This is a genomic window from Amazonocrinis nigriterrae CENA67, assembly GCF_016056305.1.
GTDB classification, from domain to species: domain Bacteria; phylum Cyanobacteriota; class Cyanobacteriia; order Cyanobacteriales; family Nostocaceae; genus Amazonocrinis; species Amazonocrinis nigriterrae.
The window spans coordinates 57,672-103,610 of record NZ_JAECZC010000081.1 but is presented as its reverse complement, the minus strand read 5'-3'; the positions used below and the strand labels follow the sequence as shown (position 1 = coordinate 103,610).

Sequence of the window (45,939 nt, the reverse complement as noted above, 5' to 3'; positions counted from 1 at the left end):
GAGCAGGGGAGCAGGGGAGCAGGGGTGAACAATTTGTATCAGGCTTTTCGTAAAATGGTGTAAGACACAAAGAAAAGTTAATTTGATGCAGAAATAGTCTGTATATACAGACTATGGATAAGTAGCAGGAGGGACAGTTACAGGTGAAGGGTAAATAGCAGGAGGGACAGTTACAGGTGAAGGGTAAATAGCAGGAGGGACAGTTACAGTTGAGGGAGAAGCAGGATAAATAATAGTTTTAGGTATTGGTGTGTAATATCTAAAACCTCTGTTAGAGCGATAGTATGGTCTATTTTCAGGTGATGGTGTGTAATATCTAAAACCTCTGTTAGAGCGATAGTATGGTCTATTTTCAGGTGATGGTGTGTAATATCTAAAACCTCTGTTAGAGCGATAGTATGGTCTATTTTCAGGTGATGGTGTGTAATATCTAAAACCTCGGTTCGAGCGATAGTATGGTCTAACATAAGTTCTATTGTTGCGGTAATTACCGCGAACATCGCCAGCATTTGCTGAATTTGCAAAAGCTACCCATGTACCTACAGACAAAACAGTTAAAGCAACTGAAAAAATTACACTTGAAAGTTTCTTCATATCTAAAGTAGATATCAAAAAGTAGATATCAAGCTGTACTATATCAATAGTAACTCGTAAGTAACTCGTAGGTTAATCTTCTTGCTGCAATAACCAAAAGCCACTGTAAGTCATCCCTGAATCATCAGGTTGCACCAGTAAAAAATGCAGTCCGCGGCTTTGTTGTTTTCGCTGTTCATAAACTTTAGCAGCAGCAGCGACTTCTGCATCTGTAAAAGTTGCCACAACCCATCTGTCTGCCAAACCAGCTTCTAATATTAAGCCATCCGGCGCACCAGCGATGTAATTTAATGCTACTGGTTGTGCTTCTTCTAACCACTTGGCTAAACGTAGCGATCGCCTACCTCCATAGATTACTACACCAGGTACAGGAAGTGTTGACGCTAAACCCAGATTGATAGGTTTAAGAAATTCTGGCATATATAAAACGGGGATTAGCCTTTGTGCAAATACATCCACTAGTTCACCAGCCTGGAGTGTCGCAAAACGCCATTCTTCCCCCCACAAATTTTCTGGTAATGGTGCGGGTGGTGGTTTATCCAGGGCTAAAGTATATTGTTTTTCTTGTAACCACTGTTTCAATGCCGAAGTGCGACGAGTCGCTTCAACATTAATACCTAAATTGCGTCCAGCCGCTTGTATTAAACTTAAAGACTGAGGGCGAAATACTTGAATTATATTTGGTAAATTTTCACCAGCCGCCAGCTGAATTTGAGCAGCAATCCAACTCGAATTTGCTGCTGACTGAGGACAAGTAGCTGCATATTCAAAGCTACGATTTGCATCACAAATCGATAATTCCCATAAAATCTGTCCAGATGCATCTTGCTGTGGACTACGATAAAAATCAGCTTGCCATATACGCATATAAATTAATAAGTAGGTTAATAAAAATTAAGTAAACGCAACTAGCCTGGTTAATCAATCTCGATCGTCAGCAGATATGGGTTTGGCAAGGAATTTTTTGTATTCTTAACAATTGTTTGTTGCTATTTTTTGTCCTAATTTGTTTTAAAACTATTACTGTAACTAACTTACAGCGTTTTCTATTCACAACAGGAATTTTATAAGTTAATTTTTACTCAACTCTACTTTTCTTTATTTTCTGTTGAATATCTTTAATATTACTGTTAACTTCCATTACTTTTAATGCGGATCATTTGTGTTCATTCTTGGCTTGTATAGATCAAACTACTGCTGTATTTAAATCCTAGCCTTTCGCTCTTTTGTTAAGAAAGATGCGACTAATGCATAGTCGATCTAAGGCACGACCCTGGAGGATGGAGAAGATAAAAACGGCAGAGGTCTTAAAAGAAAATCCAGGCTTTGACTTCTTGTAGGAGTGCTGGCAGGACATCCAGCTTTGCGGATCGTTATCAAGAAACTGGTGGCGAAGTTTCCGCAGTGGGGATTGGTGACTGCGGATGGGGTGTTGGTGAAGTGGGAGGAGTAGCGCGATCATTCCGCAATAAAGCCGAGATGTAATCTAACAAAGTCAACCAAAAAGGATGTTTATTTGTGAGATAAATAATCTTTTTCAGATGTTATGACAAATCTAGGGTTAATTTTGTTCAGACTCATCATAAGGATATATAGCAACAATAATATCAATAGGAATTGCGCTTATTTTAGCAAGCGTTTTTGATGACAAATAAAAAGTACTGCTTTTTTCTCTTAAAAAAAGACTACAATATATTTCAACATCAATATATTTTTCTATTTCTCTGAACAAATCTAAATTACTTTGAACAATGTCCAGTAATTCATTTATCTTTTCTTCCAAAGAATTTTCTTGATTTAATTTACTTCGCAACATCCAAGAAGATTCATCGCGAATATTCTTATCAGGAATTCTTGGGTTTAATGGAGTTCCTTTCTCGTGGCTTCTATTAGGATTGATTTTCAAATAATTTGTGATATCTTGAGTCGTTAAGACAGAACTAGTTATAACTAAAGTTGCAAGATTATTATTAGACATGACTTTTTATTATTTGACTAACAGTATTATTCTCAGAAATCTAAAATATTTACTATCGAATCTCCAGAGTATTTACCCTTACCTATTTTAATAAAAATCTCTCCATTTGGGTCAACGCCCACATCTGGATTATTGCCTTTGAGATTAGCACGAACCATTAGGTCTTCTTTAGCTTGATGTATAGCCTCTGAAATTGCAATTTTAATTCGATGTCGCGTTTTGGGTCATTCCACGGGACAACTAAATTGCAACGATGCCATAACTCGATAACCTGTTGTTCGTCATCTAACTGATAGGGTCGAACCTTGAGTTTTGTAATTTCCATATCTTTGATACAAGAAAAAAGGGGCAGGTAAACCACCCCTCTATTGAACCAGGAAGTTTAAAATGCTTTACAGCAGAACCTTAGCCAAAATAGGCCCTACACGAGTAGCAATTTCTGGGACATAAACCTGTGAAACGTAGTCGGCAATCATTCTGTCTGTGTTGAATAGTGGCGCATTCGTCTTAATCGACGTTTTCATCATCTGCACCCAGCGGTGGGGAATGCCATTGGCATCTTGGTCATAATATAGGGGAACAATTTCCTCTTCCAACAGTTGATACAACGACTGTGAGTCAATGCGGTCTTGCAGTTCTTGGTCGCTGGTATGAGCATCTTCACCAATTGCCCAACCGTTAATTCCTTTACCATTGGCATCGGCTTGGTAACCTTCGCACCACCAACCATCAAGGACGCTGCAATTAATCCCACCGTTGAAGCAGACTTTTTGCCCGCTTGTACCGGATGCTTCTAGAGGGCGGCGGGGGTTGTTCAACCACACATCTACACCTTGTACTAGTTTTTGCCCGGTGTAAATGTCGTAGTCTTCAATAAAGGCAACTCGGTTGAGAATGCCTGAATTTTGACACCACTCCATTAAACGTTGAATAATTCGCTTGCCTTCTTCATCGGCTGGGTGAGCTTTTCCTGCAAAGATAATCTGTACTGGACGTTGGGCATTACCAAAAATCTTCAACGCTCTTTGGGCATCACGTAAAATCAGATCGCCGCGTTTGTAAGGGCTAAAGCGTCTGGCAAATCCAATTGTCAGGACGTTGGAGTCTAGTAGGCTATCAGTGGCTTGGATAAGTTTGTAATCTTCACCACGCTGTTCTCGCGCTTTCTTGACTTTATAACGTGTGTAGGCGATGAGTCTGTCTTTGAGGATGAGATGACGCGACCATAGTTCTTCATCGGGAATCTCATCAACTTTCGCCCACATCTGGGGATCAACAGCACGGGTTTTCCAGTCTGCTCCTAAATATTGATTATACAAATCAGCCAATAAAGGAGCAGTCCAAGTAGGTGCATGTACGCCATTGGTAATGTAACCAATTGGCACATCGGCTTCAGACCGCCGGGGAAAGAGAACTGTCCACATTTTGCGCGAAACTTGGCCGTGTAATTCACTGACGCCATTGCAAGCACGACACATCCGCAAAGCTAAAACGGTCATCCCGAAGGGTTCCCAAGGGTCGCCTAGTCGTCGTGCGCCTAATGCTAAAAATTGCTCGCGGGAAAGTCGCAATTGTGGCCAGTAATGAGCAAAGTAGGAGTCGATTAAATCTGGGGAGAAGACATCGTGACCGGCAGGAACGGGTGTATGGGTGGTGAATACACAACTGTTGCGTACTTCGGCTTCGATGTCGTAGAAGGATTTACCTGTACGTTCAATTGCTTGTCTAGCAATTTCCAAAGTACAGAAGGCGGCGTGTCCTTCGTTGAGGTGATAGACAGAAGGTTGAATTCCCAAAGCTGTTAAAGCACGCACCCCGCCAATTCCTAAGACGACTTCTTGGGCGATGCGAGTTTCTAAGTTACCGCCGTATAGATGTCCAGTTAGCCAGCGGTCGATGGGATCGTTGTCTTGGCGATCGCTATCTAGTAAATATAGACTTACCCGCCCAACTTGCACTCGCCAAATTTGCACTTTTACTTGTCGCTGGCGAATTTCTAACTGGATAGTCAGCGGTTGCCCTTGTTCGTCTTTAATTAACTCTAAGGGCATCCGCTGGAAGGGATTATCCAGATAATAATCTTCTTGCCAACCGTGGCGGTTCAAGCGTTGGCGAAAATAACCTTGGCGATATAGCAAGCCGACACCAACCAGCGGTACACCCAAATCTGATGAGGATTTCAGGTGATCCCCGGCGAGAATGCCCAAGCCACCAGAATACACCGGCAGAGATTCATGGATGCCAAATTCGGCACAAAAGTAAGCTATGGGGCGGTCTTGGGATACTTGCGGCGCAACACGACTCACCCAAGTATCTTTCTGTGCCATGTATGTGTCAAACTCACGCGTGAGAGCGGAAATCTGCTTTAAGTAAAATGGGTCTTCGGCTAACTGGGTGAGACGTTCGTAGCTAGATGACTCTAAAATTGCCACTGGATTATGTCCACAGCGTTCCCATTCTTGGGGATCAATAGTTTGGAATAACGCTATGCGATCGCTAGTCCAACACCACCAATAGTTATAAGCTAAATCTGCTAAACGCTTGAGCGGAAAAGGTAACTTTTCACTCAATCGAACCGCTGCTGTAATTGCACTGCTGTTAGCCATATACATCTTTGCTCTTTGTTAATTTTTCTTTGGGGACTGGGGACTGGGATGAACAACTTACATCTTTTTTCCCAATTTTTAATCCCTAATTCCCAATTCCCGATTTCCGATTCTCAAGACCAATAGTAAATAGGGAATTGGAACTTTTTCTCCTTATACATACCCAATTCCCCATTCACAAAAACTCCATCTTCATACGGTTGGAGTTTTCTATATATTGAATTCTCACCTGAAGTTAGGAGCAGTTGATTGACATCAAAACTTTATCCAAAATTAATGGTTTTTCTTGTTTTTGCCTTATAGAAATTATCCATTATTTTTGACGTTTATGATATTTTTTTCTATCAATTTACTTGACCTTATCTTAAATTATTTATTTTATTATTAATATTCATTTACAAATTGTTAGAAACTTTTGATAACTTGAGATTGACTTGTCAAATATTACACACAATTGGGTCAAGTGGATCGGCTGACGCTGGTCATCAAGAGTGGGGCGAGAGGGAGCGATCGCTTTAAAACCAATTCGTAATTCGTAATTCGTGAGGCAGTACGGTCTTGGGGTTTCCCCAAGTGGAGTAACTGCCGTTAGCGCAGCGTTAGCGACGCAGGAGCGTCACCCGGAGGGTAATTCGTAATTAAGAAATTCAGGTATAGTCTGGGTTTCGGTGTTTGAATGTGTTGCCGGATTTTAGAGAATTGGTATAAGGTCTGGAAAATACAGCAGTTTGCAAGTAAATGCAGTACAAAACGTAGAACTAAACTCTATTAAGAAAAGTGTACTCTTTCCCTCAATCATGCAACAATGACAGCAATTATTTAAGGGACTTCAAAAATATCTGTATCTAAGTGTTCGCCTGTTTCAGCATCAACTACTAAGAATACTTTCGATGTCTTGAATTTTACGTTTTGTCCATTACTTTGACGCACTTCTAAACTGCCTTCCGGTGCCTCGATTTCAGCAACCCACACTAAACGATTAGGATGAACCATCAAATTTTCTAAAATGCTACCTCCAAGTTCTTTTCTATTAGTAAGATATTCTGAATATTTCAGAAGTTTGATTTGCTTAAGCTGTAATCCTTTTTTAAGCCCCTTGATTATTCTTTCTTTCTTAATTAATTGGGCTTCTGTCTTATTGCTGTTGTCCGGATATCTGCTGTAATTAGATGTTGGAGTTGAAACTGTTTCTGGTTTGGAAAGGGGTTCAAAGTTTGGTCTTGGGTGTACTGGATGATTTTGAGTTTCAGCAACAGCTACGCCAGAGGTAATTAAACCAAGTAAAACAACAGCAGTAGCCAGTATTTTGTTCATGATTACCTTCTCACCAATTACCAATTACCAATTACCAATTACCAATTATCAATTACCAATTACCAATTACCAATTACGAATTTAATTTTCCTGTTGCACACCATTCACAACTGGCTTAACTTCACCACCAGAAAAGGGATCAGTGCCACCAGTCCAGTTAAAGTCACTAATACGAATGCTGAAACCACCTAATTCCAGCACCGGATTGTAACGCAAGGTGATGCCATAAGTGCGGCGGGTATATTCCACAAAGTAGTCGGTGCTACTTTGTTCACCAGTATCTAAGTTAATTGAAGTTTGAAAACCTAAGCGAAATGGGCCGTAAAGTTGTTGTGAAATTCCGGCACTTAACACTCTGTTATCTACAGAACGATCAAACAAAAAGGGCGATAAACCACTGTTTAACCCTTGAGAATAAATAATATTAAAAGCGGTATAATCTAAAAAAGGACGAGAGAAATTGCCAATCTGCCCTATTAAGCCAACTCTACCAGTGAGGGTACTTTGATTGTCTCCACTAGTGTAATAGCTAGTAGTGCCTGTGATGCCAGCGATCGCCTGCAAATAAGGAACTACAGGGTTAGCTGTGTATCGTAATCCCTCGGTGGCGGTGGCTGGTAATGGTTTGCCTCGCCAAAGCAACAAGCCGGTACTGAGGTCGGCGCTGGCTTGTAAGCGACCAAGTGAGATGCGATTGTTTTCTCGAATTGGTTCTAGCAAGTCTAGGCGATCAGTGTTGGCGTTGATATACTGTGCGCCTGCTTGATAGGTGAGGTTAATGCCACTCTTACCCAAAGGAATTACCGGAGACAAAAGCACACCACCAAGGCTACTCTGGACAGTTTGAAAGCCGAGGGTACCATTATAAAGCCGATCGCGGTAGCTGTATTCTAAATTGAGGGTATGGGGATTGCGATCGCCTAATAGCTGGCGCAAGCGCAGACTTGCCTTGAGATTGTTCTCCACTTCGTCCAAGTCAAAACTGGTTAACTCCCCAGAACCTTGCAGTGAAGTCTTGGGACTGAAAACAGCATTCAGCCTGGACTTGACACCAAACAGTGATGCTATATCAGTTGAACCATCTTGTACAGCTTTTTGCACGAAAAACTGAGGCGTGACGGTCAAGCTTGCCTGTTCTGTATCCAGGGGTTTAAAGCTACGCTCCACAAATAAACCACCCCGCTTATTGCCATCATAACCAGGGGATACAATGGCAGGCGTGACTTCCCGCTCCCGTCGGTCAATGGTCTGCTGATCCACTGGGATGGGTAGAGCGAATTTTTGGTCAAATACTAAACGCTGTCGCTGTGTTCTAATTCGGTCTATTAAGGGAGCTTCCCGCGTCAGAGTCACTTTATCTGCTCGCAGTTCTAATTCTGGAGGCGAAAACGGGTCATTGGTAATGCGTACATCCCTTGCTTGCCAGCCTCGCGGATAAAAATCAATGCGTTTTGCTTCAAACCGTACCCGTTTGATTACACCCCCTACTTTTGGCGGTGGGAGGTTACTTGCGTCCCTATTACCCCCTAATACAAAGTCAATGCCTCCCGGACTGCTGACACCAGAAACAGGCTGATTGGCTCGAATGCGATCGCTTGGTGGACGTTGTGGCACTCCACCAGGTGTTGCCACATTTGCGGGTAAGAAAGCAAAGTCTGTTGAGGCTGAGGGTAGATTAATTTCCCCCCTACCATTTTCGAGTTCGCCACTGTCTTGGACAAAGTTATAAGTAAAGCGTTCTCCTCGTAATACTTGATCGCCCCTTGTCAATGCCACATTACCTTCGCCAACGGCGATCAAGTTGTCTAAATTTACTTGTAAGCGATCGGCGTCTACCACTGCACCATCAAATCGCACTACCACATTCCCTTCGGCTGTGACAATTCGCCGTTGTTCATCGTACTCCTGCCTATCAGATGTCACTTCTACAATTCTCTGTCTTGCTGGCGGCGTGCTGGCAGGTGCAGGCTGTTGGGTTGGTTGGGTGGGTGACTTGAATTCTATGCTAGAAGGCGTTGCAGTTTCGTTTGCTGAACTGCGAGACTTAAATTCTATGACATTTTGTACTGGTTGAGAACTTGGTGCATTTGGTACAGTATCATCAGTAGATACAGAGAGGTTGATTTTCTCACCAGACTGTTGTGCAGTAATATTAACTGGCTGTGTTTGTTGGGCTAACTTTTCAGCTAAAACTTGGTTTTGGGGCGGTAATAAGTTCTGTTTATCTATCAGGCTAGGAGCAATAGTCGTATCTGGGCTACTTTCGCCTTGGGGATTAGAGACTTTAACCTGCTGCATCGGATAACCAACTGCCTGTACCTCCCCCAAACTCGCAGCACTTCTAGAAGCATCTAGAGGAGAAAATTCTGGAGGGAAAGTTTGCGGCGTATTGGGTGCTGTTAAAGTTCCGCCAACTATTGAGTTCTGCCTAGTGGCATCAATGGAAGTTGTTAAAGGTGGATAATTATCATTATTCGCCGTGATGATGGTTTGCGGCGTTTGTGGTTTTAGTTGAGACTTTTGTTTACTTCCTGTGCTGCTAGTGTCAGTCTCTACAATTGCAGTCAACTGGCTTTTACTAGCAGATGTGATGGAATTGGTCGGTTGTACAGGTTCGAGAATAGCAGGCAATGCGGGCGGTGGAACTGAATGAAGCATATGTAAAAACAATCAAGCTAGCAAATAGCCAATTGATAGCCGGAAGGATGAATTATACTTTTAGCCTTCCGACTTTTGCTTTTTGCTTACATGCAGCAAGCCGCCCGGAAGAAGACACTGTGTTGCAAACAGAAGCCCCATGAATGAGTCTTTGCCCAAGAGCGACGAGCATCGGAGGGGTTCTTTCCGGACAAACTTCGGAAAGGTTTCTCCGTTATAGCAACTGCCGTCTTGTTGAGACAAGTGTCTTTATAGCTAGTGCTTTCCGCCTTCCGGCAGTCGCGGATGATTTGTCTGGCTTTTACTCTAAATCCCGACGACCGGGGTTACGAGCTGGGTCATTTGACAAAAATCCGAAGACGAAAATGGTCACAAAGAAAGCAACAACAATATAAACAGCGATTTTTAAAGTCAGCATCGAAATATCTCCAAGGGTCGTACAAGAAAAGCTCTCTCTCGGTATCTGCCACGCAGAAAAGATAGCTCCTTTATCTTACCCAAATCTCGTACTTTTTTGAGATGACTTGTCTGATAACAAGCTGCTGCTGAAGTTTCGATGTCTACACTAGCATAGCTTACTCTACAAGAATTGGTTTTTGTAAAGTAGGGTAGGCGCTTGTGCGCCTACCCTAGTTAAACTTTTAGCTGGTACTTTGGTTTGTCTGATTTGTAGACGCACTTTTGAAATTAGTTGTTAACTAATTCTCTTGTGACGTTGACTAACAGCATAAGTTTCCAGATGCAGCTAAAAACAAGAGGCTGGGGAGACAGGGGGATGGGGGGATAAAGTGGAATTTCTTCATCACCCCTGCACCCCTGCTTCCCCTGCACCCCTGCACCGAAAGCATTCCATCACTCAGCAGATGTCACCAAATCCTTGGCTATTCGGCTTTTAATGACTCGCGCTGGCGTACCGACTGCAACAGAAAAGGGAGGAATATCTTTATTGACAACTGCTCCTGCACCAATTACACTACCCCTACCAATGGTGACGCCATCTAATACTGTTACCCCATGTCCTAGCCAACAGTCATCCTCAATTACAATTCCTTTACGAGTAATACCTTGATCTTTGATTAACTGCATCGGATCTGCAAAATTGTGATTGTTGGCATAGATTCCTGAGTGGGCTGCTATCATACAGTTTTTACCAATTTTGATGTCTCCAGGCCCAGCAATACAAACATCGGGGCCGATGAAAGTTTCTTCATCAATATGGATGTATGTGTCTTCCAAACAGCCTATATCAACGTTGCGCTCGATCGCGACTCTATTTCCCAGATAAATCCGATTATTTTCGTGTCCTTTGGCATCGATACGTACACCTTTGAAAATATATGCTCCTTTGCCTATTTGAATACAACCAGCCCCTATAAATTCCACACCATTTTGAATATAAATTGGGCTATCTATCTGGGCAAAAATCATCCGGTATCCTAAATTTCTTAATTTGGGGCCGAAAGCGATCGTCGGAATATCTCCTAACAAAGTGGTTAATAATAATTCTTGTAAGCGCTGCCATTTTGAAGAGTATCGCTTGTGATTCATGGCTAAATATCTCTCAGATAATTTGTTGTTGACAGTATCGAAAGTATGCTGGGACTGTATCCTGTCTTTTGGTAGTAGCAATTATCCTGATATTTACCAAGCTATGAATTTGCTTTACAGTGATACCAAAATTCCCAATAATTTTAGATGGCTTACCAATTTTTGGTAAAACTCAAGTCTGGATTTGAAGATATCAGCAACTCTCAAATTGCATTTTGCAACTAATATGCACAAAAGTTGCTTGATTAGCCTGCACATCAATTGTGTTAACTGACAAAATATTCTGTGGCAATACTTGAATATCACAGCGAGCGAAAATACTGCCGCTTTGCCAAACTAAATTTTTAAGCCAATATACAACTAGATGAGTTACAGCATTTCATCCCAGACTATTCAATTGTAAAATTGGGTGTTTTAGACAGGTTGATTATGCTTTTTCTAGCAAACTTGAATTACTCAATAAACATCTGTCAAGACAGCTGTTGATGTTCAAGCTGCTTCCTGTCAGAACATTTTAGTTTTTTGAACAACCCAATTCAACAAATTTTATTCAACACAAAGACACATCTATGTGGTTCTCTCAAATTTTAGGAATAATTTTGCCCACATATGAAAATGTAATTGTGGAATTTTTCTTAATTTTATTACCCAAGAAAAGATAAATTAGGGTGGATTATCTCCTACTTCGGCCATCACATTAAAGTTCACCATCGGTGCAAACAAGTAAGCACTTCCCCGACTGCGATGACGACTTTCTTGCAACGAATTTCTAGAGTATGCTGCTCTAATCATGTTGCACACCGATGAGCTACAGGTCAACCAAATCACGATTATAGTTACATGAATGGCTTATGAAAATATTTGCCTTTCAAGAATAACACATTTTAGTTTGATTGGATCACTCTTAATAAATATGTTGATTTCATATTTGCTAAGTTATGTATAATTTGATATTCAATCAACATGATGATTTGAGTTATAGCCATCATGAAATATTTTTATAGTTATCAAACTATACACGTAATCAAATTTGTGTAGAGTTAATTTCAGCCTTGAAGAAGGATTCAGAGGTCAGAATGCAATCAGTGTGGTGCAGTAGCGCACCTAGAAGCATCACCAAATTTTCAATTTGGTGTGGTGAAACACCACTTATTCATCTGCGGTTTCGTACAGAATTCAAGCCTGTATTCTGACGACTGACGCCTTTATTCTGTTTGATAAAATACAAATATTTGAGCAAGCGATGCCTTCTTTTGTGGTCAATGCTTTATGAACAGCAAAGTCTGCAACGAACGCTAAAAATATAAATGATAATTATCAGTGATCACTAATCTTGTGCTATGGACTTATAGTCCGAGAAATTATCCAGGTTAATATAAAGCATTAAAATGATTTATTTGCTATATAACTGTATTATGACCAAAATGATATGTGCGATACTTTTTACAAGTTACATTCTGAAATAGCTAAAAGGTCAAAGAGCCTCTTTTACTAATACATATATCCCAAAAATTGTAAATCACCCGATCAGGTGAGCCAAATGGGTGATGCGTACTTAACACCGTCTGTTATAAATTTTGGAGACAATCCAAACATCCCTTGCGTCTACAACACTCCACACAAGAAGACCCAACTTGCAAAATAACGTATCACCGTTAACTCACACACTTGGTTAAAATTATGGTTTTAATTAAAGAAATTGTTCAACAAGCTTTAACCACTGGCTACTTGAGTGTTGCAGATCAAAACCAGTTGCAAGTGCTACTTCAAACAAGTTATGACTCAGAAGACTTAGATGCCTATATTATTTTGCAGCGAGCTGTTGATGCTGGCAATGTTAAGCAAGAGTCACGTACCCGAAAAGCTTCCCTCTCATCCAATAGTAAAGAAGCTGCATCTAATATTAAACTTGCTTATCAAATAGCAGCAGAGATTGCTTTTGCAGCAGCAGTTGCTCTTACTAGGTCAAAAAATACTCAGGATCAGCCTTCTTTAGGCACATAAAAAAATACATTTGAATTACTGAGTTTAAGCTTTAAAGATCATTTTTACACAAGAAACTGTTGTTAGTTTGTACAAAACAATCAAAGAATATCAAACTTCTGGCAATTGCAACCCCTCTCAGGATGCTTTGAGAGGGGTTTAAATTTATCATTGCGAACATTCTGCTAAATCTATACCAGCATAATTGCAATCAAAATAAATTAGAGCTTCCCTACTAGATGTGAATTCTTCTGTTATGGAGTATGGGTCAGTTTCTGGACTCGCTTCATTTAACCAAATTTTCAAGTAGTAATAATTGTTATCATCGCTAGACCATAATTGATAACGGTAATTACCTCCTGACCCCTCACTTGTTAAGTAGTCAGCTAGTGCTGTATTTGATGTAGACAACAAGCTGAATATAGTCAAAACAGGAATTACAGCTATTTTTCGTATTGGGAATAATTTCATAAATGCACAAAAAACTTACTTTCTCTAGTATCATTGTCGGATGTATATTTTAACATCAGTAATTGCCTAGAATATTCTGTGAGGATATTGTGAGGACTGTAAAAAGTGATTCTTTTTGCATAAAAATTTTCTATCTACTGACTTGTAGATGCTGTTATCGTAACTTATGTGTGGAGAAAATATATTACAAAAATGTCCGCTAAGGCGGACATTAATGAGGCTTTCTGTCACTTTAATCAGCTACAATCATGTTGTACATGATATTTTTATTTTCAATTTTCACCATTCATAAATCAATGATAATCAATTAGATATTTAGACAAAAAATATGGAATTATATCGTCAAATATATTAGTTAATCGATATTACTAAAGTTTGATAATATTTAGTTAAGCTAAAAGTTAGTTACATAAAATTAATAATTTCTAATATAGTTGATAGTCACTTTGATAAATTCAATGATATGACTATATATATAGATAAAAATTAACAAATACAGTATTTATGAAATGAAGTAAAAAATATAGGGATTAAAACAAGGAAATAAGATTGTTTTGTTTATAAATGTTTCATTTTAAATTCTCAATCAAACTGTGATTTTTTTGGACACAAATCATATATTTACGTCTTGGAAAAATCCCATAAATTAACAATTTCACTGATTTTTCAATTACAAATATAAAGGTGGTCAGGTTAACAACCCCAGAAATTCCCAGTTCTGGGGTTTTACTTTTTCCTGATGTGGAAAAAGGTGCTGAATTCAGAGTTGGGAGTTAGCAGTGAATAACTAAGTAAGTGGAGATAATTAAATGTAAGATGGCAACCAGATAAATTTTAATCATTGCAAGGCTTTTACCTCCTGACTTGAAAGTGCTGAGTGCTGAGGAGCCACTGCGTTGCGGGGGTTCCCCTCGTTGAAGCAAGTGGCGTTGCTGAGTAAAAATCCCAATCACTAGTCACACTTTCATGCAAAGCTCGTGAAACTTGTTTCATTAGGACTGCCCCCTATTTATCTTCGTATCCCTCTGCCTTTGTTACATAAATTGCAACAATACAAGGTTTGAGTTTTTGGTCGGCGATACTGAGATTAACTTCATCTATCTAGGGGTAGATTATGCACTCTTTAACTCAATTACTGTATAAATCTCCTTTATTTGTGAGTGCGCTATTGGGAGGGATAATTTTTACCAGTTGTGCTTCTGCGCCTCTTAATTATTCTGGTAGTTCATTACCTCCAACTTCAGCCGATCGCATCGCAAATGAAGCAGCACCTGTTGCTGAGCCTGCTAACGGTGGCTCTCAAGATGCAAAAGCCCCATCAGCACCTCGTTCTCGCCCCCAACTAATCAAAAAAGCTGCAATGACTGTGATTGTGAACTCTGTCGATCAAAGTATTGATGCTGTCTCGCAAATTCTCACTAAGCAGCAAGGTGACTTGATCGGCTTGAAAGAACAACAACCTAGAAACGATAACTCGCGTCATACTGCATTAATACAGCTACGAGTTCCCCAGAACCAGCTAGAACCTACCTTGGAAGAATTAGCTAAACTGGGAACTGTAGAAAATCGCAATATCACTGCTGAAGATGTGGGCGATCGCTTGGTGGATTTCCAAGCTAGATTAACTAATCTGCGGAAAACTGAAGCTAATTTGCAAAAAATCATGGATCGAGCGGGTTCTGTCAAAGATATCCTTAGTGTTGCCCAACAACTTAGTAATGTCAGAGAATCCATAGAGCAAATTGACGGCCAATTGAAAAACTTACAAAATCAAGTTGCATACTCGACTATCACACTGAACCTAGAAGCAGCAGTGTCTAGCAGCAGTCCGCAGCGTGCTTTAGGTTCACAAATTCAAGAAACCTGGAACAACTCTACTAGCTCAGTTGGTGCATTTACAGTTGCTTTATTGAAGCTGGGCATTTGGTTAATTGCTTACACACCTTATTTGTTGATTTTGGCTGCTGCTACCTATAGCTTTATCCGTTGGCGGCAAACCCATTCACTACGTTAGACATCAACATCAGAATCACTGGATGCATAAAAATATCTGTTGTCTTTTTACCAAGTTGCCAAAATGGCAACTTGGTAAAAATAATTTTGATATATTACAGAAATTACCAAGATGTTTTTACTAGTTACATTTTTGACGGGATTAACCCGTCTTTTCTATTTTTATATTTATGCCATTTTGGCAACTACTGAGAATGTTGATCTGCTAAACTAATTGTGATTGCAAGGATTAACTATGATTAAAACAGTTAGTGCAAAATAAATATCTGTACTTTTGGTTGATATCATCTGTTTTCCTTACAACCTATTAAATTTAAATTATTCTATTTTTAACAATCCAAGGTGTATTGCCACTTTCAAGCTATAGAGACGGGTTAAAACCCGTCTTTTATTTTGCTTATTGAATCAAAGCAATGCTGTGATGCAGTGCTGAATATGAAAATCATCTAGTTATATCAATTCAATATTTTTAACTTATAGAATCATGAATATATCAAAATTATTCTTGATGTATTTAAGATTACTTATTTCAGGTAATATCAGCTTTTGTGAGATTTGGACACATCCTATAGGAAGATGACCTAACACATAAATAGTAGGTAAATTAATTCGGGATGTTGTTATGCACTGGATTTATAGAGGGGTTTGGCTCACCGCCAAACCTTTTTTCCTATTCGTACTTGGAATAAAGGTTTTATAGATTTTGATCAGCAATAAAAAACTTGATTACAAGGGAATTGAGAATAGGGAATTGGGAATGGGGAAAAGAAGTTTTAATTATCTATTCTGGCGTATCAGTGCAGGGCTGTTTTATATCATGTCTGGTTGATTACTAGAAAAAAGCATTAATTTGCGATCGCTTGCACTTGAACCACCCAAATAGAACGCAAAAGAATGTTTTACCTATAATGAGTATAGCGTTGGCTAATTTAGCCAGCACCATATAAGGCGAGGACTGTAATCATAACTAATCATCCGAACTTGATATGATATGTCCGCAGCGAGCGTAACAAAGTGAAGCGTTCGCTCTCCTGCGTTCCCGTTCCCAAGGGAGAGGGTTCCCGCTTTTTTAGGCTTGATTCTACTTTTACAATGACTTTACCATTAAAGCCTGATTGCTTACCTCCACGTAACCTGCGCTCGCTCCTCATGCCCTTATTTAGTTATCATGTACTACTCTGCTACCATCTCTTCTTACCACTTCATCAATATTTAGATGTGTTTGTTCTGGGGATAGATTTTTGGATATTGCATCACTGATGCATATAAGTAGATTGTTTAATAAACATTTGCTAGTATTTACTTCAAGTAATAACAATCGTTGCTAAACTACTAAGCTATATAAAGCTTTGGAGGATACAGACCCCTTAAAAAAATTGAAATAGGGCGCTTATTGAAAATTAACTGTGCAAAGGAGCAGACCAGTCTCTAAAGAAGTATTGCCCAAGTATAAATTACTTGGCAATCACACATAAAAATATTTTTCTTTAAAGAAAAATATTCTGAACTCACAATAATATCTTCAATTTTACGATTAATGCAATATGCTGTTGACTCATTCACTCCCCAAGATTGACCAATATGAAAATAGGTGCGATACTCCCTCTAATATCCAATGTCATTAATAGACCTGTCGCTTAATAAGGTAAAATCAGCGATTAACAGTTGGGATGAGACAGGAAAATGCTAGACATCAATCGGGTGCTACAGGAAGATCGTCTGCTGAGAGCATTTAATAGGCTGAATCATAAGGCATTCGATGAATTGTCAGTTGCCTTTGAAATTGTACTCAACCAAGAAGCGATCGCCAAAAGCGAGACTAGCAGAATTGGTGTTTGTTAGAGAAGATGGAAGCAATAAGCTAAAAGAGCATCAAAAAATATCCGCTCCAATGATTCAGTTATTAAAAAAGTACAAATTAGTGATCATTGGAGATAGAAAATTTCATGGTATTGAACTGACATCTTGGTTGTATAGACAGAATATAGGCATAGAAGTGTGAGTAATACTCCTTGCTTTGCTTTTACCTGTTTTGATTAGCGTGACAAAACAAACTTAGCGACCTTTATGGAGGAATATCATCTCACCTTCATAACTCTATGACCCCTGTCAATATCTGCTGTTAATCTTTTCTCTATATGCATAAACCTGTAGTGACAATTTTTTATCAGTTCAATCCTTGGCATACTACTATCGGAGGTATTCAAACGCTGATTAGCCTATTTATCAAGTACGCACCTAGCGAATTTGATCTACGGCTTGTAGGAACAGCAAATGATAGATGTCAGCCAACTATGAAGTGGCAAAAAGCAGAATTTGCTGGTAGAGAAATTAGTTTTTTGCCTCTATTTATTTTAGAAAATGATAATGTTAGGAATTTGATACCAACCACGGTTAAGTATACGAATGCACTTTTAGGACGTTGCTTTGCTTCAGACTTCATGCATTTTCATAGATTGGAACCAACTTTAGCTGCATTCAATTGGCAGGGAGAGAAAACCCTATTTATTCATAATGATATTCATACACAGATGCAAACTAACGATGAGAAAAAAGCGATTTTGTGGCGTAGATTTCCGGCAGCATATTTTGCCTTGGAAAGTTTGTTAGTTCGTCAGTTTGACCAAATTTTATCGTGTAATAGTGATTCTGCTGAATTATATCGCCAGCGTTATTCCAGTATGGGCGATCGCATTGCCTACATCAAAAATTCATTTGACAACGAAATTTTCTATTCTTTGAGTCAACAAGAACGCGAAACAAAAAGGCGCGAACTGGCTTTGAAATTGGGTTTGGTTCCAGAAACACGTTTTATTCTGTTCGCTGGCCGTTTGCATCCACAGAAAGATCCGCTTTTGTTAGTACGTGCATTTGCGGCTTTAAATGAATCCCATACTCATCTACTTATAGCTGGAGATGGAGAATTAGCAACCAAAATGCGTGCTGAAATTGGTCGCCTCAGTTTAACTGAACGAGTAACAATGCTGGGAGCTATTAACCAAATAGAACTATCAAAGTTGCATCGTATCTGCAATGTCTTTGTTCTTACTAGTGCCTACGAAGGTTTACCTTTGGTGGTTCTAGAAGCTCTTGCTAGTGGAACTCCAGTAGTCACAACTCGAACTGGTGAAACCCCAAAGTTACTGACAGATGATAGTGGAGTAGTCTGTTCTCAACGTACTCCAGAATCCATAGCCGACAGTATACGCCAGGTACTACTACATCCAGAAGATTATCCAAGTGTTTCTTGTGTGCAAACGGCATGTCCCTATGCTGCTTGCACTGTGATCAGCGATATCTACAGAGAAATGCTAAATCGCTGGGAATTGCGAACCTTCTCAGCAGTGAGTTCGTAAGTAAAACTAATTTTTGGGAAAAAATTTATGAAGATTGCTGTAATTGGTTCCAAAGGTCTACCACCCAAACAGGGCGGTATTGAACATTATTGTGCAGAACTGTATCCCCGGATAATACAGCAGGGTCATAGTGTTGATTTATTCGCTCGGTCTTCCTACACCGATTGTCGTTGGTTTGATAATTATGACTTTCATGGTGTCCGAATCATTAACTTGCCGAGTTTCGATTTTAGAGGTATGGACGCTTTGATTAGCTGTGCATTAGGAGCGATCGCTGCTTCTGGAACCCAATACGATATCATTCATTTCCATGCCCTTGGCCCATCTCTATTTACCTTTTTACCGAGACTTACCGCCAAGAAGGCAAAAATTGTCGTCACTTGTCAGGGGTTAGACTGGCAACGAGCTAAGTGGGGTAATTTTTCTAGTCGCCTAATTCTCGCAGGAGAAAAGGCGGCAGTACGCTTTGCCCATGAACTAATAGTAGTCTCAAAAGAATTGCAATCCTATTTTTTGCAAACCTATGGTAGGCAGACAGTCTACATCCCTAACGCTCCAGCCAACTATGCTCAGTCAGACCCTAATTTTTCCTATGGCAGTTCTCTAAATTTAATGCACAGACGCTATATTCTATTTTTGGGCAGACTTGTACCAGAAAAGCGTCCCGACTTACTCATTGAAGCTTTTTGTCAACTCAAACCACCAGGATGGAAACTTGTTCTGGCTGGTGGTATCAGCGATACAAAGTCCTATGTATCCAAGCTATTAGATACCGTTGCTGATAATCGAGAGATCGTATTTGCAGGTGAACTGCGAGGAGAACGCCTAGCAGAAATTGTCAGAGGAGCAGGGTTATTTGTCCTACCTTCTGATGTGGAGGGATTACCTTTAGCAATGCTGGAGGCAATGCGGGAAGGTATCTCAGTAATGGCAAGTGATATTCCACCCCACAAGCAGTTGTTAAGTGAGCAGCGTGGTATACTCTTCCAAGCAGGAAACTTAGACTCTTGTATTAGTTGCCTGGACTGGGCTGTGAATCATCCTCAGGAATTAGCAATAATGGCTGATAATGCCAAAAAGTACGTAGAATTTAACTATAGCTGGGAGCAGATCACGACTGAAAATTTGAAATTATATGAAACACTGTTGAACTCCTCTGCAACTATCAACACAATCGATCCTCATTCCATTAGAATAGCTGAAGTTGGCTCAATCCAACAAACTCCAAGTGCAGTTGTTCTACATAAAGCTGTAACCTCCGAACACGTCTCAGTCATAAAAAAATAAAGGCATTGCATAAATGCTAGATGAATTAAGATGTTTGGCCAAAGCTAAATATTGACCTTACAAAGGCAGAGGGCAGGAGGTGAGTCCACTTGCCGTCTTAGTGAGTCCAGTCTTGCACTAATTGCGTTATCAACATTTTTGTAGGGTGGGTACTGCTTGCTCAAACCTTGATTTTGACGTTGTTGGCAGTGCCCATCGCAGAGTTAATTGAAAATAGTGCAAGATATCGGTTTTCATTCCAGAAGGCATCAGCCTGTTGTTTGTTACGGAGTCCTTGAGGTGGAGAAAGTGAATGAGAAAAGACATTTTATATTTACTAAAGGTTTTGAAACGGCGTAGTCTACCTGCCATAGCTACGTTTATTTCAGTCATTGGTGGGTCAGTTATTTACTTGGCTATTACCCCACGATTGTATGAAACATCAGGGCGGCTAATGCTGGGCGAAAAACAGGTGAGCGTTTCTCAATTAGGTCGCGACCTCAGCCAAGTGCCTTTAACTACACCTGGAGGTTCTAACCCACTGGCTACTCAATCAGAATTAGTTAAGTCACAACAGGTTTTGCAAAAAGCGATCGCTCAAATTTCCTATCCCAAAAAAATAACAACCGCCAAAGTTAGTCAGAATTTGAAAGTCAAAATTATTCCAGCGACAAACATACTGGAACTGACTTACCGATCGCCAGATCCTGTTTTAGCTGCCAAAGTTCTGAATGCTGTGTCAGAAACAATGGTCAAGGAAAGTGCGGATGCAATTAGTTCAGAAGCTCGTTCTGTGAGGAAATTTTTAGAAGTGGAAGTTCCCAAACAGCGATCGCGGTTGAAAAAAGCTGAAGCGGCGGAAAGCATTTACAAACGAAACAGTGGCATAGTCACTATTGAAGATCAAACGAGAACTTTAGTAGACAGTTTAGCAACATTGGAAAGTCAAGAGCGGACTCTTTTGAGCCAACTAACAGAAATTCAATCGCGCACTAATGACTTAGAGCAAATTACCAAAGCTGGCAATATCAAAAGTGCTTATTCAGCAGTGCGTGGTGGTGAGGATGATGAACTCAAAAAACTACGTGGTAAATTTGCGGACTTGGAAGCACAAGTAGTGGAAGCTCGCGTCCGTTTTACAGATAATCATCCGACTTTGCTTAACCTGATAGAACGAAGGAATGTTTTGCTTCAGTTGTATACACAAAAACTCGCTTTAGTATCGCCTAACAACAGTGCGATCGCTCCGGAAAAAGTCGCTAACGATGAGCTTTCCCAGAACTTGACATCTCAACTGATTACTCAAAAAATCGAGCGATCGGCAGTGGAAAATAAGCTCAGGACTGTGCAAGCCCAACGCGCCAAACTCCAAGCTAGTCTGGTAGAACTACCAATTAAACAAGAAATTCTTAACGCTTTAGTTCGCCAAAGAATAGAAGCGGCAGATTCTCTCAAATTCCTACAAAGCAAATTTGAAGAAGCACGAATTGCAGAGGCTCAAATAGTCAGCAATATCCGCATTATTGCTAAAGCAACAGTACCCGATGAACCCGCATCACCCAAGATGTCAGTAGTGCTAGTAATTGCTAGTTTCTTCGGTGTAATTTTTGCTGTGATGGTTGTGCTTTTATTGGAAGTGTTAGACAACACCTTGAGAGATGCGTCAGAGGCAGAGAAATTACTCAAGTTGCCCTTATTAGGAACATTGCCACGTCTTACAGCTACAACCTTAAAGCTAGATTCAACAGCAGGTTTCTTAGATGATTTGAGTTTGGTTGAGCCTTATCGAATGCTCCTCAAGACCTTAGAATTTCGCAGTCGCGATCGCTTGCAGTTGATTGTTGTCAGTAGCGCTCTCTCTGGTGAAGGCAAATCGATTGTGGTTTCACACCTAGCCACTGTCTCTGCTATGTTGTCGCGTCGGACATTGATTATTGATGCAGACTTACATAAACCCGTACAACATCAATTGTTTAACTTACCTGCAACGCCAGGAATGAGTGAGGTACTGGAAAACAATCAATCTCTAATGGATGCGATTCGCCCAACAGCAATTGAAAATCTTTCAGTCTTAACTGGTGGCGAACTACATCAACGTCCTTCTCAGTTACTAGAGTCTACAGCTATGAAATCTCTGATGACAGAAGCAGCAGCACATTTTGACTTAGTAATTATAGATACTCCTCCTCTCTGTGCAAGTATTGATGCTGCCACATTGACCCAACAAAGTCACGGAATTATGTTAGTCACTCGTCCCGGTTGGACTCACAAAGAGGTTTTGCAAAAGACAGTATCAGAATTAACTGAAAATGGCATACCCATATTGGGGGGCGTGGTGAATGATATGGCTACTGACCTTGAAAAGTATTACCGCAATTCTGTGAATGGATACAAATCAAACAGACGTTTGGTTGCTCAAGGAGTGTCCAACACTTCTAGCGATGAGGTTTGAAGATGTTAACCAATAAACGCTCAAGTCGCTCCTTAGCTTTGACAATTGTGCTTGGTTTGACAGGTGTGGGGGCTGGTATAGTTGCAGGATTCTTGGCAGGGGCTAGCCCCAAGTTACTGGGTTTAGCTGTAGTTGCAGTAGGAATAGTTTGCTACTTCTTTACCAATTTTGAGCAAGCAGTATTGGGATTATTGATATTGCGTAGTTCTTTGGATGTCTTCTCAGACCTACAGATACCAGGGGTCTTTGCTGTTGGGCTAGATGCTCTGACTTTGCTGTATGTAATAGTCTTGTTGTTGACAGGTCGCATTGTCCGCACCGATAGATTTTGGTGGTTTTTATTTGGTTGGGTTTTGCTACAAGGCTTATGGCTCATCCTTCTATATTTAGGAGCATTGGGTTTAGATGCTTCATATTTGCCCGATAGTAGGCGTGAGTGGGTACGTCTATTTTCTTGGGTGATGGTGTATCTACTAGTAATGCAGCTCAAGGATCGACTTACTCCTCAAAAAGTAATTTCTCGGCTATTTTTAGCTCTTCCCTTACCGCTGGCGATCGGGTTATTGCAGATACCTCAAGGAAGCGATCGCATCGTAGGTACTTTCAGTACGGCAAATACCTTTGCAACTTTTTTATTACTATTTATCAGTCTTGTGTGGTGGAAGTTGTACGGGACACAGCAACAATGGTTTTGGTTAATGTTGTTAGGTTTACTATGTTTTTTCTTTGTCAGTACCAAGAGCTTGTTTAGCTTAATGATGATTGCAGTTTTTGTTCTAGTTTTAATTACTCCTAGATTGAATGCAGTTAAGCTAATTAGTGGAGTGTTGTTGTTGGGGTTAATTATTGCCCTATTTGCGAGTACAGAGTTTGGACAACAACGCCTAGCCTCCATTGCTCAAACACCACTACTTAATCCAGACATCGATATATCACGGGCAATTCTATTGTCACAGGGAGACTCTAATAGCTTTAATTGGCGGCTTTCTCAATGGCATTTACTACTTAAGGCTTGGAAAAATAGCCCAATTTTTGGTTATGGTTTGGGGCTGAGTATGCCAGCGGGCGGTAATGAATTTCTTCCCCACAATGATTACATCCGAGCTTTAGTAGAGGGAGGAATCATTGGTTTAGTAACTTTTTTGGTATTCTTTGCTGCTCAGTTCATACATCTTTTGCGATTAATTCAGCAAACACCATACGAGAGTAAACAACGCAACTTGTGTTTTATTTTGCTAGCTATGCTGTCATCCATACCTGTGGGAATGATTACCGAGAATATTTGGAGCCATACTACCTTCTTCTTCTATTGGTGGGTTTTGTTAGCAGTTGCTGGCTGGGATTGGAACGAACAACAAATTAGAGAAGATATGACATTCAAATAACTAGAATATCATTCTCTTTAAATTAATCTGTCTAGTCTCTTCAACATAAGTTTTGCTAATATGAATTAGAATCGGAAAATGAAAAATAAAATTAATTACTTACTCCAAGATTGGCAAATTAATCAGGATACCAGCTTCAAGTCTCGCTTGGTTTTAGTGATGTTTCGCTTGAATAAAATAGTCATAAATTTCCCATTTGTTGGACAAAAAATCTCAAAATTATATTGTTTATTTTATCAATTTATAGTAGAGTATATATTAGGTATTGAGCTACCTTGGGATACAAAAATAGGCTCAAACCTTAAGCTTATACACGGTTATGGTTTAGTTGTTAACCATGAAACTGTAATTGGTGCAAATTGTACTTTGAGACATTCGACAACTATTGGTAATAAAAAGTTACCAGATGGTTCAATCAGTGCCTCACCACAAATAGGTAATAATGTAGACATTGGCTCAAATGTTGTGATTATCGGCCCGATCAAACTTGGTGACAATGCTGTTATTGGAGCAGGTTCTGTAGTTGTCAAAGATGTTCCTCAAAGTGCTGTAGTCGCAGGGAACCCAGCAAAAATTATTCGCCTGATAAACAGTAGTTCGACTGAGTTATATACACGCGATTTAGAAAAGAGTTAAGAACTACCTACTACCCTCACTTAATCTGGCACTTCATTATTTTTAAACATACAAAAATAATATAAAAATCTCAGCTTATTTTATTAGTAAGTTGGCAGATAAAATATCCCAAAAACAGAAATACAGAAATTTTGGTAATTAAGAATTAGAGGTATTTGTCTTAGGATTATGAGTAGATTAAGAACTAAACTACATCAGCAAATACAACAAAAAGAATTAAAATCATCTAGAAATGTTTACACATCTGAGAGTCGAATGCGGCATCCGTTGAAGTTGTTCAAGGAAATGGGACGAGATTTATTAAATTCCCGCGAATTAGCTTGGAGACTTTTAGTACGAGATATTAGCGCTCAATACCGCCAATCATTTCTAGGAATTTTTTGGGCATTTATTCCGCCGATAATTACAGCAGCTGGTTTTACTTTTGCTAAAAGTAATGGCGTTATCAATATTGGTAATACAGAGTTACCGTATGCTGCCTATGTCATGTTTAGTATGACACTGTGGCAAACCTTCACAGAGGCGCTGAATGGGCCACTCCAAGCAGTGAACGATGCTAAGTCAATGCTGGCAAGAATTAACTTTCCCCATGAAGCACTAATTCTTGCCAAACTAGGAGAAGTATTTTTTAACTTTGGTATCAAGCTGATATTAATCTTAGGCTTATTTATCTGGTTTCAAATTCCAACTACTTGGAGCCTAATTTTAGCCCCAGTTGCATTAATTCATTTAGTCTCTTTAGGAATATTTATCGGTTTATTGTTAGCACCGATGGGTGCCTTATACCAGGATTTTTCTAAAGCATTAACTTTAATTAGCGGATTTTGGTTGTTTTTTACGCCAGTAGTTTATCCAGTTCCCAGTAATGGAGTATTTGGCAGTATTGTGAAACTAAATCCGGTTACACCTTTATTAGTAACAACGCGAGAATTAGCAACAGTAGGTGTTATATCAAATCCGCAAGGATTTTGGATAGCGAGTTTAATTGCAATTTTAGGATTGTTGTTGGCTTGGATTATCTATCGTCTAGCAATGCCCTTTGTAATTGAAAGGATTAGTTCATAATTATGACGATTATTAATGAGCAAGAAATAGCAGGAATGCCACAGAATAAAGAAAGTGATATTGTCCTTTCAGTTAATGGCGTTTCTAAAAAGTTTTGTCGAGATTTAAAGCGGTCTTTGATGTATGGTGTTCGGGATATAACCTCTGAACTATTAGGGCTGCGGGAAAAGAGTGATAAACTGCGAGAACAAGAATTTTGGGCGCTAAATAATGTCAGTTTTGAATTGCGTCGAGGAGAAGCATTAGGCTTAGTTGGGAAAAATGGTAGTGGTAAATCAACACTACTGCGAATTATTGCAGGATTAATTAAACCTGATAGTGGTTGTGTAAAAGTTAATGGTCGAGTAGCACCATTAATTGCTTTGGGAGCTGGATTTAATCCTATTTTGACAGGGCGAGAAAATATTTATGCCAATATGGCAATTTTGGGATTGTCTAAAAAGGAAATTGATGAGAGATTTGATGAAGTTATAGAGTTTGCAGAAATTGGGGATGCCATTGATGCACCTGTGCAGACTTATAGTTCTGGAATGGCTGCAAGGTTAGGGTTTGCCACTGCAATTCATACAAATCCAGATATTCTTTTAATTGATGAAGTTTTGTCCGTTGGGGATATTCGTTTTCAAGCAAAATGTCAAAGAGCCCTAGGAAGTTTAAGGCATAAGGGAACCTCATTCTTTATGGTTTCCCATAAGACTCAGCTAATTCTTTCAACATGCGAGAATTCAGTTTATTTAAAGAAAGGCCGAGTGATTAGTTTCGGTAATTCTCGTACGGTCATGAATGAATATGAAAAAGACTTATTTTCAGTTGGCGTAGGTTTAAAAAGCCAATTATTTTTTTCTCCAAAAAAAGAAGATCGAAAAATAGGATTTGAATTATTATATATTATCCTTAAGGATATGAACGGAAAAGCAATAGACTCTTTGGTAAGTGGAAAGTCAGCAAAATTCTGCATAGGATTTAAGTGTTATAGGCAGTTCAAAGATTTAAGTTGCACAATTAAAATCAAGCAATTAGGTGGGGAAGGTGCAGATTTAATTTATATCTCTACAAAAAATTCGGACTTTTGTTTTGATGTAGAGGATGGTTCTTATGAGCTTAAACTAGTGATACCCACCAATATTTTAGGGCCAAATGTTTATACGGCATTTATTCGGATATTCTATGATTCGATCAAGACACTTAAGTTTGTTGAAGACTTTACTTTTGAAGTTTCTACTAATGGATTGATGGGTCAATCACAATATTTTCAACCTCATACATGGGAGCTAGAATTGCTCAAAGGAAACCAATGATGTTTTTCCAAATAAGTAGAAAATTCCCTTTCCTTTCCGGCTCCAGGACAAATCCAAATCAAAATAGTAGCTCCAACAATATAAAACGTGACATTTTATTATTGGATAATAGTGATTATGCTGGTGAAATAGAAGACCTTTACCAATCAGAGCAGACTACTCTCAAAATTTTTAAAAATTATCGCTATCAAATGAAGCGTACTTGGATAAATTATAGTGGACTTGCTGTTTTGGATGAGTTAAGAAAAAAAGAATTGCTTAATGAAAAAGAGATTAAGTTATTATATGACATGGCAGGACATCGAACAATTACTTATTCACTGGATGAGATTAAGGATATTGCTCAAAAATATGTTTACAGATATCCCGATTTATTTATTTTTGAAAAGCTTCCAACTCTAGGAAAAAGAGTTCTTGTGCCAAGCTCAGCAGAAATCGATAGCAATATACAAAATTATATCCAGAACCATAGAGAAATAATATACTTTTTGCAAAAACATGATTTAATTCCAAAAAAGAATATGAAAATTCTTGAAATTGGGTATATATCTGGTGGTGAGTCTTTAATTGCATTTGAAAATTTGGGCTATGAAGTTCATGGCATTGATTATTTCTATGAAGGACAATTTGATGGGGCATTGCGTTATAAATTTGTACAAGAAATTACTAACACAAATGCTCAATTCCATGTTGGCGATATAACAAAGAAAACAGAATTTGAAGATGATACATTTGATTTGATTTATTCTGCCCAAACAATCGAACATATCACTGATTTAAAATCTGCTTTCAGTGAGATGAAGCGTATTTTAAAACCAGGTGGTATCATGTATCACACTTATGATCCATTTTATCATCCACTTGGAGGTCACTCTTTTGGTATGCTCGATTGTCCTTGGGGACATGTTCGATTAGAACCAAATGAACTGAATGATTATCTTAGAAAGCATAGGAAATTTGAAGCAGAGGAATCAATAAAATGGTTAGAAAATTCTATTAATAGAACTCATACTCTGTCCTACGTGCAATCAAAACTGGTCGAATCTAGATTTACTATACTACGTTGGTCAACTGAGCTAATTCCTATGAACCAGTTGGCTCTTCTTAACAATGAAATTATAGCGGATGCATTTCGCATCAAACCCGATCTATCGTTAGAAGATTTAGTAACTGAATATGTGACATTTATTGCTAGAAAATATAAAAATTGTTATTGAATCTTAAACAATTACTTAATAGTTTTTATGTTCATTTATCGTAAAATCAAAACTTTTTCAAATAGGATTATCAACTTGCAAAAATCCTATATTTCTAAACAGAAACTTTCATATAATGACCTTCGTGCTTTTGGCGAAAAATTTGCCACGTCTGAAAAAGCACTCATAATCTATATTGAGTTTCCATATGAAGATCTTCTTCCTAATGTAGATGTTCTGCCTCACTATGAAAATGATTGTGAACGTTATTATCCCTTACTAGCTGAGATACAAGATGAAAATTACTCAACGGTAATTGCTACTGGTTTACTTGAACATTTAAAGAACCCCGAAAGGCTTTTGAAAGAGTGCTACCGTATTCTCCAACCTAGAGGTAAGGTTTATATTTCTGCAAGTTCAACGTTTTCAGTACATCGTGGTCCAGATGATTATTTTCATGTTACTCAGTTTGGGATGAATGAGTTGATATCCTCACAAAACTGGAGTGAGGTAGATATTAGAGGTTCCTGTGGCCCATTTAAAACTATTGGAATATTGCTTCAACGAATTTTACTTCAGTGTGAAACTAGGTATTTCATTCGTCCGTTTGTTGAGTTTTTAGCATACACCATACCGCTGCTCGATAGATTTATCATCAATCAATATTACGATAGAAGTTTTTCTGAAAAGAGTTGGATAGATTCAATGATGCCAAGTAATATTCAATTAATTGCTACAAAGTAAATCAAGGAAACCATAAATATGCAGTTAAATTACCCAATACCAAAATTTAAAGGTTGGCTTAAGAGTAAAATACCCCATTATTTCAAAACAAGAAATAGAAATATAAATACCAATGAGGCGCTGATCAAGAATGAAAATACTAATACATACATAGTCGAATTTCGGGGTACTCGAATTATATGCAGACAGGATAATAAGCTTGAGTATAAACTCTTAACAGATCCTGATTCATATGATGAATCAAACTTTTATGCCATAACTTCATTAGTGAAAGAGGGAGCAACCTGCTTTGATATAGGTGCCAATATTGGAATATATTCATTAGTCTTATCTCATCTGGTTGGAACGAATGGTCAGATTCACGCTTTTGAACCAGTCGATCATATTCGGCATAAATTTCTTGTGAATCTCGCTTTTAATGGCGCGAAAAATGTATTAGTTAGGGATTTTGCGTTGGGGGATAGGCTCAACGAACTTCCTATGTATCAAGTGAAAGAAGGCTTATTTCGCGGTGGTACCAGCACCTTTGTACATAACAATAATGTCGAGGTCATGGGTGAGGATGCATTTGAACGACGAACAGTGCGTATCATGAAACTGGACGAATACGTTGCAGAACAAAACTTAACCCGACTTGATTTTATCAAAATAGATGTAGAAGGCTTTGAGCTTAATGTTTTTCAAGGAGCAATAAATACACTTGCAAAATTTAAGCCTACTATACTTTTCGAACACGATCAAAATCGATTGAATGGACTAAAAATACTGGAATCGCAATTTTCTGAAATTCTTTCAAATTTAGGATATTCCTGTTTTGAAGTGTTTAATGATGGTAGAAGAAATTTACTAGCACCATACTGTTTTGATAGAAAATTGAAAGGTAACAATCTCCTTGCAATTTATATTTCTATTGGAGAGTAAGTTATAAGTCAAAAGGAAACTTATTGGATATATACTAACAATGATTTATGAACTGTCTCAGGATGGAATATTGCCGACAAGTTTATATGACCTTTGTATCATTGGCTCCGGTCCTGCTGGTGCAACAATTGTCAATGTTTTAGCGGATAGCAATTATAAAATTTGTGTTTTAGAAAGTGGAAGCTACAAGCCAGAAAAATTTACTGATGCTCTTCGTGAAGTAGATCATGAGGGCATTCTAATCAAAAGCTATTCTCGAGAACGTGTGCTAGGCGGTACTTCTACTACTTGGTCAGGTTTATCTAGTCCTTTAGATCCAATCGACTTTAGGAAACGCGATTGGGTAAAATATTCTGGATGGCCTATCGATTTGGATGAATTAACCCCTTACTACATTGCCGCATCTCACAGGTTTCGTTTTCCATCTTGGGAAAAATTTAAAGATTCAGACTGGATGGGGATTAGAGATACAAGCGATTTGATTCCTTGTTGGAAAGAACTAGAAGAAAAGATATTTGTTGCTTCGGAATATCCTCAAAATTTTGGAAAGGAATTTCAAGATATATACAATAAAAAAAATATCGATCTCTATATAGGATGTACAATAACACATCTAGACGGTTGTTCGGAAACAGGACGCGTTAAAAAAGCAATTGCTAGATATTTCGACGGCAGAAAAATTGAATTTCAGGCTAATATATTTGTCCTTGCCTGTGGAGGTATTGAAAATCCGAGAATTCTTCTAAATTCGACTTTTGCCTGTCCTGCTGGATTAGGCAATGATAAAGATCAAGTAGGTCGATATTTCATGAATCATCCTAAGAACAATTATGGATTCATCCAGCTTATTTATTCGAGTAATAATTTACCTGGATACTTTGGCTTTTTATCTTTAAAGACTGGTTATGCTGGGTATATTGGTTTGAGAATAAAAGAAACAGTTCAAGAAAACAAAAGAATATTAAACTCATATATTAGATTTGAACCAGTCTTTGACTGGTCTGGAAGAGAGAGTATAGAATCCTTGAACTATTTTAGCAAAAAATCACAGTTACTACTCAAAACTGTTAAGCATCTTAAGAAAGATAAGTTGTTATTTCTACGTGATTATTCAGAAACAGGCGATGACTCTAATTTAATGAATGAGCGCAAAAATTTCAAAGGTATCATAAAAATGATTGGCAAAATAGCATTAGATAGTCCAGCAGTTTTAGACTATTTATGTCATCGTTTTTTCGAGCAAAAGAATCTTAAAGTGACTACTATTAATATTCGCAATTTTATGGAAATGGAACCCTTACCGCAAAATAGAGTTACATTGAGCAATTGCACTGATGCTTTTGCGATGCGTTTGCCTTGTGTTATACATACTCCTAGTGAATTAGATAAGCGCAGTATGGCAGCTGTTCACTATGTTTTATCAGAAGAATTACAGCGAAATAGGTGGGGTAAGCTTTGTTCCGAATTAAATCCAAATTTAGAACCTTGGCCTATTGATTTAGATGCATCTCATCATATGGGTGCGACTCGAATGGGTAATGATTCCTCATCATCGGTAGTCAATCCGCAGTGTTGCCTTCACTTTTCTCCAAATGTTTATCTGGCTGGAGCTTCTACTTTTCCAACTAGTGGAAATGCTAACCCAACGTTTACCATTGTTGCTTTAGCGATTCGGCTCGCTGAACATTTGAAGATTCAACTTTCTCATACTTAGCCTTAAGCACTATTATGCCAAGCGATCAATTAATAGTTGTTATCCGCACCATTCAAGAACGTACATTTGATGCCTGTAAGGCACTGGTTGTCAAACAGATACCTGAACAGCTCGTTTACGTTGTTAGCGAACAGCCATTTGAAGCTGCACTACGATGCTGTTATCAAATTGGTATTGATAGTGGTGTGAAATGGATGATGACTCTGGATGCGGATGTCCTTTTGCGCGAAGGAGCAGTTGAAGCGTTCTTGTCTGAGGCAGAACGTTTACCTCCTTACTATCTGCAAATGGAGGGACTCGTTTTCGACAAGTTTATGGGCATTTATCGGAAAGCGGGTCACCGCATGTATCGTACCCAGTACCTCAGCAAGGCTTTGCAATGCATTCCACCTGAGCGCGTCGAGATCCGTCCTGAATACGCAACTTTACAAAAAATGGAGGCATTAGGCTTTCCGTCTATGGAGATTCAAACAGTATTCGGTATCCATGACTACGAACAGTATTACGTAGACATTTACCGAAAAGCGTTTGTACATGCTAATAAGCATTCAGAGTGGATAACTCACCTGATTGAGCGATGGAAAGCACAGGCATCTCACGACTTTGATTACCTAATTGCGCTGCGTGGGCTTTACGATGGTCTTATGTCGCTTACTCAAGCTTGTATCGATCGTCGTGACTATATTGAAGGCGCACATCGGGCGCTTGAGGAACTGGGTATTCGAGAGAAAACCGCGCCTACAGTGGAGCAAATCGATTTTCTGTTAGTCAAATCAATCTTGAACCAAGTCGGCCCAATACCGTTAGACACTTCAAAAATAACACCTGTACAACGACTCAAAAACCAGTATCAGCGTCTTGGTCTATTCCGGTTAATTCCCTATCTATTTGGCGCGATCCTTAGCAGAGCAGGTGAGCAGCTTAAGACATCTGTTACTTAAATAATGATTCAAGTGTAGCCAGTCAGAAGAAAATTGACTACGCCAAAAGTTCTTATATTCCTTTACCTATTGGACTTCCAATGCGTATTGCATTTGCTACGACAGAATATGTCACTGAAAAATATTTTAGTGGTGGTTTAGCGAACTATCTACATCGAATAGCCAAGGCATTATTGTCTTTAGGACATGAGGTTCATATTGTAGTTCTCTCAGAAATTGATAGAGATGAATTTGAATACGAAGGTATTCAAATTCATCGCCTAACTTTAGGAAAAATACAACAAAGATTAGATAAACTAAGTCGATATAGTATATGTCAAACATCACAATGTTTGGACTTTAGCTTTCAGGTTTATCGCAAACTTTTAAAATTACATAAACAGCAGCCTTTCGATATTGTTCAGTTCCCAGATTGGGATGCGTGTGGTGTGATTTCAAGCCTTCTTTTGCCTATTCCACAGGTAACACGTATTTCTGCATATCGTCCAGTCTGGTGTGAAAAATCTGGGGAAGAGCGCGATCGCGATGAGCAAATTATAGAGTGGTTAGAGTGGCTACAGATGCGCCTGGGCAAACATGTCTATGCACCAAGTTATACTCTTAAGCGATTACTGGCTGAACAAGCAAAAATAACTCATGTTCAGGTCATTCGCACACCTTTTTATTTAGAAACATCAGATTGGGATTCATCTGTCTTCAATGAATACTTACAAGGCAAAAAATATCTGCTATTCTTCGGTCGTTTTCAACTTCATAAAGGATTTCATATATTAGCTCAAGCACTACCTCAAGTCTTTAAGAAACATCCAGACTGTCATGCTGTCTTTGTAGGACTGGATTTATCATCTTCTCTTGCATCTTCTATGAAAGAATATGCTCTCTCCTTCTGTAGTCAGTATACAGACCGCCTCGTTTTTATCGATCAGATACCCCATACTCAGTTATACCCTGTTATCGCTGGCGCTAAACTTGTTGTCTTACCCTCTCTAATTGATAACTTGCCCAATGCTTGTTTAGAAGCTATGGCATTGGGTAAACCTATTATTGGAACGATTGGTGCTAGTTTTGAAGAACTGCTGACCGAAGGAGAAACAGGCTTTCTTGTACCTGTGGGTGAAGTAAATGCACTAGCTATCAAAATAAATGAAGTATGGATGCACCCTAGTTTGAATGAAATTGGTCAGGCAGCAAAGTGGAAGGTTCAAGAATTTGCGATTGAAAATACAGTGAAAGAACTCTTAAATTACTACGAAAAGGTGATTCGAGATATTAAATATGCTTAAAGTTTTCAAACCCAATCTTTTTTGAGGAATGAGCTTATGCTTAAAAAAGCTTTCCAAACTAAATCTTCTAAATTTTATTTACTGATATTTATCCTAGTCTTAGCAGCTGTTTTACGCTTTTTTCTGATTGACCAACCCTTTATTGATGGGACGAGTTGGCGAGAGTCCGATACGGCAACCATAGCAGAAAATTTTTACCGTGGGAATTGGAATATCTTGTATCCTGAAGTTAGCTGGAATGGGCCGGCAAATAATTACGTAGGATATGAATTTCAAACTCTCACTTACATAACAGCTTTTTTATATCGTATTTTTGGTCAGCATGATTGGGTTGCGCGTTCAGTAGCAGTGCTGTTCGGTTTGTGGGGAATATTTGCTTTTCATCAACTTGTCCGTCGGGTTTGGAATCAAGAATCTGCCCTTGTTAGTACTGCCGTTTTGGCGTTTTTACCAGGAAACATCTGTGTTGATCGAACTTTCGTTCCCGATCCAGTGATGGTTTCGCTTGTAGTAACTAGTGTTTGGCTCTTAGTTGCCTATTTACAAACGGAACACTTGCATTATTTACTATTGGCAAGCCTGATTGGGATGTGGGGCTTCTTAACTAAAATTTCCGGTATATTTGTCGGAATTCCAATGCTCTACGCAGTCTTAACCATTCTGAGTTCAAAACAAAGGCTACGCTCAAAACAACTTGCCTTGCTCGGGGGAGCTGCACTTCTAATTTTGATACCAGTTGTGGCTTACTATCTATGGGCTATCCATATTTCTCGTACATATCCTCCTTATCACATTGCAGCAAGTGGTTATTGGGTCTGGAAATTTGGTCTGCATCATTTTTTGAAACAAAATTACTTCCTGCCGGAATTGTATGCACAATTAACCTGGTTATGGACAAAACCTTTAATCATCCTTATTGTTGTTGGTCTATTTCTTTGGCCTCCTTACAGCCAGCGCAACTCTAATGCTGACGAACCTTTAGAAATTAGAGCGAGCAAAGCGCCGTGGCTTTTCCACTGGTGGGTACTAGCTTTTGTTATTTATTACCTCATTGCTGCTCAAGGGCTTGTTGAAAACCCCACCAATTTAAACATAATTAATCCCGCAGTAGCCGCTTTAGCAGGGAATACCCTAATGGCGATCGCCTCATTTACCCAACGAATAGTAGGAGCGACTCGTGCTGTGGTGCTGATAGCGGTCATATTGCTGATCCTTGGCGGAGTTGGATCTAAAAACTTGAAATCTATGTACTCTCCTTATGCCGAAAACGCTTACAAGCTAGGGCTTGCTTTGAACCAGATTAGTCAACCCAATGACCTAGTTGTCACCATAGCACAAGATATTGGCGATCCTATCGCTATTTACTACAGCCGGAGGCGAGGATGGGTCTTCCCACCTGCGACTACTTGGTCAAAGCTTGATTGGTGGAACGGCATAAGAGATGACAGTGAGGCAATTCGACTGTTAAAAGAACTCCAAACTAAGGAGGCGAAATGGTTTGGGATTGTGAAGAATCAAAAAGATAAGATTTGGAAAGAAAACCCAAAATTAGCTGAGTATATAGAACAGAAATTCTCACCTATTTCTACACCATTATTGAAGTGCAAACACTGCAAAAATATAGCTTTTCAAGACAGTCCAGACTACATCATTTATCGTATTCCTTAAGGTGCTGATACATGCCTAAAGTCACAGTTTTAATGCCAGTTTATAACGGAGAAATTTACCTCCAAGAAGCGATAGATAGCATCCTTAGCCAAACCTTTCAAGACTTTGAGTTCTTAATTATTAATGACGGTTCTACAGATAGCACGCGAGAAATCATTTGTTCCTATGACGATCCACGTATTCGCTTGATAGATAACGACTGCAATCTTGGCTTAACGCAAAGCCTAAATAAGGGACTGAAATTAGCTGAAGGGGAATTTATTGCTCGTCAAGATGCGGATGACATTTCAGAGCCTGAAAGGTTAGCTAAACAAGTTACTTTTTTGGAAACACACCCTGAAGTAGCATTGGTAGGTACATGGTACAAAGATATAGATCCACAAGGAAAATTAATTGAAAAGCGTAATTTACCTTGTAATAGCACACAAATTCGTTGGGAAATTTTGTTTTATTGCCCTTTTGTGCATAGTGCTGTGATGTTTCATAAATACACTATTTTAGAGCAGATTGGGTTTTATGATGAAGCTTATTCTTACGCTCAAGATTATGATTTATGGTGGAGAATTGCCCGCAGCTTAAAAATGATAAACCTAAATGAATATTTAGTGAACTTGCGGATAAATCCTTCATCTATGACAGCTACTTATGGAAATATAGTTGATGATGAACCTCTGCAAATCAAGTTCAATAATCTAGGATATTTACTTGGATGGGACGGACATAAGAAGTGGAATAATGGGGTACACCTTAAAGAAATGACTTCGCTATGGCTTGGTGAGTCAGAGGAACTAAAGTATCTAAATCTAGAACAGCTTAATCAAGTTATAGAACAAATATTTCACTTACATCAAGCTTTCTGCAATTACTACAAACTTGATAGCGAAGAATCTCAAAAACACCGTAATGAAGTTTCGACTAATCTTAGCACTCAGCTATTAAAGCTAACTTACTACTATTGGGAAAAAGATAAATATACTGCTTGGCAGCTTTTAAATAGAGCTTGTCGTATGAATTTCAGTATTTTGCTGGTTAAAAAAGCGATGGGCTTATTTCTTAACTTAATTATAAGAGCGCGACTAGCCAGAGAGATTCGACAAATGACTTAAGAGAAACTGAGACTGGAGTAAAACTGAATTTGTGATGAAACAAATTATTTTAAGTTAACATAACAAATTTCATAAATACAAAATCAATTGATTGAGGTAATATGAACAATGAACAGCAATTCCCTAGTGTCTGTAATTACTATTTTTTTAAATGCCGAGCAATTTTTTCAAGAAGCAATAGAAAGTGTATTTTCCCAAACATACAAAAATTGGGAACTATTATTGGTCGATGATGGTTCTACGGACGGCAGTGGTGTAATTGCTCATGAATATGCAAAAAAATATCCTGAAAAAGTACGTTATCTAGAACATGAAGAACACCAAAATTTTGGAAAGAGTACTTCGCGTAACTTAGGGATAAGTTATGCCAAAGGAGAATATATCTGTTTCCTAGATGCTGATGATGTTTTCTTGCCACACAAACTAGAAAAACAGTTAGCAATTTTAGAGTCTCATCCAGAGGCTGCTATGGTTTATGGTAATACCTTGTATTGGTATAGCTGGACAGGTAATCCTGAAGATAGTCAACGGGACTATATGCCGGAACTAGGTATTCAGCCCAATATTTTAGTTCAGCCTCCATCGTTACTAAAACTTTTGCTCGGACATGGGGGAGCTGTTCCCTGTATCTGTAGTTTTCTAGTAAAACGTAAGTTGGTCGAAAAGATTGGTGGATTTGAAGAAAGTATCCAACACCTTTATGAAGATCAAGTATTTTTAGCCAAAATATTTCTTACAGCACCTGTATTTGTTGAGGGTGGATGCTGGGAACAGTATCGGCAACGTGATGATTCTAGCTGGTATCTTTCAATGTATTCAGGTGAAGATGATAAGGCGCGTTTAATTTTCCTTAACTGGCTGGAGAACTATTTGAATGAACAACAAATCAAAGATACAGAAGTCTGCCAATTTCTTCAACAACAGTTATGGCGTTATCGCCATCCAATGTTGTCAAAACTAACAAAGCCTACTCAACATTTTGTAAAACAGATGACTTTTAAATTTACAAACCTAATTCTCATGAATAGAAAACAATTGCAGGAAATCGCACAGCAAACATTACCAGCACCTCTCTATTATTTGTTACGTTCTCAAGTACTCGGTGAAAAATATAGTCCGCCACCAGGAATGGTAAATTTTGGCTCTCTGCGACGGTTGACTCCTATTAGTCGGGCTTTTGGCTACAATCGCGGTCTTCCTATCGATCGCTACTATATAGAAAATTTTCTTGAGCGTCAGGCTCAGGATGTGCAAGGACGAGTATTGGAGATTGGCGACGCATCATATACACGCAGATTTGGTGGCGATCGCGTTACTCAAAGTGACGTACTACACGTAATTGAAGGGAACCCAGAAGCAACTATCATCGGCGATCTGACTAACGCAGATCATATTCCATCAGAGGTTTTTGACTGTGTGGTTCTAACGCAGACATTGCACCTGCTTTACAATATGCAAGCCGCTCTAGCAAATCTTTACCGCATCCTGAAACCCGGTGGTGTTTTACTAGTAACCGTTCCTGGTATTAGCCAAGTAGTTAAATGCGAGTGGGGCGATGATTGGTGTTGGGCGTTAACGGCTCAATCAGCAAGATTGTTATTTGAAGAGAAGTTTCCTAAAACCAATGTTCAAGTTGAAACTTATGGTAATGTTCTAGCAGCGATCGCCTTTTTACAAGGACTTGCTGTCAAAGATTTACGCCAGAAAGAACTCGATTACCAAGATGATGAATACCAAGTATTAATTACTGTTAGGGCAGTAAAACCAGAGGTGGCATCATGAATATCAGCTTGGTTAAGAAACTGCCAACTCCTGTATACCATTGGCTGCGAGATATACGATATGGTCGCTTACCAGTCGGAAGCATAAACCTTGGTAGTTTAGGAAGAGTCAAGCCAATTAGACCTAACTTCGGTTTAGATCGGGGTTTAGTGATTGACCGCTACTATATAGAAAATTTTTTGGCTCGTTATGCTGAAGATATTCAAGGACATGTACTAGAGATTAAGGAACCACTCTACACAAATAAATTTGGTGGCGATCGCATTACAAAAAGCGACGTAATTCACGTAGAAGCAGGTAATCCCCAAGCAACTATTGTGGCAGATTTAACCAAAGCAGACCATCTCCCATCCAACAGCTTTGACTGCATCATCCTGACTCAAACACTGCTATTTATCTACGATGTCCGAGCCGCAATTAAAACTCTTCACCGCATTCTTAAGCCAGGGGGTGTTTTACTCGCCACTGTACCAGGTATTACTCAAATCAGTGATGATGATATGACTCGTTGGGGTCAATACTGGAGTTTCACCACTCTCTCCACACGGCGATTACTTGAGGAAGCTTTTGACCAAGACAAAATACAAGTTACAGCTTATGGAAACGTGTTGAGTGCGATCGCTTTTTTGCACGGGATTGTAACTGAAGAACTAGAGCAATCAAAGCTAGACTATCAAGACCCTAATTACCAGGTTTTAATTACAGCTAGAGCTGTGAAATAGCGAAACCAATGATTCTATACCAACTCAGCAACAAAGCTCAACACACCGTTGGGCAACTGATAAATAAAATTTTCCCTGGCGCGCTCATCTTAATGTACCACCGTGTAAATGAAACAAATTCAGACCCTTGGTCATTATGTGTGACACCAAAACACTTCGCTGAACACTTAGAAGTTTTGCGACAATATGGCTATCCTCTGCATTTACAGCAATTGACCAAAAGGCTTAAAGATCGCCAATACATAAATCGGTCAATTGTCGTTACATTTGATGATGGTTACGCAGATAACTTCTATCATGCCAAACCGTTATTGGAAAAGTACGATATCCCAGCAACAGTTTTTGTTACCACTGGCGGTATTGACCAAAAGCGTGAATTTTGGTGGGACGAACTAGAGCGACTGCTATTGCAACCCGGTACATTACCAGACTTACTCCAGTTAAATATTAATGGTACAACCTACCAATGGAAATTAAGAGAAGCAACACATTACAGTGAAGCCGATCTTCAGCGCGATCGCCATTGGCAAAGCGACAGAAAACCAAAACAAGCTCCTACCCTACGCTATAATCTCTATCGCTCACTGTATAAAATCTTACAGTTTTTATCTGTCAACGAGCGAAGTAAGTTACTAGATGAACTAGCTATCTGGGCAAACGCTGGACTTGTAGGGCGATCGACCCATCGCTCTCTTTCTAATGAGGAGATGCTTGCACTAGAGTCCGGGGGATTGATCGAAATTGGTGCCCACACTGTAACACACCCCTTTCTTTCTCAACTTCCCATAGTCTCACAACAGGATGAAATTCAGCAAAGTAAAGACTACCTGGAGAAAATCTTGGGGCATCCGATCGGGAGTTTTTCGTATCCTCATGGTAGTTACACAACTGAGACTACTTCCATCATCCAAGAAGCTGGATTTACCTGTGCTTGTTCTAGCATCGTTGGTAAAGTTCAGCAGCATAACAACTTTTTCCTGTTACCTCGTGTTGTGGTTAAAGATTGGGACGGAGAAACCTTTGCTCATTGGTTGTCAAGGTTTTTTTAATTATGAATAGCAAACCTCTAGTTTCTTGTATCATCATCTTCTTTAATGCTGGTGAAAAGTTTTTTGTAGAAGCAATAGAAAGCGTATTTGCCCAGACTTATGATAACTGGGAACTATTACTAGTAGATGATGGCTCTACTGATGTTAGTACAAACATTGCTCTAAGCTACACACAAAAATATCCTGAAAAAATTCGTTACTTAGAACACAAAGAACATCAAAATCGCGGCATGAGTGCAACTCGCAACTTAGGTATCCGCCATGCCGAAGGCGAATATATTACCTTTTTAGATGCCGATGATATCTGGATACCGCAAACTTTAGAGGAACAAGCCGCTATTCTAGATTCTCATCCTGAAGCCGCTATGGTTTATGGGCCAATTCAGTGGTGGTATAGCTGGACTGGAAATTCTAAAGATATGAAACGTGACTTTTTAGATACTCCTATTGTTTCTGTGGACGGCTCTAGAGTACAGATTGATACTATAGTCCAGCCACCGACGCTGTTCCTGCTCTTATTACAAATGAAAATTTGCATATCGGGAATGTTGGTGCGCCGTCAAGTAATAGAAAAAGTTGGTGGTTTTGAAGAAACATTCCGAGGTCTGTATGAAGATCAGGTTTTTTGTGCAAAGGTTTGTCTGCAATTCCCTATATTCGTAGCTAGTAAGTTCTGGTATAAGTATCGACAACATCCTAATAGTTGTTGCCACACGGTAGGATCTCAAAAAGGTAAAGAATACGCTGCACGTTTAGCTTTCTTGAACTGGGTGGCTGAGTATTTATCTATGTATGGTGCCAGAAATACCAAAGCATGGGAGGTATTAACAGAGGAGAAACTACGGGCTGTTCATCCAATTTTATACTTTATATCTCGGAAGCTCAAAATAAAAATTTTAGTAGCTGGAATAGAGAAGATTTTTTTAAAACAGCTTTTGAGGTCGGTTAATGATTGAACAGCTCAACAAAACATCTTTAGTCTCTGCGATTATAATCTTTTTGAATGCAGAGAAGTTTATTGAAGAAGCGATAGAAAGTGTATTTGCTCAAACTTATGAGAACTGGGAACTTCTGCTTGTAGACGACGGTTCTACCGACAATAGCACAGCGATCGCCTTGCAGTATGCTGAAAAATACCCAGAAAAAGTGCGCTATCTGGAACACGATCGCCATCAAAACCTTGGCATGAGTGCAACGCGCAATCTGGGCATCCGCAACGCTAAAGGTGAATATATAGCCTTGTTAGATGCTGATGATGTTTGGTTGCCGCAGAAACTAGAACGGCAACTGGCAATCATGGAATCTAATCCTCAAGCAAAAGTAGTTTGTGGAGCGAGTCAATATTGGTACAGTTGGACGGGGAATCCTAAAGATAGCAAACGCGACTATATTCGAGAACTGGGTATTCCACTCAATGGGTTATTCCATCCGCCAAAACTGCTAACACTCTTGTTGCAAAACAAAATTAATACACCTGCTACTTGTAGTGTGTTAATCCGACGCGAGTTATTTCAAGAGATTGGGGGATTTGAAGAAAGCTTTCGGAGTATGTATGAAGATCAAGTCTTTTTCACTAAAGTTTATCTCAAAACATCTGTGTTTATAGAGCCTAACTATTGGGATAGATATCGACAACATCCAGGTTCCAGTTGTTCTATTGCCGAAAAAACTGGACAATACCATCCTTTTAAGATAAATCCCGCAGATTTTGCATTCTTAAACTGGATAGCCGAGTATTTGTCCAAAGAAGATGTCAAGGATGCTGAAATTTGGCAGGCTCTACAGAAGAGATTTTGGCCATATCACCATCCTAAACGCTATTTTTTCTTATACTATTTCCAACGAATAAAATCAAAATTGCATCGTATAGGGCAGAAAGTTTTGCTCCTTCCCATCTATCACTAGATAGCGTCTTAATAACCTCTGCTTGGGCTGATAGAAAACAGAGGTAATGCAGATATGGGTTTAGGTTCATCTTCAAACCTGATCAGAATATTTTCGTAAAAGCACCTCAAAATTATGCATTTTATTGTTACTGGTGGAGCCGGCTTTATCGGTTCACATCTGACAGAACAGCTTTTGTCAGATGGTCATCATGTTACTGTAGTTGATAACTTATCAACAGGTAACTTGCAAAACCTGCCCGAACATCCTCATCTCAAACTACTGATAAAAGATATATCTAGATGTCAACCGCAAGATTTTACCGGGCAAATTGATGGACTTGCCCATTTGGCAGCTACCCCATCAGTTACTCAATCTTGGCTGCAACCGCTAAAGGCTCATCACAATAATCTTTCTGCAACGATCGCTGTCATTCAACTTTGCCAGGCCTTAAACATTCCCAGACTAGTTTTTGCTAGTTCGGCAGCTGTATATGGTAATCCAACGCAACTACCAATTTCAGAAAATCAACAGACTTACCCGATTTCTCCCTATGGTTTACAAAAACTGGTGTGCGAGCAATATGCCAAATTATTCGCCAAACAATTAGGTTTCTCATTTGTAGGATTGCGCCTATTTAATGTATATGGCCCTAGACAACAACCTAATTCTCCATATTCTGGTGTAATTTCCATTTTTGTGAATGCCATGCAGCAAGGTTTACCCATAACTATTTATGGAGATGGTACTCAAACGCGAGATTTTATATATGTTAAAGATGTGGCGAATGGATTTACCAAAGCTTTAACTACTCTCCTCAAATCTGGATCTTCCTTAATTTGTAACTTAGGGAATGGGAAAAACACCTCTTTGGTTGAACTAGTTGATATTCTCAAAACTTGTTTTCCTAAGCACCAATCAGCAACCAATTTTATGCCTTACCGTGTAGGAGATATTCAGCATTCACAAGCTGATATTTCAAATGCATCTTCAATGTTAAACTTTACACCTCACTGGTCGCTAAAATCAGGTTTAGAGATTTTAATTGAATCACGTCAGACATCTGTACTTCGCTTATTTTCAAAGAGTGCAAGGGAATAAGACTAGTTACTCAAATTTTGTACCTCTGGGTATAAACCCAGGTAACGTACATTCGTGAGAGATTAAAACAACATTACTTGTGCTAAAGTGTAGACGCATTCTATGAAGTCGTTCTCGAATAGTAGCGACTTACATTTGGGTATCGCTTGCCTAAAAATTGTGTTTTTAACTCCGATTTTCAGGCATATTTTAAGTACTATTGCTTATCCATAAATCAAATATAGTCTTAACCTCTCACAAATGGGTAACGTAAGAAGATGTTTCCTTTCAAGGGTAGGTTTTTCAGAATCTCAAAAATAGTTGAGAAAATTCTTAATAGTTTAATGTGGTTTGGCTGTTTCAGGACTTAAGCATCGGCTGAAATAGTCAAAAAATGACTAAATACAAAATACCGACCCTTGAAAAGTGTGTTTTTACGGCAGTTCGACGCCACTTGCGGGACTCGGGGGGTTTTGGCCCCCCTCTAGACTCCCTCTGGGGATGCAGGGCTGTTTCGTTCCCTAAAATGGGTAAAATTGCAAGATTCAAAGAAATAAAAATTGAGAGCAAGCGCACAATTTTAGTAAAAAATTTTTGCGCCTTCAACCCCAAATACGCGATTTTTCTTTGCGTCTTTCGCGGCAGTCGCGCATCTGTCGGCAAAGCCGCAAGGGCGCGCTGCCTTGCCTTTGCGCGAGATTATCCTCAGTACAAATCCCCATCATCAGCGAATGAAACAGCCCTGCTCTGGGAATGGGAGATTGGGAGAAAACTCCCTTTCTGCGCGCTGCCGACGTTTCTACGTCGCTACCGCTTCGCTAACACCACGTGGCTGTCTCCCCGTTATAGTAACTAGCGTTCAAAAGTCACTCATTCAAAAATAGAAATATGACACTTGCGTAAGTCCTAAATGTAAAAAAACAAATATTTGAAACGAGATTGTTTGCAACGAGTTTCAATGCGTCCTTATTAAAATCCCTTGATTTGAATTATGGTGATTTCTCTGTTGCCCATTCCCCGTTGCCTGTTTCTTTTTAAGCCTAAATGTCCTTTGTACCATTTTTTGTGCCCAAGTTTATATTTCGGACAGGTCTATTGGCTTCTTGGAGGAAAATTTATAATGATGAGACTCATAAATATATTTACTCCTAACACTACTGACAAAATAAATCAGACTGCAAACACAATCTCCACAGATTATTACCAAAGTAGCGACTTAAAAAGTCTCCAAGCACTAAATAGTTACGGCAGTGATTGGGCTGCTAAACAAATAGTGCACCCTTCTATCACCAGCTGCACAAAACGCCTGATGGATATACTAGGAGCCCTAGTCGGGCTGGCAATTACCGCCACAATCGTTATTCCTATAGCGATCGCCATAAAGCTAGATAATCCTGGTCCCATCTTTTACAGTCAAACTCGCTGTGGCTTGAACGGGCGTACCTTCCAAATTTGGAAATTCCGTTCTATGGTGGTAGGAGCAGAGCAACTACAACATTTAGTAAAAAACGAAGCTCAGGGGCAAATTTTCAAGAACATCAACGACCCTCGCGTCACCCGCATCGGTCGGTTCATGCGCCGCACCAGTCTAGACGAACTTCCACAGTTTTGGAATGTGCTGCTGGGAGAGATGAGTTTGGTCGGCACTCGACCACCGACAATAAATGAAGTTCAGCAATACTCACCTCACCACTGGCAGAGGTTACAAGTCAAACCAGGAATTACTGGTGAGTGGCAGGTAAATGGGCGCTCAAATGTTAAAAACTTTGAAGCAATTGTACAGATGGATTTAGACTACCAACGTAAGTGGTCTGTTACTTACGACATCTGTTTACTACTAAAAACCTTAAAGGTCTTGCTATTTAACAGCGGTGCTTGTTAACTGTGACTTGAATCATAAAACCTACAGGGAGCAACGCGATTTTGTGATGTCAGACTTTAAACGAGCGATCGCGTTCATCCTCAGGGCAAACGCATCTAAATATTGATGAAGTGGTAAGAAGAGATGGTAGCAGAGTAGTACATGAGAACTAAATAAGGGCATGAGGAGCGATCGCAGGCTCGCTAACGCTCTTGAGATCGGCAGTTACTCCACTTGGGGAGCCACTGCGTCGCTAACGCTACGCTAACGCCAGTTGCTCCACTTGGGCAAAGCCCAAGACCGCACTGGACTCACCGTACTGCCTCACCGCAGTGGCTCCCCCATGCCCCATGCCCCATTCCCTATTCCCCATTCCCTACTAAGTACGTCCAGCAAGATTGGCTACTACAGCTGCTAATTCGGTGGGATCGACTGGCTTGGGAACATGAAGTTGAAAGCCTGCTAATAAAGCTTGTGTGCGGTCTTCTGCTCTGGCGTAGGCTGTTAGTGCTACTGCTGGAATTCGTCCTCCTTGCTCTTGGGAAAGCGCTCTGAGTTTGCGAATTAGTGTGTAGCCGTCTTCTTGTGGCATACCAATATCGCTCACTAGTACATGGGGGCGGAATTGTTCTAAGGCAACTAGTGCCTCAAAAGCAGATGTAACTGCCATCACTTGTGCGCCAAACTGTCCTAGTGCTGTGGTGAGCAACTTACGGGTGTCTGGTTCATCATCGACTACAAGCACTCGCAAGCCGTTGAGTGTTGGCAAACTATTAACATTTTTACCGTCATTGCTCGGTGAAAGCTGCTGTGGCTTATTGATATTAAAAGCCAAAGCTTTCATGGGCAGATTAACTATAAAAGTTGCCCCTTGTCCAATGCCTGGACTTTCAGCAAAGACTGTACCACCATGCAATTCTACTAGGTGGCGGACGATCGCTAACCCTAATCCTAGTCCACCATGCGATCGCGTGGTTGAGCTATCGGCTTGGCGGAAGCGCTCAAACACATAGGGCAAAAATTCCGGGGCAATTCCCCCGCCTGTATCGCTGACTCGAATTTGCACGCGGCTGTCAATTCGGTCTAGTTGTACAGTCACTATGCCGCCTTTGGATGTGAATTTAACGGCGTTGGAGAGCAAGTTCCAGACAATTTGTTGCAGGCGGTTGGCATCGCCCATTACTACCCCTACTGTGGGGTCAAATCTGCTGTCAATGCGAATTTCTTTAGCGTCGGCTGCGGGACGCACAGTCTCAATTGCTGCCTCTACAATTGGTATCAATTCTAAGGGTTGGGTATTCAGGCGGAGTGTACCGCGAATAATTCGCGAGACATCCAGAACATCTTCAATTAGTTGCGCTAGAG

40 protein-coding genes and 1 pseudogene (1 of these 41 cut by a window edge) are annotated in these 45,939 nt (G+C 39.5%); 27 read left to right on the top strand and 14 right to left on the bottom strand.

From position 1 onward, the window contains the following. Nucleotides 1–111 precede the first annotated feature (111 nt). Together I8748_RS28295 and I8748_RS28290 are read right to left on the bottom strand one after the other, a co-directional pair. Nucleotides 112–594, bottom strand: a complete 483-nt coding sequence (locus I8748_RS28295; RefSeq protein WP_198127829.1) for a hypothetical protein — start codon at nucleotides 592–594, stop codon at nucleotides 112–114. A 72-nt stretch (nucleotides 595–666) separates the two neighbouring features. Further along, nucleotides 667–1,461, bottom strand: coding sequence for a Tab2/Atab2 family RNA-binding protein (locus I8748_RS28290; RefSeq protein ID WP_198127828.1), 795 nt, complete (start codon nucleotides 1,459–1,461; stop codon nucleotides 667–669). Nucleotides 1,462–1,920: 459 nt separating this feature from the next. On the opposite strand from I8748_RS28290, the gene I8748_RS28285 reads away from it, so the two are divergent. Further along, on the top strand, nucleotides 1,921–2,079 hold the full coding sequence (locus I8748_RS28285; RefSeq protein WP_198127827.1) for a hypothetical protein: 159 nt from the start codon (nucleotides 1,921–1,923) through the stop codon (nucleotides 2,077–2,079). 76 nt (nucleotides 2,080–2,155) lie between these two features. Here I8748_RS28285 and I8748_RS28280 read toward each other — a convergent pair whose 3' ends face one another. The 9 genes from I8748_RS28280 to I8748_RS35885 all read right to left on the bottom strand — a co-directional run bounded on the left by I8748_RS28280 (nucleotide 2,156) and on the right by I8748_RS35885 (nucleotide 11,490). Next, nucleotides 2,156–2,572, bottom strand: a complete 417-nt coding sequence (locus tag I8748_RS28280; RefSeq protein ID WP_198127826.1) for a DUF4279 domain-containing protein — start codon at nucleotides 2,570–2,572, stop codon at nucleotides 2,156–2,158. A gap of 32 nt (nucleotides 2,573–2,604) precedes the next feature. After that, on the bottom strand, nucleotides 2,605–2,730 hold the full coding sequence (locus I8748_RS35890) for a hypothetical protein (protein WP_263976915.1): 126 nt from the start codon (nucleotides 2,728–2,730) through the stop codon (nucleotides 2,605–2,607). Continuing rightward, entirely contained in the window at nucleotides 2,730–2,897 is a 168-nt protein-coding gene (locus I8748_RS28275) for a GNAT family N-acetyltransferase (protein ID WP_198127825.1), read from the bottom strand. The genes I8748_RS35890 and I8748_RS28275 overlap by 1 nt, the downstream gene beginning before the upstream one ends. Nucleotides 2,898–2,964: 67 nt before the next feature. Then, nucleotides 2,965–5,178 carry an alpha-glucan family phosphorylase gene (gene glgP, locus I8748_RS28270; protein WP_198127824.1) on the bottom strand — a complete coding sequence of 738 codons (2,214 nt, stop codon included), beginning with the start codon at nucleotides 5,176–5,178 and terminating at the stop codon, nucleotides 2,965–2,967. A gap of 819 nt (nucleotides 5,179–5,997) precedes the next feature. Then, nucleotides 5,998–6,492 (bottom strand): hypothetical protein, encoded by a 495-nt coding sequence (locus I8748_RS28265; RefSeq protein ID WP_198127823.1) that lies wholly within the window; start codon nucleotides 6,490–6,492, stop codon nucleotides 5,998–6,000. Nucleotides 6,493–6,573: 81 nt separating this feature from the next. Then, the gene (locus tag I8748_RS28260; protein ID WP_198127822.1) at nucleotides 6,574–9,150 is read right to left on the bottom strand and encodes a DUF3769 domain-containing protein; all 2,577 of its coding nucleotides are present in this window, start codon (nucleotides 9,148–9,150) and stop codon (nucleotides 6,574–6,576) included. A 301-nt stretch (nucleotides 9,151–9,451) separates the two neighbouring features. Then, on the bottom strand, nucleotides 9,452–9,568 hold the full coding sequence (locus tag I8748_RS28255; protein WP_015114068.1) for a photosystem II reaction center protein I: 117 nt from the start codon (nucleotides 9,566–9,568) through the stop codon (nucleotides 9,452–9,454). Nucleotides 9,569–10,002: 434 nt separating this feature from the next. Beyond that, nucleotides 10,003–10,698, bottom strand: coding sequence for an acyltransferase (locus tag I8748_RS28250; protein ID WP_198127821.1), 696 nt, complete (start codon nucleotides 10,696–10,698; stop codon nucleotides 10,003–10,005). A 663-nt stretch (nucleotides 10,699–11,361) separates the two neighbouring features. Next, complete coding sequence (locus I8748_RS35885; protein ID WP_263976908.1) at nucleotides 11,362–11,490, bottom strand: hypothetical protein; 129 nt, start codon at nucleotides 11,488–11,490, stop codon at nucleotides 11,362–11,364. An 888-nt stretch (nucleotides 11,491–12,378) separates the two neighbouring features. Here I8748_RS35885 and I8748_RS28245 point away from each other — a divergent pair. Continuing rightward, nucleotides 12,379–12,702: a hypothetical protein gene (locus tag I8748_RS28245; protein ID WP_198127820.1), complete on the top strand. Its 324-nt coding sequence runs from the start codon at nucleotides 12,379–12,381 to the stop codon at nucleotides 12,700–12,702. 147 nt (nucleotides 12,703–12,849) lie between these two features. Here I8748_RS28245 and I8748_RS28240 read toward each other — a convergent pair whose 3' ends face one another. Next, nucleotides 12,850–13,152: a hypothetical protein gene (locus I8748_RS28240; RefSeq protein WP_198127819.1), complete on the bottom strand. Its 303-nt coding sequence runs from the start codon at nucleotides 13,150–13,152 to the stop codon at nucleotides 12,850–12,852. A gap of 1,114 nt (nucleotides 13,153–14,266) precedes the next feature. Here I8748_RS28240 and I8748_RS28235 point away from each other — a divergent pair. Beyond that, complete coding sequence (locus I8748_RS28235; protein WP_198127818.1) at nucleotides 14,267–15,166, top strand: DUF4349 domain-containing protein; 900 nt, start codon at nucleotides 14,267–14,269, stop codon at nucleotides 15,164–15,166. A 1,427-nt stretch (nucleotides 15,167–16,593) separates the two neighbouring features. Here the strand turns inward: I8748_RS28235 and I8748_RS36385 are convergent. After that, a pseudogene (locus I8748_RS36385) lies at nucleotides 16,594–16,758 on the bottom strand (hypothetical protein); the annotation flags it as partial. 90 nt (nucleotides 16,759–16,848) lie between these two features. Between I8748_RS36385 and I8748_RS28225 the strand changes: the two are divergent. From I8748_RS28225 to I8748_RS28110, 24 genes are all read left to right on the top strand, one after another. Then, nucleotides 16,849–17,007 (top strand): hypothetical protein, encoded by a 159-nt coding sequence (locus I8748_RS28225; protein ID WP_198127816.1) that lies wholly within the window; start codon nucleotides 16,849–16,851, stop codon nucleotides 17,005–17,007. 296 nt (nucleotides 17,008–17,303) lie between these two features. Beyond that, nucleotides 17,304–18,521, top strand: a complete 1,218-nt coding sequence (locus I8748_RS28220; protein ID WP_198127815.1) for a glycosyltransferase — start codon at nucleotides 17,304–17,306, stop codon at nucleotides 18,519–18,521. A 27-nt stretch (nucleotides 18,522–18,548) separates the two neighbouring features. Then, nucleotides 18,549–19,808: a glycosyltransferase family 4 protein gene (locus I8748_RS28215; RefSeq protein WP_198127814.1), complete on the top strand. Its 1,260-nt coding sequence runs from the start codon at nucleotides 18,549–18,551 to the stop codon at nucleotides 19,806–19,808. A 292-nt stretch (nucleotides 19,809–20,100) separates the two neighbouring features. After that, nucleotides 20,101–22,239, top strand: a complete 2,139-nt coding sequence (locus I8748_RS28210) for a GumC family protein (RefSeq protein ID WP_198127813.1) — start codon at nucleotides 20,101–20,103, stop codon at nucleotides 22,237–22,239. A gap of 2 nt (nucleotides 22,240–22,241) precedes the next feature. Further along, nucleotides 22,242–23,624 (top strand): O-antigen ligase family protein, encoded by a 1,383-nt coding sequence (locus I8748_RS28205; protein ID WP_198127812.1) that lies wholly within the window; start codon nucleotides 22,242–22,244, stop codon nucleotides 23,622–23,624. 78 nt (nucleotides 23,625–23,702) lie between these two features. Next, nucleotides 23,703–24,260: a serine acetyltransferase gene (locus I8748_RS28200; protein ID WP_198127811.1), complete on the top strand. Its 558-nt coding sequence runs from the start codon at nucleotides 23,703–23,705 to the stop codon at nucleotides 24,258–24,260. 255 nt (nucleotides 24,261–24,515) lie between these two features. Continuing rightward, on the top strand, nucleotides 24,516–25,325 hold the full coding sequence (locus tag I8748_RS28195; RefSeq protein ID WP_225896578.1) for an ABC transporter permease: 810 nt from the start codon (nucleotides 24,516–24,518) through the stop codon (nucleotides 25,323–25,325). Nucleotides 25,326–25,327: 2 nt separating this feature from the next. Beyond that, a complete protein-coding gene (locus I8748_RS28190) occupies nucleotides 25,328–26,623 on the top strand; it encodes an ABC transporter ATP-binding protein (protein WP_198127809.1) in 1,296 nt (431 codons plus the stop codon). Continuing rightward, nucleotides 26,590–27,840 carry a class I SAM-dependent methyltransferase gene (locus I8748_RS28185; RefSeq protein ID WP_214662791.1) on the top strand — a complete coding sequence of 417 codons (1,251 nt, stop codon included), beginning with the start codon at nucleotides 26,590–26,592 and terminating at the stop codon, nucleotides 27,838–27,840. Before I8748_RS28190 ends, I8748_RS28185 begins: the two co-directional genes overlap by 34 nt. A gap of 27 nt (nucleotides 27,841–27,867) precedes the next feature. After that, nucleotides 27,868–28,563 (top strand): methyltransferase domain-containing protein, encoded by a 696-nt coding sequence (locus tag I8748_RS28180; protein WP_198127807.1) that lies wholly within the window; start codon nucleotides 27,868–27,870, stop codon nucleotides 28,561–28,563. Between the two features lie 18 nt (nucleotides 28,564–28,581). After that, complete coding sequence (locus tag I8748_RS28175; protein WP_198127806.1) at nucleotides 28,582–29,484, top strand: FkbM family methyltransferase; 903 nt, start codon at nucleotides 28,582–28,584, stop codon at nucleotides 29,482–29,484. A 40-nt stretch (nucleotides 29,485–29,524) separates the two neighbouring features. Then, entirely contained in the window at nucleotides 29,525–31,198 is a 1,674-nt protein-coding gene (locus I8748_RS28170) for a GMC oxidoreductase (RefSeq protein WP_198127805.1), read from the top strand. Between the two features lie 14 nt (nucleotides 31,199–31,212). Continuing rightward, complete coding sequence (locus tag I8748_RS28165) at nucleotides 31,213–32,139, top strand: hypothetical protein (protein ID WP_198127804.1); 927 nt, start codon at nucleotides 31,213–31,215, stop codon at nucleotides 32,137–32,139. A gap of 80 nt (nucleotides 32,140–32,219) precedes the next feature. Continuing rightward, complete coding sequence (locus I8748_RS28160) at nucleotides 32,220–33,422, top strand: glycosyltransferase family 4 protein (protein ID WP_198127803.1); 1,203 nt, start codon at nucleotides 32,220–32,222, stop codon at nucleotides 33,420–33,422. 36 nt (nucleotides 33,423–33,458) lie between these two features. Further along, nucleotides 33,459–35,090 (top strand): glycosyltransferase family 39 protein, encoded by a 1,632-nt coding sequence (locus I8748_RS28155; RefSeq protein ID WP_198127802.1) that lies wholly within the window; start codon nucleotides 33,459–33,461, stop codon nucleotides 35,088–35,090. Between the two features lie 11 nt (nucleotides 35,091–35,101). Next, nucleotides 35,102–36,196 carry a glycosyltransferase family 2 protein gene (locus tag I8748_RS28150; protein ID WP_198127801.1) on the top strand — a complete coding sequence of 365 codons (1,095 nt, stop codon included), beginning with the start codon at nucleotides 35,102–35,104 and terminating at the stop codon, nucleotides 36,194–36,196. 108 nt (nucleotides 36,197–36,304) lie between these two features. After that, entirely contained in the window at nucleotides 36,305–37,978 is a 1,674-nt protein-coding gene (locus tag I8748_RS28145; RefSeq protein ID WP_198127800.1) for a glycosyltransferase, read from the top strand. Next, a complete protein-coding gene (locus I8748_RS28140; protein WP_198127799.1) occupies nucleotides 37,975–38,700 on the top strand; it encodes a methyltransferase domain-containing protein in 726 nt (241 codons plus the stop codon). Before I8748_RS28145 ends, I8748_RS28140 begins: the two co-directional genes overlap by 4 nt. A gap of 8 nt (nucleotides 38,701–38,708) precedes the next feature. Continuing rightward, nucleotides 38,709–39,749, top strand: a complete 1,041-nt coding sequence (locus I8748_RS28135; RefSeq protein ID WP_198127798.1) for a polysaccharide deacetylase family protein — start codon at nucleotides 38,709–38,711, stop codon at nucleotides 39,747–39,749. Between the two features lie 2 nt (nucleotides 39,750–39,751). Continuing rightward, nucleotides 39,752–40,705 (top strand): glycosyltransferase family 2 protein, encoded by a 954-nt coding sequence (locus tag I8748_RS28130; RefSeq protein WP_198127797.1) that lies wholly within the window; start codon nucleotides 39,752–39,754, stop codon nucleotides 40,703–40,705. Then, entirely contained in the window at nucleotides 40,698–41,654 is a 957-nt protein-coding gene (locus I8748_RS28125) for a glycosyltransferase family 2 protein (protein ID WP_198127796.1), read from the top strand. Before I8748_RS28130 ends, I8748_RS28125 begins: the two co-directional genes overlap by 8 nt. A 114-nt stretch (nucleotides 41,655–41,768) precedes the next feature. Beyond that, entirely contained in the window at nucleotides 41,769–42,734 is a 966-nt protein-coding gene (locus tag I8748_RS28120) for an NAD-dependent epimerase/dehydratase family protein (protein ID WP_198127795.1), read from the top strand. Between the two features lie 505 nt (nucleotides 42,735–43,239). Further along, entirely contained in the window at nucleotides 43,240–43,569 is a 330-nt protein-coding gene (locus I8748_RS28115) for a hypothetical protein (protein ID WP_198127794.1), read from the top strand. A 267-nt stretch (nucleotides 43,570–43,836) separates the two neighbouring features. Beyond that, nucleotides 43,837–44,595, top strand: a complete 759-nt coding sequence (locus tag I8748_RS28110; RefSeq protein WP_198127836.1) for a sugar transferase — start codon at nucleotides 43,837–43,839, stop codon at nucleotides 44,593–44,595. A 358-nt stretch (nucleotides 44,596–44,953) separates the two neighbouring features. Here the strand turns inward: I8748_RS28110 and I8748_RS28105 are convergent, their stop codons facing one another. Continuing rightward, nucleotides 44,954–45,939, bottom strand: partial view of a hybrid sensor histidine kinase/response regulator gene (locus tag I8748_RS28105; protein WP_198127793.1) — the 3' end only. 1,696 nt of this gene lie beyond the right edge of the window; 986 of the gene's 2,682 nt are visible here — the last part of the coding sequence; its start codon lies off the right edge, out of view; the stop codon is at nucleotides 44,954–44,956.

What these genes read in the sequence shown, in the direction of transcription:
- I8748_RS28135 (WP_198127798.1), top strand. Translation starts at nt 38,709, where the DNA reads ATGATTCTATACCAACTCAGCAACAAAGCTCAACACACCGTTGGGCAA.
- I8748_RS28130 (WP_198127797.1), top strand. Translation starts at nt 39,752, where the DNA reads ATGAATAGCAAACCTCTAGTTTCTTGTATCATCATCTTCTTTAATGCT.
- I8748_RS28120 (WP_198127795.1), top strand. Translation starts at nt 41,769, where the DNA reads ATGCATTTTATTGTTACTGGTGGAGCCGGCTTTATCGGTTCACATCTG.
- I8748_RS28145 (WP_198127800.1), top strand. Translation starts at nt 36,305, where the DNA reads ATGAACAGCAATTCCCTAGTGTCTGTAATTACTATTTTTTTAAATGCC.
- I8748_RS28260 (WP_198127822.1), bottom strand. Translation starts at nt 9,150, where the DNA reads ATGCTTCATTCAGTTCCACCGCCCGCATTGCCTGCTATTCTCGAACCT.
- I8748_RS28165 (WP_198127804.1), top strand. Translation starts at nt 31,213, where the DNA reads ATGCCAAGCGATCAATTAATAGTTGTTATCCGCACCATTCAAGAACGT.
- I8748_RS28210 (WP_198127813.1), top strand. Translation starts at nt 20,101, where the DNA reads ATGAGAAAAGACATTTTATATTTACTAAAGGTTTTGAAACGGCGTAGT.
- glgP (WP_198127824.1), bottom strand. Translation starts at nt 5,178, where the DNA reads ATGGCTAACAGCAGTGCAATTACAGCAGCGGTTCGATTGAGTGAAAAG.
- I8748_RS28255 (WP_015114068.1), bottom strand. Translation starts at nt 9,568, where the DNA reads ATGCTGACTTTAAAAATCGCTGTTTATATTGTTGTTGCTTTCTTTGTG.
- I8748_RS35890 (WP_263976915.1), bottom strand. Translation starts at nt 2,730, where the DNA reads ATGGTTCGTGCTAATCTCAAAGGCAATAATCCAGATGTGGGCGTTGAC.
- I8748_RS28250 (WP_198127821.1), bottom strand. Translation starts at nt 10,698, where the DNA reads ATGAATCACAAGCGATACTCTTCAAAATGGCAGCGCTTACAAGAATTA.
- I8748_RS28215 (WP_198127814.1), top strand. Translation starts at nt 18,549, where the DNA reads ATGAAGATTGCTGTAATTGGTTCCAAAGGTCTACCACCCAAACAGGGC.
- I8748_RS28190 (WP_198127809.1), top strand. Translation starts at nt 25,328, where the DNA reads ATGACGATTATTAATGAGCAAGAAATAGCAGGAATGCCACAGAATAAA.
- I8748_RS28240 (WP_198127819.1), bottom strand. Translation starts at nt 13,152, where the DNA reads ATGAAATTATTCCCAATACGAAAAATAGCTGTAATTCCTGTTTTGACT.
- I8748_RS28280 (WP_198127826.1), bottom strand. Translation starts at nt 2,572, where the DNA reads ATGTCTAATAATAATCTTGCAACTTTAGTTATAACTAGTTCTGTCTTA.
- I8748_RS28225 (WP_198127816.1), top strand. Translation starts at nt 16,849, where the DNA reads ATGCTAGACATCAATCGGGTGCTACAGGAAGATCGTCTGCTGAGAGCA.
- I8748_RS28290 (WP_198127828.1), bottom strand. Translation starts at nt 1,461, where the DNA reads ATGCGTATATGGCAAGCTGATTTTTATCGTAGTCCACAGCAAGATGCA.
- I8748_RS28195 (WP_225896578.1), top strand. Translation starts at nt 24,516, where the DNA reads ATGCGGCATCCGTTGAAGTTGTTCAAGGAAATGGGACGAGATTTATTA.
- I8748_RS28115 (WP_198127794.1), top strand. Translation starts at nt 43,240, where the DNA reads ATGGGTAAAATTGCAAGATTCAAAGAAATAAAAATTGAGAGCAAGCGC.
- I8748_RS28185 (WP_214662791.1), top strand. Translation starts at nt 26,590, where the DNA reads ATGGGAGCTAGAATTGCTCAAAGGAAACCAATGATGTTTTTCCAAATA.
- I8748_RS28180 (WP_198127807.1), top strand. Translation starts at nt 27,868, where the DNA reads ATGTTCATTTATCGTAAAATCAAAACTTTTTCAAATAGGATTATCAAC.
- I8748_RS28125 (WP_198127796.1), top strand. Translation starts at nt 40,698, where the DNA reads ATGATTGAACAGCTCAACAAAACATCTTTAGTCTCTGCGATTATAATC.
- I8748_RS28235 (WP_198127818.1), top strand. Translation starts at nt 14,267, where the DNA reads ATGCACTCTTTAACTCAATTACTGTATAAATCTCCTTTATTTGTGAGT.
- I8748_RS28245 (WP_198127820.1), top strand. Translation starts at nt 12,379, where the DNA reads ATGGTTTTAATTAAAGAAATTGTTCAACAAGCTTTAACCACTGGCTAC.
- I8748_RS28220 (WP_198127815.1), top strand. Translation starts at nt 17,304, where the DNA reads ATGCATAAACCTGTAGTGACAATTTTTTATCAGTTCAATCCTTGGCAT.
- I8748_RS28200 (WP_198127811.1), top strand. Translation starts at nt 23,703, where the DNA reads ATGAAAAATAAAATTAATTACTTACTCCAAGATTGGCAAATTAATCAG.
- I8748_RS28205 (WP_198127812.1), top strand. Translation starts at nt 22,242, where the DNA reads ATGTTAACCAATAAACGCTCAAGTCGCTCCTTAGCTTTGACAATTGTG.
- I8748_RS28155 (WP_198127802.1), top strand. Translation starts at nt 33,459, where the DNA reads ATGCTTAAAAAAGCTTTCCAAACTAAATCTTCTAAATTTTATTTACTG.
- I8748_RS28160 (WP_198127803.1), top strand. Translation starts at nt 32,220, where the DNA reads ATGCGTATTGCATTTGCTACGACAGAATATGTCACTGAAAAATATTTT.
- I8748_RS28170 (WP_198127805.1), top strand. Translation starts at nt 29,525, where the DNA reads ATGATTTATGAACTGTCTCAGGATGGAATATTGCCGACAAGTTTATAT.
- I8748_RS28140 (WP_198127799.1), top strand. Translation starts at nt 37,975, where the DNA reads ATGAATATCAGCTTGGTTAAGAAACTGCCAACTCCTGTATACCATTGG.
- I8748_RS28275 (WP_198127825.1), bottom strand. Translation starts at nt 2,897, where the DNA reads ATGGAAATTACAAAACTCAAGGTTCGACCCTATCAGTTAGATGACGAA.
- I8748_RS28110 (WP_198127836.1), top strand. Translation starts at nt 43,837, where the DNA reads ATGAGACTCATAAATATATTTACTCCTAACACTACTGACAAAATAAAT.
- I8748_RS28265 (WP_198127823.1), bottom strand. Translation starts at nt 6,492, where the DNA reads ATGAACAAAATACTGGCTACTGCTGTTGTTTTACTTGGTTTAATTACC.
- I8748_RS28150 (WP_198127801.1), top strand. Translation starts at nt 35,102, where the DNA reads ATGCCTAAAGTCACAGTTTTAATGCCAGTTTATAACGGAGAAATTTAC.
- I8748_RS35885 (WP_263976908.1), bottom strand. Translation starts at nt 11,490, where the DNA reads ATGATTAGAGCAGCATACTCTAGAAATTCGTTGCAAGAAAGTCGTCAT.
- I8748_RS28295 (WP_198127829.1), bottom strand. Translation starts at nt 594, where the DNA reads ATGAAGAAACTTTCAAGTGTAATTTTTTCAGTTGCTTTAACTGTTTTG.
- I8748_RS28175 (WP_198127806.1), top strand. Translation starts at nt 28,582, where the DNA reads ATGCAGTTAAATTACCCAATACCAAAATTTAAAGGTTGGCTTAAGAGT.